Raw genomic sequence first — 57,671 nt, 5'->3', positions numbered from 1 at the left:
GACTTGCCGAGGCTGATGCCCAGTGGAGTGTTGAGCCTGGTCCTGTCGAGCTTCCGCGCGAGCGCTTGCGCACCCGCGTTGTTGAAGCCCATCCGGTTGATGATCGCCTCGTCCTCGCGCAGCCGGAACAGCCGCGGCTTCGGGTTGCCCGGCTGCGCGTGCCAGGTGACGGTGCCGACCTCGACGAACCCGAACCCCAGCGCACCCCACGCCGGCAGCGCGCGCCCGTCCTTGTCCAGCCCAGCCGCGAGCCCCACCGGGTTGGGGAACCTGATGCCGAACACCGTGCGCGGGTTGTTCTGGTTGCGCGCGAACTTGGCCAACGGACTCAGCCGGGCCATGACGTTGAGCGTGGTCTCGTGGACCCGCTCCGCGTCGCCGCCGTGCATCCCGAACAACGCCCTGCGAACCACCTGCTTGTAAACCACGAGCCCACCCTATAACGCCTGCTCAGGACGGGCGCGTGACCCCAGCACCGGTGCGCGGGTCAGGACGGCTTGGGCACCTTGATCGTTGCCTGCTCGTCCAGCGGCATCCTCGGCTTGGTCCGGAACGTCACCGGCAGCGCCCGCAGCCCGCGGCTTCCCAGCGACACCCGCCACCCCAGCGGCGCGGACGTGTCCAGCGTGAGCCCGGCGCAGCGGTTCAGCAGGGTCCGGAACGCCACCTCGCCCTCCAGCCGGGCCAGCGGCGCGCCGAGGCAGAAGTGGATGCCGTGCCCGAACGCCAGGTGCTGCCGGTCGGCCCGCTCGATGTTGAGCTGGTCCGCCCGCGGGTACCGGGCGCTGTCGTGCTCGGCGGAGGCCAGGGACAGCAGCACGACGTCACCGGCCGGGATCTGCACGCCGCCGATGGTCAGCGGCTGCGCGGCGAACCGCAGCAGGTGCGAGGTCGGGCCGTCGAACCGCAGGAACTCCTCGATGGCGCCGGGCAGCAGTGACGACGAGCGTTGCAGCAGTTCGAGCTGTTCCGGGTCGCGCAGCAACGCCAGCACGCCGTTGCCGACCAGGTCGACGGCCGTCGTGTAGCCCGCCACGAGCAGCAGGAACGCCAGCGAGGCCAGTTCGCTGTCGGTCAGCGCGGCCTCGCCGGTGGCCCGGGCCAGGGCGCCGATCAGGTCGTCGTCGCCGGACGTCCGCTTGTGCGCGACCAGGTCGCGCAGGTAGCCGGAGGTCTCCTCACGGGCCGAGGAGGCGTCGCCGTCGGCCAGCCCGGTGACCACGTCCGACCAGTACCGGAAGTTCTCCTGGTCGACGGCCGGAACACCGAGCAGCTCCATGATCACGGTGATCGGCAGCGGTGCCGCGAAGTCGCGGATCAGGTCGCAGCGCCCGGAGTCGGCGAACGAGTCGGCCAGCGAGTCCGCCAGCTGCTCGATGCGGGGGCGCAGCGCGGCGATGCGGCGCGGGGTCAGTTCGCTCGACACCGCGCGTCGCAGCCGGGTGTGGTCGGGCCCGTCGCTGTTCATCATGTGGTCCGAGAGGTCGCCGAACCACCACGACGCGAAGTGCGGATGGCCGCGCAGGGGTTCGGCGAGCGCTGAGCCGTGCGAGGACAGCAGCGGGTTGTCCAACGCGGCGCGCACGTCGGGATAGCGGGTCACGAGCCACATCGGCACCCCGAGGGTCTCGACCCGGTGCACCGGGCCTGACTCGCGCAGGCTTTTCAGCACCGAGTACGGGTCGTCGGTGTAGCCCGGGCGCAGCGCATCCAGATTTACCGCCATGTCGAAGGACACGGCCAGGAGAGCGTCGCGGTTCAACCGGACTGGCATTTTGGGCAGAAGTACACAAATCTGGTCTCGAACTCGCCCGATCGGACTCTTGTGCCGCAACGCAAACAGGGTTTGCCGGTGCGCTCGAAAACGTAGTGCTGGACGCGCCGGTCACCGGTCGTGATCTGTTCCGGCCGCCACTGGTTGGCCTGCAACAGTTTGCGTGACAACGCAACTGCACGTGAGGCGTCCACAGATGACACAGGTGCCGTCGGCAGAACGCCTAACAGGAAACAGACTTCCGCACGGTAGAGATTGCCGACGCCGGCCATCACGCGCTGGTCCAACAATGCGATGCCGACTGGTCGTGAGGGATCCTCGGTCAACCGCCGAACGGCCTCAGTGGCGTCGAACTCCGGCGAAAGCAGATCCGGCCCAAGATGCGAAATCAGCTCATCTTCTCGGGCGGTCGGCAGGAACTCCATGTCGTGCAACGCGAATCCGATGGCCTGCCGGTCGTCCACCTCGAAGACCGCGCGAGCCTGGTGCGCGGGCCGCCGCCAGCGCTCGCCGGGCCGGTAGAGGTGCCACGAACCGTCCATCCGGAAGTGGCTGTGCAGGCTGTTGCCGTCGGAGAACCTGGTGAACATGCGCTTGCCGTACGTGCGCACGCCGAGGACGTCCAGCCCGGTCAGCTCCAGTGTGGACAGTCGAGGGTGCCGCAGCTCGGCGCGCAGCAGGGTCTTCCCGGCCAGCGCCTCGTGCATCCGATGGCCGGCCAGGAAGACGGTGTCGCCCTCAGGCATCCACCGCTTCCTGGATCTCGTCGTCGTCGAAGTCGTGGTGCACCGCGCGGCGGCGGCTGCGGGAGATGCGCTGGATGCGGGCCAACAGCAGGTTGAACGCCAGCGCCACCTCACGCGCGCCCGGCGTGCCCCACTCGTGGATCGGCATGCACGCGCCCTGAGCCTGCTGCACCGCGAGCCGGTCCGGCAGCGCCACCGGCATCACCAGCGGGCCGAAGATGTCGCGCAGCTCCTCGATGCGGAACTGGTGCTCGTGCGAGCGCGGACGCACCCGGTTCACCACGACGCCCAACGGCTGCAGGTCGGCGTTGTTGCTCTCACGCTCGTTCTGCACCGCCTCGAACGCCCGCTGCACACCCGCCACCGCGAACATCGTCGGTTCGGTGACCAGCAGCGCGCGATCGGCCGCCACCAGCGCCGACCGGGTCAGCTGGCCCAGCGAGGGCGGGCAGTCGAGCAGCACGAGCTGGTACGGGAACTCGTCGTACATGTCCCGCAACGTGCGCAACGCGTCTTTCAGACGGTGCAACCGCGACTCGTTCGGATCCGGGTGGTTGAGCAGCTCGGCGTCCTCGGACCCGGACAGCACGTCGATGCCGTCGCCCCACCTGCTCGGCCGGATCGCTTCCTCCAGGTTCTCCTCGGAGGGGACCTGGAGGACGTCGTAGATGCTTGCCTTGGACTCCTCGGGTTCCAGCGTCGACGTGGCGTTGCACTGCGGGTCTAGGTCGATCACCAGCGTGCGAACGCCACGACGGAGGGCGGCAGAGGCGAGGCCGAGGACCACCGTCGTCTTGCCGACGCCTCCCTTGAGGCTGAGCACGGACACCGTATGCACAGACCTACTCTAGGGTCTCCTACTCTTAGTGCCATGCGACCGGACGCCGTACACAGGGTGCTCGACGCCGAATTGGCCGCCGCGAGAGAGCGCAGGGGTGGAGAACCTCCGCGCGTGCTCGACGTTGGTGGCGGCAGCGGTGTCTGGGCCGTGCCTCTCGCCGCGGCGGGGTGCGCGGTCACGGTCGTGGAGCCGTCGCCGAACGCATTGGCCACGCTGCACACCCGTGCGCGTGAGGCCGGCGTGACGATCAACGCGGTCCAGGGCGACACCGACTCGTTGGGTGTTCCCGCTGGTGAGGCGGATCTGGTGCTGGCGCACGGGCTGCTGGAGGTCGTCGACGACGCTCCGGCCGCGCTGTCCTCGCTGGCCGCCGCGGTCGCGCCAGGCGGTGCCGTGTCGGTCCTGGTCGCGAACAGGTTCGCGGCGATCCTGCACCGCGCGATCGCCGGCCGTATCGTCGACGCACGAAGGTTGCTGGACGACGACGCCGGTCAGCTGGCGGGCACGCGTGACCCGCTGCAACGCCGGTTCGACGTCCCGGGTCTTGAGAAACTGGTTCTCGAGGCGGGGCTTTCTGTCGAGCTCCTGCAAGGTCATGGCATTGTTTCCGATCTCGTGCCCGGCGTCGTGCTGGATGCGAATCCGGGTGCCGCCGACGCGCTCGCCGAGCTGGAACTGGCCGCTGCCACGCGGTCTCCGCTCCGGGACGTCGCCGCCCGACTGCACGTGCTCGCCCGCCGCACTGTCTGACAGCGTTTGCATCAGGAACTTTTATGGTCCTGATGAGTGGTCCCAAACGACTTTGCGGCGAAAGATAGTGTGTTCGCAGCCGACGTAGGGACCAACGCCATGGAGAGTTCGGACCTGCTGGCCTCGCTCGTGAACGAGGCCGTTGCGGGTGACCGGCGTGCCCTCGACCGGCTGCTGGCGTCTGTCCGGCCGCTCGTGTCGCGCTACTGCCGTGCGCGCGTCGGTCGCAACGAACGGGCGTATGCGTCGGCGGACGACGTGGCGCAGGAAGTCTGCCTGGCGGTCCTCACGGCGTTGCCCGCCTACCGCGAGCAGGGCCGACCGTTCCTCGCGTTCGTCTACGGCATCGCCGCGCACAAGGTCGCGGACGCGCACCGCGTGTCGGCGCGCAACCGCTCCGAGCCGGTCGCCGAGGTGCCGGACGGGCCGTCGCTGACCGTCGATCCGGAGGAGAACGCGCTGCTCGGGTCGCTCTCGGTGCGGCTGGGCCAGTTGCTCCTGGTGCTGCCGGACAAGCAGCGCGAGATCTTGCTGCTGCGCGTCGTGGTCGGCTTGTCGGCGGAGGAGACAGCCGAGGCGGTCGGCTCGACGCCGGGTGCCGTGCGGGTGGCTCAGCACCGCGCGCTGGCGAAGCTGCGCTCGTCCGTGGGGGTCGAGGAACTGATTTGACCGGCGCCTTCTACGACGGGCTGGCCGGGACGTACGACCTGATGTTCCCGGACTGGGACGCGTCGATGGCCCGGCAGGCCGCGCAGCTCGCCGAGTTCGTTCCACCCGGCGCGCGCGTCCTGGACTGTGCGTGCGGCATCGGCACTCAGGCGATCGGTCTGGCTCTGCGCGGCTACGAGGTCGTGGGTGCCGATCTGAGCCCCAAGGCGGCTTCTCGGGCCGTTGTGGAGGCCTCTGCGCGTGGTGTCGCGTTGCCCGTGGCGGCGGCGGACATGCGTTCCCTGCCGTTCGCTGATGCTTCGTTCGACGTGGTCCTGGCAGCTGACAACGCGTTGCCACACCTGTTGACCTCTGATGATGTGCTCGCGGCGTTGCGTGAGATGCGCCGTGTGCTGCGTCCTGGCGGCCGGCTCATCATCTCGACGCGCGACTACGACGCAATCCGGCGCGAACGGCCGTTGTCGACGCCTCCGTCCGTGGGGCCGGGTCGGGTCGTGTGGTTCCAGCTCTGGCATTGGGACGGCGACCAGTACGAACTGGAGATGTTCCGGCTGCACGAAGCCGAGTCGTGGCGCGTCTTCGTGGGCAAGGCACGATATTGGGCGATTACCCGTCATGAAATCACCGAATTGGTGGAACGCGCCGGTTTCGGTTACGTGGAGTGGTTGCTCGACGCCTATTACCAACCGCTGATGGTTGCTGCAAACGGGTGACGTTGAAGTTTCTCCCTACTTTCTGCATAAGGAGTGACGTGTCGCACGTCTCCTCTTCGGGACGTCGACGAGGGGACACTTCGAATGGAGAGTTCGGCTTTATCCGCGGAACTGGTCAGCTTGGCGGTGCAGGGCGACCGCAGGGCTACTGACCAGGTGCTTCGCTACCTGCGACCGCTGGTGGTCAAGTACTGTCGCGTGCGTGTGGGGCGTTCGGCGACAACCGCGGACGACGTCGCGCAGGACGTCTGCCTCGCTGTGCTGACGGCGCTGCCGAACTACCGGGAGCAAGGCAGGCCCTTCCTGGCATTCGTCTACGGCATCGCGGCGCACAAGGTTGCTGACGCGCACCGTGCACTTGCTCGTAACCGTGCGGAGCCAACGGCGGAGGTGCCCGATCAGCCTTCGCGCGTCGGCGGGCCCGAAGATTTCGCCCTGCAGGGTGAGCTGAATGGAGCGCTGGGCGAGCTGTTGCGCGTTCTGCCGGAGAAGCAGCGCGAGATTCTCGTGCTGCGCGTGGTGGTGGGTCTGTCGGCCGAGGAGACCGCGGAGGCCGTCGGCTCGACGCCTGGTGCGGTCCGGGTCGCTCAGCACCGTGCACTCGGGCGCCTGCGCAAGGAAATTGCCGCTTTGGCTGTCCCGATCGGGTGATGTTCGTTTGCTTTTGTTACGAGTGGGGGCGGGTGCGTGGGATTGATGCACCCAAACGACATACCTAGAGGCAGGAAGACGCCGACATAAGGACCAGGGGGCATGGGGAGTTCGGACTCAGCGCTCGCCGCCGACCGGCTGCGCATCGACGGAGTGCTCGTGCAGCACTTCCGTGAGTCAGGGCTCACCGGGCCACGCTGGGACCAGTTCCATCGTCAGCTTCTCGGACACGGACTCACGATCGTTACGAAGCTCGTGCGGTCCGGCGCGATGTTCTCCCGGTGCGGGCGGCACGGCCGTTACCTGCATCAGCAGGAGATCTCGCCGCAGGAAGCCGAAGAGCTGGCGAGCGACGCGGTGTTCGATGGCTTCGTCTACTTCCGCGACCGCGGGTTGCTCGGCAGGCAATGGTCAGTCGAGCACGGTCAACCGCTCACCGAGTACTTCGTCAACGCGTGCGTACTGGCGTTCCCGAACGTCTACCGGCGCTGGCAGAGGCGTGTGAGCGGCTGGCAGGACGTGCGGCTCGTGGACAGCTTCGCCTCGCTCGACAACATCGTGACCGAGGGGACACCCGAGGACGCGGTCATCGAGCAGGCAGCGGCCAACGCGGCTTTCGCCGCGTTGAGCGAGGACAACAGGCGGTTGCTCTTCCTTCACGACCAGGGCTACTCGCACGCGGAGATCGCTGAGTTGTTGCGACTCACCCCGCGCGCGGTCGAAGGACGGATCCGGCGCGCGCGTCAGGCCGTGCGCCGGCATCCAGACGAGGAACGGTGATCTGCGTGGAGTTCTCACCCGGTCTGCACCGCAAGGTCCCTGCGGAAGCTCTCAAGGGCTCCTCAGTCGGTGGGTCGATCGACGTCACGCCGGAAGCCCTCGACTCGTTGGTGGAGCGGACCGCGGATGCTCCCAAGATCCCCGTTGATCCGCCTGCGCCCACCTACTACTCGAGCCGCCCTGAGGCCGCTGACGACCACGTCGCGCGCGCTGTGGCGGGTGACCCGGTCGCCATCAACCGGCTTCTCGGCACCATCCGGCCGTTGATCGTCCGGTACTGCCGCGCGCGCGTCGGCTCGTTCGCGTCGGCGGACGACGTGGCGCAGGAGGTCTGCCTGGCCGTGCTGACCTCGTTGCCCTCGTATCGCGACCAGGGGCGTCCGTTCCTGGCCTTCGTCTACGGGATCGCGGCGCACAAGGTCGCCGACTCGTTCCGGAGCTTCTCGCGGAACCGCTCCGAGGCCGTGCCAGAGGTGCCGGAGTCGATGGACACCGCGGCAGGGCCGGAGCAGCGGGCGATGCAGGGCGAGCTCTCAGACCGGATGGCGGCGCTTCTGCGCGTGTTGCCGGAGAAGCAGCGCGAGATCGTTGTGCTGCGTGTGGTGGTGGGGTTGTCGGCGGAGGAGACCGCCGAAGCGGTGGGTTCCACGCCCGGTGCGGTGCGGGTGGCTCAGCACCGGGCGTTGCTGCGGCTGCGCAAGGAGATCAATACCGCCAGCGAGTGATGTTGGCGATTCCCTGCGGGCTGGCGTCCTTGTAGCGCTCCATCTCGCCGCGCCGCACGTCGACGATCGTGCCCGCCAGTTCCTGGCCGAACGCCTCGGTGAGCACGGCGTCCTTCTCGAACTCCTCGACGGCTTCCCTGAGGGACGTGGGCAGCCGCGGGATGCCGTCGAGCAGCGCCGGGTCGACGTTGAGGCCTTCCGGTAGTTCGGTCCGGGTCGCGATGCCGTCCAGACCGGCCGCGATCACGCCCGCGACGACGAGGTACGGGTTCGCGGTCAGGTCGAAGCACTTGATTTCCAGGTTGTCCCGGATCAGGCGCAGCGCCGTTTCGCGGTTCTCCTCGCCCCATGCCGCGAACGGAGCTGCCCACGTGTGCGGTACGAGCCTGAGGTAGCTCGCGAGAGAGGGGCAGCCGATGGCGCACAACGCGCGGATGTGGTTGAGCACGCCCGCGCTGAACTGCCTGGCCTCGTCCTGGAAGCCGTCGAAGAGGTTCGTGCCGTCGCGCCAGAGGCTGAAGTGCAGGTGGCCGCCGTTGCCGACGCCGCCGTTGATCACCTTGGGGGAGAACGACGGCCGCATGCCGTGCCGGATCGTGACAGCGCGGATGGTCTCTTTCACGAGAACCGCGGTGTCCGCCGCGGCGACCGGGTCCTCAGGTGCGGTGGAGACCTCGAACTGGCCCGCGGCGTACTCGGGGTGGAACTGGAGGACCTCGACGTCCTGCTGGTCGAGCGCGTTGAGGAGGTCGACGCAGTAGTCGGACAGCTCGACCTGGCGGGCGTGCCCGTAGGCGGAGCCGCTCGTCGCGGGGACCCAGTCGTCGGTGTCCGCCTTGCCGACGCACCACTCGATCTCGAAGCCGGCCTTGGCGGTCAGTCCCAGGTCGTGCAGGTTCTGCTCGGCCCTGCGAGCTTGAAGCCGCTGGTCCATGGGGTAGGGGACGCCGCTCTGGAAGTGGCGGTCGGCGGGTGCCCAGGCCCAGCCGGGCTGACCCGCGAGGATCGTGAGGCGGTCGAGGTCGGGGTGCAGTCGCAGGTCGCCGACGGGTCCGCCGGCGAACCGGCCCTGGATGATCCAGTCGTCGAACAGGAACACGTCGAACACCGGTGAGGCGCCCAAGCCGTGTGCTGCCGCGTGAGCCAGTCTGCGCAGAGGCACGGACTTCGTGCGTGTGATGCCGCTGTTGTCGACCCAGGTGAGCGCCACGACGCTCACGTTCTTCGCGTTGAGCCCGTCGAAGAGTTCGGTCGCCCGGTCGAACCGCTGGTCCCGTTCCGCAGAGTCCACGATCCTAAGGTTATGGGCATCTTGCCGTTCGTCGCCGAACTCGGGTTGATTGATCACCACTGCCACGGTGTGTTGCGCACCGACAGCACGCGTGAGGAGTTCGAGTCGCTGTTGCTGGAGGCCGACGCGGTCTCACCGTTGGGCGGGTCTTTCTTCGACTCGGCTCTCGGGTTCGCGGTGCGACGATGGTGTGCACCGCTGTTGGACCTGCCTCGGCACGCTTCGGCTGAGGCGTACCTCGAACGGCGGAACTCGCTGCACATCACCGAGGTGTCGCGGACGTTCCTGATGGCGTCGGGGATCCACACGTTCCTGGTGGACGGCGGGTTCCAGCCTGATCGGCTGTTGTCCGGTGCCGAGCTCGGGTCGTTGGCCGGGGTGGTGTCGCACGACGTCGTGCGGCTGGAGCACCTGGCTGAGGAGCTGAGGCCTTCGGTGTCGCCGTCGGAGTTCTTGGACGCCGTGCGTTCGCGGCTTGCTTCTTCGTCGGCGGTGGGGGCGAAGTCCGTTGCGGCGTATCGGGTTGGGCTTGATCTGCCGGGTGCGCGGCCGGTGGATTCGGACGTCGTGCTCGCGGTGGAGGCGTGGTCGTCCGGTCGGCTGGTGTCGCCGGTGGTGATCACTTGGCTGGCGTGGGAGGCGTTGGACGCTGGGCTGCCGTTGCAGTTCCACGTGGGTTACGGCGACTCGGACATCGATCTGCACCGTTGCGATCCGTCGTTGTTGACGCCGTTCTTGCGCGCGACGGCTTCTCTCGGCGTGCCTGTGCTGTTGCTGCACAACTACCCGTTCCACCGGCAGGCCGGGTATCTCGCGCAGGTGTTCCCGCACGTGTTCTGCGATCTCGGGCTGGCGACGCACGGGCTGGGGCATCAGGCGCCTCGGGTGCTGGCGGAGGCGCTGGAGATCGTGCCTTACGGCAAGTTCTTGTTCTCGTCCGACGCGTTCGGTCTGCCCGAGTTGTACTACCTCGGCGCGTTGCTGTTCCGTCGTGCGTTGTCGGAGTTCTTGTCTGACGGACTGCGTCGTGACGCGTTCCTCGAGGAGGACGCGCATCGGATCGCACGGCTCATCGCGTCGGACAACGCGGCGCGCGTGTACAAACTGTAGGATTCGTCTCGAACTCACGTTCGAGGGGGTGTTCATGGGCCGCAGTGCGAGCCTGCCACGCGGCCTGGTCGACCGGTTCCGTGCGCGTGATGGTGTGTGGCCCGACGACACGGGTTGCCGGATGCTGCACGTCGACATGGACGCCTTCTACGCGTCAGTGGAGATTCGCGAACGCCCCGAGCTCGCGTCCGTGCCTGTCGTCGTCGGTGGCGTTGGTGGGCGTGGCGTCGTGTGTTCCGCGAACTACATCGCGCGCGAGTACGGCGTGCGGTCCGCGATGCCTACCGCTCACGCGCGTCGCCTGATCCCCAACGCCGTGTACCTGCCGCCGCAGTTCGACCTCTATCAGGAGGTCTCGCGTGGCGTGATGGCGATCTTCCGCGACATCACGCCGTTGGTGGAGCCTCTCTCGTTGGACGAGGCTTTTTTGGACGTCGGCGGTGCGCTTCGCCGGTTGGGTCTCACGCCCGGTGGCATCGGTGAGCTGGTCAGGTCGCGTGTGTTCGCTGATCACGGTGTGTCTTGTTCCGTCGGTGTGGCCCCGACGAAGTTCCTCGCGAAACTCGCTTCGGGCATGTGCAAGCCCGACGGCATGATGGTCGTGCCTTCTTCTGATGTCCTGGACTTCCTTCACCCGCTGCCGGTGTCCGCACTGTGGGGCGTCGGTGCGAAAACCGCCGCGCGCCTTGAGGAACTGGGCCTGGAGACCGTCGCCGACGTGGCCAGGACTCCTCTGCCCCGGCTGCGCCGCATGATCGGCGTTGCGTTGGCGGAGCACCTCTTCGCTCTGGCCTCGGGCGTCGACGACCGCGCGGTCGTGCCCACGTCGCGGGAGAAGTCGATCGGCGCCGAGGAAACCTTCGAGGTCGACCACCACGACCGCGCGCTGCTGCGCCGTGAGCTTCTCCGTCTGTCCGAGCGCTCAACGGGTTCCTTGCGCGCCAAGGGTTTGCGCGGCCGAACGGTCTCCATCAAGGTCCGCTTCTCCGACTTCACCACGATCACCCGCTCGCGCACCCTCCCGGTGTCGACCGACGTGACCCAAGAGGTCTACCGCACCGCCGCCGAGCTGCTGGACACCCAGGTCCCACCGGGCGCGGTCCGCCTGATCGGCGTCCGAATAGAGGGCCTTGACAACGCCGACTCCGCCCAGCAACTGATCTTCGACGCCCCGGAACGCGGCTGGCGCGAAGCCGACCAAGCCGCCGACCAGGCCCGTTCCCGCTTCGGCTCACTAGCCGTCCGCCCAGCCTCCCTGCTGCGCGAAAGTCCAGAAAGGACAGTAGAGCCCGAACCGAAGCCCGAGTGATCGCGACTTGTCCACAACCCGTGACTTGTCCACAGCTTCCACTCACCCCCGGTTCCCCGCGCTCTCCCTCCCCCAAGATGAACCCATGCGCCACCCCATCGACCTGGAAGCCCTCGGCTCCCTCTTCGCCCACCGCGTAGCCCCGGTGGCAGCCCTGATCCACATAGGACTGTCCTCGTCGCTGATCGACCAGCGATCCCGCCCAGGCGGCCCCTGGCAACGCCTGTTCCCCAGCATCTTCCTGCTGTCCCGAGCCGGCCCGTCCCGCGAACAACTGGTGCAGGCAGCCCTCCTCTACGCGGGCGAGCGCGCCATGCTCACCGCCTTCGACGCCCTCTACCTGCACGGCATGAGATCCGTCCTGCCCACAGCCGACGCCATCCACGTACTGGCCCCACGTCACTCAAAAGCCTGCGGCTACGCAACCCTGCACCTGGAACGCACAGACCGCCTACCCAAACCGGCAATCCGCCGAGGCTTCCACGTGGCCCCCCTCGAACGCGCCGCCGTGGACGCGATCCGCCGCACCCGCTCGATCGCCGACACCAAAGCCATCCTCGACGAGGTCACCCACTACGTAGGCGCGGCAGCCCTCCGCGCCGAGTTGGCTCTCGCCCCGCGCAAGGGCACCACCCTCGCCCGCAAACTCCTGGGCGAATCGCCGGCCCGCCAACTCGAACTGTCCGTGATGGAACGCCGCCCGCCAGCCGTCCCGCAGGCCCGCATGCCGTTGGCAATCGGCTAGCGCACAACGTTCCGCGCGTTGACCAACGCCGATTTCACCGCAACCTGGCGCGGCATCGCCACGCGGGGCTCGCCCATCGCGGCATCGCACCTGGGCGTACCCATCCAGGCGGCGCCGCGGAGCTTGGGCGCACCCGTCGCCACATCGCCCACGAGCGCGACCATCAACGCAATGCCACGCGGCCCGCCCATCGCGGCGCCACCCAGCCACACCCCGCCCCGCACCACCGCGCCTGGCGCCGCACCACCGCTCCGGCACCGCACCACCGCGCCTGGCGCCGCACCACCGCTCCGGCACCGCAACCGTGCCTGGCGCCGCAACCGTGCCTGGTGCCGCAACCGTGCCTGGTGCCGCAACGCGCCCGGCACCGCAACCGCGCCAGTCCCCAGGCCCCTAGGCCGCAGCCCCAAGCCCGCAACCCGACCTCGCGAAGCCCGCAACCCAGCTCCACGGAGCCCGCAACTCAACCCCGTTGAGCCCCGAACCCCGTTGAGCCCCGAACCCCATCGAGCCCCGAACCCCGTGGAGCCCACAACCGAACCCGGTGGAGCCCACAACCGAACCCGGTGGAGCCCACAATCCAACCCCGTGGTGCCCTCAACCCCGGTGGAGGCAGCCCCAACCTCGTCGGCACTCAACCCCGTGGGGCCCACTCCGGGCGGTCCGAACCCCGTCGAGCCCCGAGCCCCGAGCCCCGAACCCCGACCTCGTCGAGCCCGCACCCCAGCCCCGCAGAGCCAGCGTCCCGAGCCCCCGACCCGGCCCCGCAGGGCCCCAGCCCCGGGGAGCCCGTGTCCCGAGCCCCCAACCCGGCCCCGCAGGGCCCCAGCCCCGCGAAGCCCGCATCCCGGGCTCCCTACCGAACCGGAGCCTTGACTCCCTTGCCCTTCGCCACAGCCTTGATCGCCAACCCCCGCAAGCTCAAGAACGTGATCCGCGGCTCCTCGAAGTAGTCCCAAGGCCCAGCATCCGCCAGCGTCCCCAAAGCCCGGAACTGCCCCAGAGCCTCCTCGAACCGCTCCAACCGGATCAACCCGAACGCCGCGTACCCCCGGTCGTCCCGGACCGCGTAGGTGTCGGAGCCCTCGTCGACGAGCCGTCCCAGCAACGCGTCCAAGGAGGCCACCACCGAAGGCGCCTTCCACATGTCCGGCGAGGTGCTCTGCGCCTCATAGGCGGCGTGCAGCGGCAAAGACAGGAACTTCGGAGACTTGGCCGCGGCCTCCAGGGCGAACTCCAGAGCGAGTTCGTCGGATCCGTGCCACTTGCGGCACCAGTACTGCAGGGCCTGCTGGTGTCCGTTGTGGTGCAACGGATCCCGCGAAACCAGTTCGGTCCAGATCGCGCGGAACTCGTCGTGGTCCACCTGCAGGCCACGCGCGAGGGTCAGCAAGGTGTTCAACGGAGTCGGGTCGTCCGGCAGAACGGAGGCAGCCACGCCCGCGGCTTCGCGGGCCTCGAAGAGGACGCGGTGGAAGCCCTCGAACTGTTCGCGGGTGGTTTCGGAGGCGCGGGCGCTGCCGCGGATGTCCCAGGCCAGGGACACGAGTGACATCGCGTGCACCACCAGCCAGTGCGGGTCGCCCGGGCGGGCTGCCTGCCAGGCGGTCATCCAGGTCTCGTCCTTGGCGGCGAGGTCGGCCAGGGCCCACACCACGCGCTGGCGGCGGTCCCAGTCGCCGTGCGTGGCGGTGACCAGGTCGGCGGCGTTCTCCCAGTTGCCGGCGCGGACGTCGTCCTTCACGGCGGCGAGGGCCAGGTCCTCGATGGGCGTGGTTGTGGTCACCTCGGTGTCGGGGACCAGGCCGTAGCGCTCGGGGTGGGTCTTGGGCAGCACGTAGGCGGCTACCACGTCGGTGGGGAGTTCGTCGATTTCCACGCCCAGGCGCTTGGCCTCGCGCATGAGGCGGAAGACGTTGACGAGTTCCTTGGGCTTGAACAGAAGTGAGAGCACCACGGGGTTTCTCCAGGAAGTAAGTCAGTTCGCGGGGCGGTAGTCGAGGGCTACGCCGGCTGTGGCGAGCACGCCTCGCAGGCCCTCGGTGCTGCCGTTGTCGGCGACCGCGGCGTCCAGGTGGTCGGTCATGTCGAAGTCGTGAGAGGAGGTGACGAACGTGGTTCGTCCCAGCCAGTCCAGTTCCCAGTGAGCGAGGCCCGCGTCGGAGAAGGCCAGTGCCACCAACGCGGACAGCTCGGGCAGCACCTCGCCGCGGGCCATCTCGCGGCGGGCTCGCGGGCCCGCGTCCCTGGCGCCGGGGGTGTACGAGCCGAGGTCGGCCAGGTGGCCCGCGTCCAGTGCGTCGAGGACGGTCGTGAGTGACGGCGGCTGGTTCGTCGCAGTGGCGGCTGCCTGCAACAGCCGTTGGGTGCCTTGCACCACGCGGGCGCGGGCGCCGATGTGGCCGAGCGTGGCCCAGTCGACGCGTTCCTTCTGGCCCGCGTCGGACACCAGCGTGTTCAGCACGGCGGCGTCCAGCAACGGCATCGGGTCCGTGAGCAGTTCGATCGCCGGGCGGTCGCCCCAGCCCGACTCGGGTTCGAGGCCCAGGGCCTCGATGGCGGCGATGCGGTCCTGCAGCGGCGGGTGCGAGTCGTACGGGCCGCGGTCGGGGTCTGTCGGGTGCTGGCGGATCTGCTCCAGCTCCTCGTGGAGTTCGGAGGAGGTGCGCAGGCGGGCGAAGCCGTCGAAGAACGTCGTGGGGAGGTAGCCGAGTTCCCACGCGACGGTCAGGTGGCGGTTGGTGAAGAGGTCCCACGCGGCGTCGATCACCGGCAGCTCGCGCAGGGCGGAGGCGGCGGCGGACGAGCCGGCGAGTGAGGCGGAGAAGCGGTCGGCGGCGAACTCCTGGTGCCTGCTGATCGTCTGGGAGACACGGAGGTACAGCTTGGCGTAGCCCAGGAACAGCTTGGCGATCATGCGCTGGAACCAGCGTTCGGCGTTCATGTGGGAGCCGGCGCGCAGCATGGCGTTGCGGCCGGAGACCACGACGCCGGCCAGGCGCGTGTCCTTGTTGGCGTAGTGCCCGAGCTCGTGGGCGAGCACGGCGATGAGTTGCTTCTCGGTCAGGGAGGTGAGCAGCGGAGCACCGATGAACATCCTGCGCTTCAGCACGCGCAGGCCCAGGAAGCGGGTGTCCTCGGCGACGCCGGCGTTCACCGCGGCGAGGATCCGGATCTCGTCCGGCGGGCGGGTGCCGACGTCGGCGGCCAGGCGGTGGACGAGGTCCCAGAGCGCGGGCTGTTCCGCAGGCGTGACGAGGGTGCCGGGCACCTCGTCCTGCGCGCGGCGTTCCAGCGAGATCAGGCCCTTGACCAGCGCGAACACCACTGGCACGACGAACAGTGCCAGCTTCAGGCCGACGAACGGCCGTTCGATCAGGGCGTACGTCTCCAGCGCGAGGAGTCCGCCGATCAACCCGAAGGCGAGCACGTAGAAACCGACGAGAAGCGCGACAGCGATGGCAGCACGCAACGAAACACGCATGAGTAAAGCGACCTTCCCCCAAAGCCCCCAGTGCCGCAGATGGCGGCAGCACGCAGTGTGCACGAAAGGACGGTCACGACTCAATCCCGAAACAGCGGCTGTCGCGAAACCCAGCGCGGCTCGTGTCAACCGGTCGATCGGCCACTCCGCGTACCTCTGCGGGATGACATCCCCGGCACCACCTCCGGCCTTCAGATGGAGGTGGGGTGACGCTCGGTGTCTCTACGGTCACTGAGGCAACACCTCATCGAACACTGGAGGTAACCAGTGAGAGCAGGACAGCGAGGTGCCCGTCGGGGGATCACCGCGCTCGCGCTGTCGGCAGGCCTTGTCACCACGACAACGGCTGCCGTCGCGCATGCGGAGGAATCGGCGCCGGGGCAACGTGACCAGAGCGTCACGCTGATCACCGGTGACCGGGTGGACCTGGTCGGCAACCGCGTCGTGCGGTACGTGCCGGGTCCGGGGCGGGGCAAGCTCGCCGTGCGCACGTTCACGCGGAACGGGCATCAGCACGTCGTGCCCGCGGACGCGGTTGTGCTGGTGTCCCAAGGGAAGCTGGATCCGAGGCTGTTCGACGTGACGTCGCTGGTCGAGTTCGGCTACGACGACGCGCGGCGCGACTCGGTGCCGGTGATCGTGCGGCCGGCGGCGGGCGCACGATCGGGCATCACCGCGTTGAGCGCCAAGGGATCCGTGGCCGACCTGGTGACCGGCTCGGTCGAGAAGTCGGGCAGCGCCTGGGAGTCGCTGCGGTCCGGCGCGGTCGAGAAGGTGTGGCTCGACGGCGTCCGCAAGGTGACGCTCGACCGCAGCACCAAGCAGATCGGCGCGCCAGAAGCATGGCAGGCCGGTGTCACCGGCAAGGGCGTGAAGGTCGCCGTGCTCGACACGGGCGTCGACGAGAAGCACCCGGACCTGCGGGGCAAGCAGGTCGCCGAGAAGAACTTCACCGACTCGCCGGACAACACCGACGAGGTCGGCCACGGCACGCACGTCGCGTCGACGATCGCCAGCAAGGGCGACAAGTACCGCGGGGTCGCGCCGGACGCGGAGATCCTCGACGGCAAGGTCTGCCAGCCGGGCGGCTGCACCGAGTCGGCGATCCTCGGCGGCATGCAGTGGGCGGCCGAGCAGGGCGCGCACGTCATCAACATGAGCCTGGGCGGCGGGGACACCCCTGACATCGACCCGATCGAGGAGGCGGTCAACCGGATCTCCGGCCAGACCGGCGCGCTGTTCGTGATCGCGGCGGGCAACTCGGGGCGGCCGGAGACGATCGGCTCACCGGGCAGCGCGGAGTCCGCGCTGACCGTGGGTGCCGTGGACCGCAACGACGGCATCGCGCCGTTCTCCAGCCGTGGCCCCGCCGCGGACGGTGCGGTGAAGCCGGACGTGACCGCGCCCGGCGTCGACATCGTGGCGGCCGAGGCCGGAACGCAGGGCCACGTCGCGATGTCCGGCACGTCGATGGCCACCCCGCACGTCGCGGGCGTCGTCGCGCTGCTCAAGCAGCAGCACCCGGACTGGACCGGCACACGGCTCAAGGCGACGATCATGGCGTCGGCCAAGGCAAATCCGGCGCTGAAGCCGTTCGACCAGGGCACCGGCCGCGTCGACGTGCCGAAGATGCTGGCGCAGCAGGTGATCGCGGAGCCGAGCAACATCAACTTCGGCGTTCAGCAGTGGCCGCACGACGACGATCAGAAGGTCGTCCGCGAGGTCACCTACCGCAATCCGGGCAAGGAGCCCGTGACGCTCGACCTGACCGCGGACATCACCGGACCGGACGGCAAGCCCTCGCCCGCCGGTCTGTTCACGGTGTCCCCGGCGAAGGTCACCGTCCCCGCCGGAGGTGAGGCCAAGGCGACGATCACCGCTGACACCAAGGTGAACGTGGCCGACGGCGCCTACAGCGGTGCGATCGTCGCGTCGAACGGCCTGCGCACGCTGGTCAGCGTCAACCGAGAGGTCGAGAGCTACGACGTCGGCGTCTCGGTGCTGGGCGTCGACGGCAACCCGGCCGAGAACCACGGCACGGTGTTCGTCAACACCAAGACCGGCAAGGGCTACTCGGCCTCTGCCAAGAACGTCCGGCTGCCCAAGGGCGAGTACATCGTCGACAGCGCCGTGATCACGCCGGACCACAAGGTCGTGTTCCAGGTGCAGCCCAGGTTCGTGGTGGGCGGCAAGACCTCGATCACGGTCGACGCGCGCAAGGCCAAACCGGTCGCGCTGAAGACGCCGGACGCGGCAGCCAAGGGCATGATCGGCACGATCTCGTACACCACGCAGGTGGCGGGCGAGGCGTACGGCTCCGGCTGGGCGTTCTTCGAGGGCCTGGCGGGCCACGTGTCCACCGCCCAGATCGGACCGGACGCGCCGGGCTTCACGACGACGTTCGCCGAGCAGTTCCAGGGCACACCTCGCGACGAGAAGACCCCGGTCAGCTACCGCCTGATGTACACCGAGAAGGGCATGCCGACCGGCTTCGAGCGCACCGCCAAGACGAACGAGCTCGCCGAGATGACGAGCAGCTTCCGTCCGGGAGGCGAGGGCTATCGCCACGGCGTCGCGGCGATGCCGCATCCGACCGACGGCAGCGGCGGCTTCGCCTGGTTCACCGTGGTGCCCGACAACGGCCGAGCCGTCGACCTGGTGTCGACCACGGGTGGCAAGTGGAGCTGGATCTACGACCGCGTCGCTCCCGGCAACGTCAACGAGTACTCCGCGGAGACCCCGCCCGGTTCCTTCAAGGGCGGCAGGAAGTACTCGCAGACGTTCGGGAAGGCCGTCCTCGGCCCGTCCGTCCCGTCGGCGCCGGGCTTCGGCATCGCGAGGCTCGAAGACCAGATCGCCGTCAGGGTCCCGCTCTTCACCGACAGCAACGGTGGCGAGGGCCGGGTCGGCACCGGAACGGCGAAGACCTCGTTGTTCCACAACGGCACCAAGCTCGGCGAGTTCCCCCAGCAGGCGGCGATTTTCGACGTGCCGGCGGCTGAAGGCTCGTACCGGGCCGAGATGGAGCACAGTCGCGACGCCGAGCTGTCGACGAAGGTCAGCGGGGCCTGGACCTTCAAGGCCAAGCACACGACCGACATCACGCGCCTGCCGCTCACGGTGGTCCGCTTCCAGCCCAAGCTCGACGACAAGGACACCGCACACGGCCGTGTGCTGCTCGTCCCGCTGAAGGTCGAACAGGCGGAGAACACGCCGAAGGTCAAGCGCGTCGCAGTCGAGGTGTCGTTCGACGACGGCAAGACCTGGAAGCAGGTACAGGTGGCCGGGGACAAGGCGATCGTGCATCACCCGAAGGACGCGAAGTTCGCTTCGCTGCGTGCCAAGACCACGGACGCGGCGGGCAACACGGGTGAGGTGACGATCATCCGCGCCTACAAGATCGCCAGCTGAACTGTCAGACCCGCTGAGTAGCATCGGATTCGGGGGCTCCGCACTCCGGCCTCACAGGGCCTGGGAACCCCCGAATTCGAGCTTGCTCAGCGGGTCTGACACTTCTCACGGACGCCGGTACTGCGCGGGCGAGCCCACCGTCTCCGGATCCTCGTAACTCCCGGCCTTCCCGCGATCGACGTGGAACGTCGTCAGCGTCGAAACCGGCGAAGCAGCGTCACGGCGGTCGCCGATCACCTTCATGTGCGTGGTGAACCGCTGTGGCGTCACCTCGTACACGTCGTACCCGTACCTGTTGCCCTCGAAGTACTTCAGGTGCGGGTTCGCCGCGCCCATCACCGGCCCGTTCACCGCGTTCCACTCCGGCGAGTACGCCCCCGAGGTGACCGAGTGCGCCGTGAACTCCGTGCCGATCACGGGTGACGACAGGTCGTCGAAGTCCGGCCGGATGTCGTCGACGAACGCCGAGTGCCAGTCCCCGGTCAGCACGACGAGGTCCTTCATCTCCGAAGCGGCCACGTGCCCGAGCACCTCGCGCCGTTCGGCCAGAAATCCGTCCCACTGGTCGGTGAAGTAGTAGCCACCGCCGGTGCGGGCGAGCTGCGACAGCATGATCGAGTTGATCCACACCTGCCAGGCCTCGCGGGCGCCCGAGATCCCGTCCAGCAGCCACTGTTTCTGCCCAGCGCCCAAAATCGTGCCGCCAGGAAGATTCTGCGCGGACCGGTACTGCCGGAGATCCAGCACGGTGAGGTCGAGCAGCGAGCCCCACTGCCGCCGCCGGTAGATCTGCGGCTCCAGCGCCGACCCCGCGCGGATCGGCAGGTGTTCGTACCAGGCCTGGTAGGCCGCCGCGCGACGCTTCACGAACGGCGCCGAGCCGTCCGTGCCGCTGTAGTCGTTCGCAACCTCGTGGTCCCACCAAGTGTGTCAACCAAGTACACTTGATATGGCCCCTACCAGCGAGGATGCCGACCATGAGCGCACCGACGCCCCGGAAACGCCGCCAGTACAAGAAGCAGGCGAGTGAGCGCGATCAGCACCCGATCGTCGCGTTCACATCGGACGACGATGCCGCACTGTGCTACATCCGGCAATCGCACTTCTCAGACGAAAGCACCTCGGATGAGGTGCAGACACGGGATACGCGTCGATGGGCGAACGCTTATGACATTCCGATCGTCGAGTCTGTAAGGGACTTGCACGTTTCTGGTGACTTGGAGCCCCACAAGCGGGACGGGCTCAAGGTCTGGCTGTCCGATGCGCCACCGAAGCCGTGGAAGACGTTGATTGTCACCAAGCTGGACCGGTTGGTCCGAAACGTCGTGGATGCGCTCAACTTGCTGCACTGGCTACGGGCACGGGGCAAGCGGTTGGTCAGCATTGGTGAAGGTATCGACTCCAGCAATTCAATGTCCGAGTTCCTGATCACGTTGATTGCTGCGTTTGCCCGTATGGAACGCGAACGAATGAAGGAACGGTTCCGTTCGTCGAAAGCAGCCCTCAAAGAGGCGGGACGATGGGCAGGGGAAGGCCACAACTACGGCACCATGCCCGTTGAGTTGCCTAAGGGCGGTTGGATTCTTGGACTTGACCCGTACGCGGTCAGGATTCTTCACACTCTTTCCAAGATGGCGCGGGAAGGGCAGGGGGTCACCAAGATGTGCGACTGGTTGAACACAAACGGGGTTGTGACCCCAAGGGACAGGCAATTGCAGCTAGCGGCGGAGCGGCGAGGAGAAGACCCTGCGACGGTTGAACTGAAGGGGTATAAATGGCAGCCGACCGTGGTTAGTCGCATGCTGAAAGATCTAGAACTTGTGGAGCTTGGGATCTTTGAGCCTGCCGAGCAGGCGGAAATTATCGCGCGATTGGAGGAAAAGGCGCGACCGAGTACGCGAGGCAGCAATCAGCCTCATGCGTTCTCCGGTGTCTTTGTGTGCTCGGAATGTCTGGATCCTCTGTGGCACCAGTCCAACACGGCTAAACGAACCCGCAAAAGCGGCAAAACCGTGGAGTATGTGTACAACTACTGGCACTGTCCGTCACGCGCGCACGGTCCGATGATGCGCGCGGAAGACATCGAGCCACTGGCCGAACAAGCCTTCTACACGATCTTTGCAATGGTCCCGGTTCGGAAACGGGTTGTTCTGCCGCCAACCAACCATGCGAACGAAATTGTGAAGCTGGAACGGGAACACGCCAAGCTGATGTCCGGGGTTGCTCGGGCCAAGTCGTCGGAAGATAGGCGCCGGATCTTGGCCGACGGTGACAAGATTCTGGCCGATATCGACACGCTGAGGGCGCTCCCAGTCGATCCGGGGGGTGTGCAGTGGGTCCCAACCGATCAAAATTGGCAGCAAGCGCTAGAGGGAATGTCACCAGAAGACCGGCGCCTCAAGTGGATCGAATTGGGCTTTGAGTTCGCGGTGCAGAAACGACACGACGGCACCTGGACGGCTCGCTGGAATTTGCCGGACGGCTGGCAGGAAGCAATGCCGGAACTTATTGAATGGCGCGACCGGATCGGCCACACTGGCAAGACGGTAGACATCACCGATATGTTCGACTGGACAAAGATCGGGTCTACGGAGTCAGGAAACGAAGTGGAGTAGAAACTCGATCACTTGGATGATAGAGAGCCCCTCCGCGCATGGCGGAGGGGCTCTCTATTATTTCAGATCAGCGTGGTAGTTCACTACTTTTGATCGCTGTTTCGGGATCAGTGCATTGCACACTGCGCTGATCCTGGCGGCCAGCTGTTGAATATCAGTGCCGTCAACGGAGACCCAAAGCTCTCCATCTGGACCCGGCGTGAATGTCGCCGTAAAACTGTCCTCAGTGGACGCATGGCCCGTCCTGTCAGCCACTGTCCGGCCCTGCCTCCCCTCGCTCAGGGAGGGAGTCGCTAGCCTGCCCGCTCGACCGTGGAATCGGGCCCGTTGTCGGGGTGCTCTCGTGCGGGCTGGTCGTCCTCCCTGGCGGGTGTTCGTGCTGGCTGGCAGAGGGAGCTAGGTCCAGGGAGGGGCTAGGGAAAGATCCCTGACTCCCTGACGTCTCCCTTCCGTCCACTGTGGTCTGAGCGCCATCACTTTCGAGTCTCCGACGGGCGATCGCGTCGGCAACGTCCTCGAACCGAACGACCATCGCGCCATCAGACTTACGCGGTTGAATTCCGAATCCGAGAAGTGCGGCGCGAAGGTCGCGCGCGGTCCACGGTTCATACTCCTTGGGATTGAGTGCAACGAGTCGTGCAAGAACAGTTTGAGTGCGGACACGGGGCTCTCCTTCGATTACTGAACGGAGGTCGTTCAGGTGGTCGACTGGTGCGGGATTCTCTATTTCTTTCAGGGTCCAGCCAGCCGTTAGGGGTAGGTTTTCCATGTTTGCAATGGCGCGGGCAATGACGGGGGTGACCTCATCAATGCCGTCTTCGAACGGCAGATAGAACGTGCGGACGAGTTCAAAGGAGTTGTGTGTCACGCCAACCGCTACGCAGGTTCCCCGGTCGGTGTGCATCTTCAGTTCGGTTGCCCGCACACCTGCTCGGTATCTTCCAGACCCCAACAGTCCGTCATTGGCGATGTGGTCCGCCACGGCGAACGCCGTGCCGCACGACACGTTCCGGGTGATCTCCTTGGGAATGCTGTCCTTTGTCGGGGACTGGGTGGCCAGCAGGAGAATGATTGCGTACTTGCGGCCTCGCTTGATCAGCTTGACGGCGAGTTCTGCCGCTCGCTTTCCGTGCTTCGGGTGTTGGAAGAGTTCGTGACATTCGTCGATCGACAGGATGATCGGGTGTAGGCCCAGTCGGTGATTGTCGGCCAGTCTGCGGGATACCTTCGGCGGTCGGCCTGGTTGTTCCCCGAGGACACGGCCCCGTCGCTCCATCTCATTGAGAAGGTCTTCGAGAGCTTGAACGGCATCAGCGGCTACCGAGTCATCCATTCCCATTCGGTAGCGGCGGAGTCGCGGCGCCAGTGGTTCGAAGTCTGGGCTTTCGCCCATGACGAACGCCCATAGTTCGGCGGTCGGATCGAGTGCCGCTCCGACCATGAGCACTCGGAGAAGGTTTGTCTTCCCTTGGCCCGGTCGGCCACCGACCAGCCAGTTACTTCCGATCAGCGGCGCGTTGATTACCACTCCGCGTTGTGTCAGACCGAACGGAACACCCTCGAACACATCGACGGTCCCGTCATGCAACAGCGGCCATTCACCCGCACCACCGGAAAGCGTGCCCTTGTCGGCAACCCACAGATCCAGAACTCCATCTTCCTCGCCAGTGGTGGGCCACGTCTCCAATGACGCGCGCCCCAGGTTGGCCGCCAACACTTTGCGGCGATCGGACACCATCTCCGCCGTGACTCCGAGAGGTAGGCGGATTTGCGCCTGGGTTCCGTCGCCGTCTTTTCGCGCCGCAACCGTGTAGACGAGTTCACCGCCACCCTTGAGAAACGAGTTCAGCGGTGCGATTCCGAGGTGCGCAAGCGCCCTGGTGATCATCCTTTCGTCCACCCAGGAACCGGAATCGTCGCGGTCGGGCCTTGTCAGCCATCCCGCACCCGGCGTGCGGTCACGGCCCTCCCACACTGCCGCACCGACCAGCCACGCCACGGTCAACGGCGGCACCCAGGGCCACGCCGCCGACACAGCGGCCGTCAGAGCGCCCCTGACGGCGTAGACGGCCTGGAGCCACCCCGGCATAGCCGAGCGGTCCAGAACGGCGTCCACGAGCGCCAGGAGGACCAGCAACGCCGTCACGGCCGCCGCGCCGACAAGCATCCTCCGGAGGAAGATCCCCAACTTGGCCCACCGTGCCCGTGCGTCGGACCTGATCAACTCCTGAGCAGTCCGCCGCGCTTGCACGTCCCCGGTCATCCGTGCCGCCCGTGCGTCGGCACGGAGGTCCGCGTACGACGCCCAACGCCAACCTCTGGCAATCCAGCGCCCGCTCCCCCGGGTGAGGAACCACAGCAGGCGTGCGACATCACGCGGCGCGTTGCGTGCCCGATACGCGATCACCGACCGCGCCCGGACCACCCCGTCAAGATCCGCAAGGGACCTCACCGCGGTCTTGATCATGGGCAGAGATTTCTGTTGTGGAGCAACGGTTTCTTCGTCGGAGACGAACTCTCCATCTAGGACTTGACGGACGAGTGCGCCGCCCTGCTTCTCATGATCATCTTGGTGGGTCATCGCCGGCGCCGACCCCCAATATGATCTTCAACGGAGACAACTGTCAGCGCCCGGACGAAGACCCATGACGCGAACATCGCAGGCACCATCAGAGCGGCCAGTTTCACCCACCCCGACGCGCTCGGGTGCGTGAGCGCCAACCACTGAACGCCCGAGATAAGCGCTGCGCCGACAAGGACCCGACCAGTCAGTGACAGCAGCCGTACGCCGCCACGGGCCACCTGGGCCGCCTTACGCGCCCTCCTGACTGACAGCCGCCACGCGACCCAGAGCACGAGGACGGCGACCAGCCCGGCCAGCATGAGCGGAGGGGACAACTCGATCCCGGTCATGGCCGCTCACCCGCCACGGTGCCGCCGTCGCGGCGTTCCTCCCAGCACTCGTACACCGCGCGGCGCGCGTCCTCTGGCAGGGGACCCCACACGCTCGACGTCGCGTGACCACGGGTGCGGAACTCCCATTCCAGGCACTCACGCTGTACCGGGCAGGCCGCGCACACTCGCGCTGCCAACTCCCGATCCGACCGGAACTCTCCAGTCCACTCGGGATAGTCGCCACTGGTGGACAACCATCCGCACAGGCCCGTGTTCCGGACCGTGTGCGCCAACTCGTCATCTGCCAGCTCGGCCAACTCGTCAAGCTCTGCGGCGACCCACTCGAAGCTCTCGTTCATCGGTGGTCACCGCCCACCGGGCGGACGGCCAGGTGTGCCAACGCACGTGCCGGAATTCGCACCTGGTCACGCCGCCACACCACGGGCAGCAAGCCGACACGGATCGCGCGGCACACGCTGGCAACATCGCCACCGGTCAGCCACGCCACTTGCTCAATTGACAACAACTCAGAACGCGAGAAATTCATGATTGTGTTCCTTTGCTTGATGTTGCGGCTCGCGGATTTGCGGGCCGCTGCATCAAGTACGCAGGAACGCAGCGATGAACTCTATATCGAGATCTAGATAGCGATATGCTGAGACAGCATATGCCTGGTCAGAAGCGGTGTGTCTCGGGGCGATATTCCGAGATTGAATACGGCAGTGCCCGGATATTCACCACGGACATGTTGATCAAGCGGGCGTCACTCGGTGCCGGTTTTGGAGTTCTTTACGACCTTGAACAGGTCGCGGAAGTCTGCGCCCGCGCGTGCGCCGTACGTGCTCAGTTCGTGGTCCAACTCGGACGCCACCATGAGCAGAGAAGGGCGACTCTGGCGGCCGTGCTGCAAGGCTTCTACGCCCATCGCTGCGGCCTCTTCAATGTCGCCCGCTCGCGCTGCGACGACGGCCAAAGTCAGTTGTGCCTCTGTACTGCGCATGGGCGAAACAACGAAACCGTCCGGACTCACGCTGCGCCGGATTACTTCCTCGGCGTTCCGCTTGGCAAGGTCATCGTGCCCAACGATCCGGTATGTGTCCATCGCGTAAAAGTCGAACTTGTCAGGATCAACCACAAAGTGGTTTTCGGGTCGTTCTGGGTAAGGCAACTCGCCGAGTAGCTCACTGCCGCGCTGCAATGCTTCGTAAACCTCGTCCGCCATACCCATTCGCGCGTAAGCTTTGGCTTGCTGCCCGTAGAGCTGTACGGCGACTGACTGGGATGGAGCGGCGATAATGCCCGCTTGTGCGAGAGGGATTACTGCCTTGTAGTTCCCCGCTGTCAAATTGAACCAAGCCAACATCTCGTGTGCCCAGCCGACGATTGAGGAGTCGCCAGATTCGGTTCCCAGCTCCAAGGCCATTTTACGTGTTGCCTGAGCTGCCGTCTGGTCCCCAAGGTCGTATTCCAAACAGCCAACCAGTAGCGCCAGTAGGCCCGCGTTGTGTAGGACTTCGCGATGCTGTGGAAGCGTGAGCTGTTTTCCAAGTAGCTCGGTAACCTTTTTCAGCCAAGCTTGACCTTTGGTCATCAGCTCTCGTGCGTCAGCATGGGAGTAATCGCAACACATCTGCTCGACTGTGATGCTCAACGCGTCAATCGTAGGTTGATCGATCGCTGAGGCGCGGACGCGTTGCACTAGTTCCGCAGTGTCCATGCCGGTGTTTGCGACCAAAATACGATTGTGCGCCTCTGGGTCGATCGGTACCTGGCTTCCCGTGTTGTTTTGACTGGACGCGTTAGGCGCTGTGAATCGGCTTTGTCCAGGAAGGTCGAACCACAGAAGATGCTGCGGAAGATGAAGGGTTCGTGCCCAGTTCCGTAGCCAGAAGAGATTCTCCTCAGCAGGCCCGTTCTCGATCCGGCTGAGCTTCGACTGATTCAGGTTCAACCACCGTGCAAGCAGCTCTTGCGTAAGCGACCGGCCAAAAAGTGTCAGGTGACGTGGGTGGTTTCGGTACGCCTTGAAAACATGGCCGATGTGCTGCTCTGCAAATGCCGCGCGAAACTCATCGGTCTCAAAGAACTCATGCCGTAGCTGTGAGGGTGGGGTCCGAAGCTGATCACGTTGATCCCTGTGGCAGCGCGCGCAGAGATTCGCTGAGTTGGCCGCAGCAAGGGTGTCGTTGCAACCCTGACAGCGGCGGCCATCCTCGTGGTTACCGCCTGGTGGAACAAGTGCCGTCATCTCGTGTCTTCCCCCGTCAGCGTCTGCGGCGGATGCGCTGCCTCTGACGAGCGTACATACGAGCCGAAGAGGACACCATGGGGTTACGCCAACCGATGCTGGCTCGACGGCTACCAGGCGTTATACCTGGATCTGCATGGGCCATGCAGATCCAGGTATAGACATTGCCTCGCGCCGAGTTCAACGCTATACGGGAAAGGCATCCGATCGCGCGTGCCTCTACTTATCGAAGGTGGCGCCTGAAATTGTGCGGAATCGCATGATTGTGACAGCTGTACTCACCACTGGAATTGCGCGCGTCACGCATGGACTGGAGCAGTCCGAACAACTGATTGACGAGGTATTGCGAACGGACCATGCCAAGTGGGAAACGACCATGTCGATTGGGGATGTCGAGTTTCGCAGCACTAAGGAAGGGCCGCAGCCCAACCATCAATTGCGAATAAGCGTCCGACCGTCCTTAGGGCTTGCGGCCCTGAACTACACGGATCACGACGATCCGGAAATGGCCATTGCGAACTCGTACAACCCGAGACGGCCACTTCCGGAGGTTGACCTGATCTTTAATGGAACTACAGGCATGGTGTTTCCGCGCACGGCATTGATCTCAATAGATGACGCGCGCTCTGCGTTGTCCGAATGGCTGGGGACGTGCAAACGCCCGGCTTGTATTCAATGGCGCCCGTACGAGCCTTACGGCTCCGACTAGTGAAATTCTTTCCCAGAGGTGCCTAATGACAACAATAACCGTGATTTTCGGCATAGTTGCGGTCGGCACATGGACATGGATCATTGGTGACATCTTCGACTGGTGGAGGCGCATGTCCACTCGCCGCAGGAATCGAAGGAACATCTAGCGTGGCAAACGAACCGATCCCTCGACAGTATGAGATTACAAGTGAGGGAGTGACGGCACATACGGTGGCCGAGAAGTGGCTATCTCTGACTAATGAGGAGCGTGACGAGCTACTTACTAGGTTGCGAGAACGGACCCTTCGGCAGCGGAATGATGAGTCGTAAGTGACGCAGATGAGCGATCAAGTTGGGTTCGCGCTGGCCAGCCTTCATCCTCAGGGAATTGCGCTGAAGGTACATATCCTTCAACGGCTTACTGAAGTTCCGGGCGCGTTGACAACTTCTCAAATTGTCGCAGGTGGAGGACCTAGGCGGAACTTTGCTTCAACATGGTATGCGCTTCGCGCGCTTCGCAGGTGCGGAATTGTAAGGATGCTACCGAGAAAGGTTTCTTACGAATCCGATCGTTGGCAACTTGCGAAAGGCGCCAAGGATCCCGTTCTTGCGTTCCTGGCCAAGAAGTCGCCCAAGGTTGAGCAGCGGAAATTCACCCCGCTGCTGAGAGGAACAGAAAAGCTCAGGAACGAACTGGCTATCGTCTGCGATGACCCGGAGCAGTGGTTCACGGTAAAAAGCCTCAACAAACGCATCCGGCACTGCGCGGTAGGCACCGTCCGAAAGCACATGGTGGAGCTCTTCGAGAACGGATACGTTCTGCGCAGATTGACGGATCCGAGCAAGCCTGGACTGCCGGTGTATGAGTATCGGCTGAACTCAAAGGCAAAGGCTCACGCGCGGGAGCTGCTTTGAGCCTGACGGAGGTAGAGCGCTCAGTGAGCCGCTGTGATCGCAGAGCCGAGGACCGCTAAGTCGTTGTGGCACAAGGCTTTCAGCAAGCCACGCGCTCTGTCAACGGCGGCCTCGTGGTGCCCTGATAGAGTGTTATTGGCTGACAGACTTGGTAGTCGTCCCACGTCAGGAAGAACGGGTGCGCGGCGTGTGCGTCGCGCAACGACGGGTCGCCCTTGTACAGGGCGTGGCGGCGTCGATAGTCCGCAAGAGACAGCACGGCGGGGCCCTCGTGATCACGCACGTGCGTGCCGCCGACCTGCCCGTGTTCGTAGATGTAGTCGCCGAGGTGCACGACGAAATCGAGGTTCTCGCGCGCGATTCCACGATGGGCCGCGTAGAAGCCGTCGTGGAACGCCTGGCAGTTGGCCGTTGCGAAGCGCACCTTCGAGACATCGCCGACCGGAGCCGTGCGCGTGCGACCGACGCGACTGCGCTTGCCGAGCGCCGAGAACTGGTAGTAGTAGGTGCGACCGGGACGGAGACCGTGAACGGGCACGTGCACGCTGTGCCCCAACAGGTTCGAGGCCGCGACCGTCCCGCACGCCACCCGCGACCGCATCGTGCGGTCCAGGGCGATGGACCACTCGACCTCGACGATCTCGGACAGGCGCTGCTCGAACGCCAACGGCTCCGGGGCCAGCCGCGTCCAGAGGATCACGCTGTCCGGCAACGGGTCCCCGGATCCGACGCCCAGGGTGAACGGCGCCGGATCCCACGACGCGCCGAGATCGAGAGCGGCCGCGTGGGCCTCGGCGGGAGACAGCCCGGCGGACAACGGCCACACGGTGCCCAGGGCACCGGCAGCGGCCGCGGCGCGCAGCAGATCACGTCGGTTCAACATCAGCGACCCTCCACCGTGAACGAGATGTTGTCCGCGTAGCCGTCGTTCGACGTACCACCGCCGGATCGGGTCATCTGCAGCGTGACGACAGCGGTCCGGCTGCCAGGTGGCACCGTGCCGCGCGCGGTTCGTTCGAACAGGCCGGTGCGGCTCGTGCGTTCCTCCGCGGTGAGCGGCCCGAGCACGACGAGGCCGCGCGGGGTGCCGGCCGCGTCGAGGAACTCGACGGAGAGCCGGGCGCCGTCCTGCTGCGAGGCGTAGCCGCCGAGCCAGGCGGACACCGCGAACTGAGACGCGCGCCGCGGCAGCGTCACGCTCTGTCGCAGGGTGCTCAGGGGCGTGTCGCCGCCGCCGAAGAACGAGGCACCGCGCTGTGCCGGTCCGGGATCACCGGGCCCCGGATACCCCTGCCCCGTGTCGTACCGCAGCACGACGGGGGCGCCCGCGACGGTGAGCCAGCCGGTCAGGCCCTGCTCGGCGTCGCCGTTGACGATGAGTTCGGTCATGGGACTGATCCGAGCAAGCGGGGCTGTCCCGGACGGATCACCCGGCCCAACGAGATGTGAACGGCAGGCCACAAGGCTCGTGAAAGTGCCTCACGAGGGCCTCACCACTGCCCCAGGAGGATGATGGTGACAGAACCGACCGTATGAGAAGGCCGACTGGGTAGTCGCCGGGGCGCGCGGATCGTATCCTGGGGGGTGACGTCCCCAGGGTGGGTCGTCCGCCGGGTTCGGCGGTAACCGAAAACACCCGGCGCCCGCGACCGCTGTGCCGGAGGAGGAACGATGCCACTCTCCGAGCACGAGCAGCGACTGCTCGACCAGATCGAGCGCGCGCTCTACGCCGAGGACCCGAAGTTCGCATCCACCGTACGAGGCGCCAAGTTGCGGCGGCCGTCGAAGCGACGCCGCGTGCAAGGCATCGTGTTGTTCGTGGTCGGCGTGGCCGCTCTCATCACCGGAGTGATGCTTCCGCAACTCGCGATCGCCAGCATCCCCGTGGTGAGCGTCTTCGGCTTCCTGCTCATGTTCTTCGGTGTGCTCATCACCCTGACGACACTGCGTCGCGGTGACCAGGTAGCCGAGGGGGCGCAGGAGGACGGCAAGCCGACGCGCAGCCGCAGCTCGTTCTCCGAACGGATGGAGGAGCGCTTCCGCCGTCGTTTCGACGACGAGCAGTAAGCCTTCCAGGATCACAAAGCGATGGGCCCGCCCCCGAGAGGGAGCGGGCCCATTCGCTTGCCTTCGGGACCTACACCGGAACCGGTTCCCGCTCCGGTGTCTCGGCCACCGGCGCGGGCGTCGGCTTCAGCACCGACTTCGGGAACAGCCTCGCCCGCCAGGACAGCGGAGCGTTCTGTCGCAACGACTGTCGCACCGCCGCCAGCGCTCCGGGCAGCGCCGGGTCGGCGACGGGGTTCGCGCTGTACCAGGACCGTTCGATCGTCCCGATCACCAGCCGCAGCCCGTCCTTGCCGGCGTCGTCCAGGTTGTGCTCACGGGCCAACCGGCGCGCGGCGGTCCTGATCGTCTCGGCCACGGGCACGGGCGCGCCCCGGTCGATCGACTCCGCCATGAGCTCGCTCCAGGCCGCCGAGGCCGCTCCGGGACCGAGCTTCGCGACCTCGTGCAGGCGGTTGCGCCGACGCACGGTGCGAACCAGCAACGGTGTCAGGACGAGACCCGCTATCACCAGCGGCACCGCCAGCCACCACGAGATCAGCGCCGCGGCCAGGCCGGCGGTCATCAGCCACAACCCGGCCGCGGCCGGTATCAGCAGCTTGCGCGCCCACGTCGCGCCCATCAGGCCCGCGCCGACCACGCCGAGCAGCGCCAGCACCAGGAACAGCGTCACCAGGACCGCCAGCGCCAGCGCCGCGCCGATCGCCCACAGCAGCCACGTCGGCGGACCGGTGGGACCGGCTTCCTGCAGGCTCTGGTTGTCCTCGGTGCCGTCGGTGGCGGCGGACGTCGGGGCCGACCCGGTCGCGGACGGCGCCACGGACTCGGAGTTCGTCTCGCCGGTCGGCAGCTCGTCGTTGGGTCCCTGCGTCTCCCGCATGTACGGCGGCACGACACCGCGGCCGTCGTCGACCGGGGTCGGGTCGAAGGTCATCCAGCCGTAGTTCGGGAAGAAGATCTCCACCCACGCGTGGGCGTCCTCGGTGCTGATCATGCGGTACTTGTTGTCCACGACGACGCCGGCCGTGAAGCCGATCGCCACGCGGGACGCCAGCCCGACCACGCGGGCCATCACGGCCATCGCGGAGGCGTACTGCTCGCAGTAGCCGACCTTGGACCTGGTGACGAAGTCCGTCAGCGCGTCCTTGGTGACGTCGCCCTGGGTCTTCAGGTCGTACTTGAACCCGCTCGTCGGGCTGTTGAAGAACTCGGAGAGCTTGGCGGCCTTGTCGAAGTCGTTGGTGGCGCCCTCGACCGCCTTGTTCGCCGCGTCGATCACCGGCTGCTCGACGCCGTCGAACTTGAAGTACTCCGGCTCGATGACGTTCTTCCCACCGGGCGGGGCCAGCCGCAGCGCCTGCTTCGTCGGCGTCGAGAGCACCGTGCCGATCTCGTACGGCTCCGGCTCCCGTTCCCGCGTCGTGAAGATCGAGCCCTTCTTCGGGTCGAACCGGTAGTCGTCGTCCGGGGTGTTGATGCTGCGCACGGCGCCGTAGGTCGGCAGCCAGTAGCTCTTCCAGTCGCGCGGCTCGATCTTGATCGTCGTCGTCTTGCCCTCACCGCGGTCGCCCGGCTGCGGCGGCAGCTCGCCACGCGCCGGGTTTCCGTCGGGGTTGAGACCGCGTTCCCAGCCCTTGTTCGGCACGTACCTGGCCAGCGTGGTCGCCCGCATGTAGTACGACTCCGACAGGCCTTCCACGTAGAACACCTCGGCGGCCCGGCCGCGGTTGAGCATGCCGCGCAACGACGTCATCTCGCTGAGCCCGATGCCGCCCTTGCCGCCGCCACCGCCGCTGCCGCCCGGCAGCCTGCCGACCGTGCCGACGAACGTGAAGCCGGCACCGACGACCAACGCGATCACCATCGCGATGCTCGCCACCGAGGTCGCGGAACTGCCCGACCCGCTGGCGGAGCCGGACCCGAGCCTGCCCCGCCACGCCTCGTGCCGGTGCTGACCGTCGACCGCGAGCAGCATCGCGAACGCCGCCGCGCCTAGGATGAACGTCCAGAACGGCAGCATCTCGTCGGCCAGCGACGCGGGCACCGCGAACACGCACAGCAGCACCAGCCCGGACGCCGCCGGGGCCGCGGCCGCGACGGCCAGCGTGTCCACCAGCACCGCGACCAGGCCGATCGCCAGCACCACGAGCGCCTGGATCGCCGGCGACGCGTGCACCGGCGGAACCCCGGTCTGCACCTGCGCGACGGACTCCGCGAGCACGTCGCCGAGTTCGCCCAGCGCCTCGGGGCCGGGGATGAACAGGAAGATGCCCGACCGCGTGTGCAACGCCGTGAGCAGGCACAACAGCACGAAGACCTGGGCGATCGCGACCAGCGGCGGGGTCAGCCGGGTCGCGCGCAGGAACGCGCCGGTCACGGTGATCGCGATGATCACCACGCCGATGCGCACCAGCCACAGGTCACCCTCGATGACGCCGGAGAGCGCGGTCGAGGCGCACAGGACGGCCAGCGCGGCGATCCACGGCGTCGCCGACGTGAACCACTCGGGCTCCGCGCCCTTCGCGGGAGCGGCGGAACGGGTCCCCATCTCAGCCCACCTCCGACCGGATCGACGGTCCCCGGTTGCCCGCCGAGGCGCACAACTCCTGCCACACCTGTTGCATCGAGGCCGACGGCCGCGCGATCGCCACGCCCCAGCCGGCGCCGGTCAGCAACCGCCGCGCGTCGTCGGGTTCGGGGGCGGTGGCGTCCGAGCCACCGGCCCAGGCGTTCACGTCCAGCAGCACGGCCAGGCTGCGCATGCCACGCGGCCGGTACCGGATCAGTTCCTCCACCGACGCCGGTGACACGCCACCCAGCACCGCGATGACCTCCTGGCCGGCGCCGGGGTCGATCCCGGCGCTGAGCTCACGCCGGTGCGAGCCCTGCAGCGCGGCCAGCGAGTCCAGCACCACGTGGTCGCTGTGCCCGCCCTCGGACGCCCCGCCGGCGAGCACCCTGCCGTCCTCGGAGACCAGGCGGACCTGGTGGCCGAAGTGGTGCAGGTGCAGGCAGACCGAGGCCACGAACGAGATCGCCCACTCCAACGACGCCGTGGGTCCGCTACCGCGGTGCGCGTGCACTCGGTGGTCGAGCAGCACGGTCGTGCCGCCGCGCCACGGACGTTCCTCGACGCGCACCATCAGCTCGTCGCGCCGCGCCGTGGACCGCCAGTGGACTTTTCGCAGGTCGTCGCCCTGGCGGTACGGCCGCACCACCGCGTCGTCCTCGCCCTGGCCCGCCCGCAGCCGCACCGAGCCGTCGTCGCCCGCGCCCATCCCGGAGCCGCCGGGCAGGCCCGCCAGCCGCACGACGCGCGGGACCACGACGAGCCGCGACCGGCCGGCGAGTTCGCGGTCGAACTCGGCCAGCCCGAACGGGTCGGTGATCCGCGCCATCAGCGGGCCGACCTGCTGGATGCCGCGCATGACCGGCTTGAGCGGGTAACGCAACGTCGTGGGGGTGTTGCGGGGCAGCCGCTCCACCAGGAACCGCGGCCGCGCGCCCAGGGCGTACGGCACGGTGTCCTCCAGCATCAGCCCGCCCGTGGGCAGCCGGCCGGTGCTGCGCAGGTCCAGCTTCACCTCGGACGCCGCCCCGACCGGCACCCGGCTCGGCGCGAGGAACCGGGCGGCGTGCAAGCCCACCCGAGCCCTCGTCGCGAGCCACGCGGCCAGCAGCGGCAGCGCGATCACGAACGCCGCGACCCTGAGCAGGTCGCGTTCGTTCAGGACCGCGGCGCACACTCCGGCGGCGAACCCCGCGGCCAGCAAGCATCTTCCGCGCGTGGTCAGACCGGAGAGTGCGGTGCGCATCGTCAGCGTGGCGTCCCTGCGTTGTTGTTCAAGCTGCGGACGTACGCGGCGCTCGGATCCAGCGCCGCCGTGGGTACCGGCACCCGCTGCAGCAGGGCCCTGATCAGGTCGGCGGGGGACCGGCGGGCGGCCTGTGCCTCCGCGGTCATCACCAGCCGGTGCGCGAGCACCGGGATCGCGATCGAGTGGATGTCGTCCGGCACCACGAAGTCACGGCCCGCGAGCGCGGCCTGTGCCCGTGCGGCGCGCACGAGATGCAGCGTGGACCGCGGCGAGGCGCCCAGTCGCAGCTCCGGCAGACGGCGCGTGGCCGACACCAGTTCGACGGCGTAGCGACGCACCTCGGGGGACAGGTGCACCCGGCGCACGGCCTCGATCAGCCGCAGCACCTGGGCCGCGTCCGAGACGGGCCGCAGGTCGTCGATCGGGTTGTGGCCGGCGTGCTCGTCGACCATCGCGAGCTCGGCCGCCGGGTCCGGGTAGCCGATCGACACGCGCGCGGTGAACCTGTCGCGCTGTGCCTCCGGCAGGGCGTAGGTGCCCTCCATCTCGATCGGGTTCTGCGTCGCGATCACCATGAACGGCGAACCCAGGGGATAGGTGTTCGCGTCCACCGTGACCTGGTGCTCCTCCATGCATTCCAGCATCGCGGACTGCGTCTTGGGGGAGGCGCGGTTGATCTCGTCGCCGACCACGATGTTCGCGAAGATCGGTCCCGGCCGGAACTCGAAGTCGTTCTCCTGCCGGTTGTAGATCGACGAGCCGGTGATGTCGCTCGGCAACAGGTCCGGCGTGAACTGGACGCGGCTCACCGTGCAGTCGATGGAGCGGGCAAGCGCCTTCGCGAGAGAGGTCTTGCCGACACCCGGCACGTCCTCCACGAGCAGGTGCCCCTCGGCGAGCAGTGTCACGAGAGCGAGCCGGACCACGTCGGGTTTGCCGACGAGAACCCGTTCGACGTTGGCGGCGATCCGCTGGACGGCGCCGTGCAACTCTCCCAGGATCTGATCGACCGGCGCGTGACTGTTCGCGCTTGGGCTTCCCGGTGTCACTAAACCTCCAGCAGCCGTGTCCGGAACACGGACGTGTGAGCGTTTCACGCAGTGTGTCAAACCACGGCTAAGTGCCCTACACCTGCGGGCTACATCGGGTTCGCTCCACCAGTTTCCACCTTCCCCCACCAAGGCTCCCCAACGCGTTGTTTTGCCGGAATTTGCTAGGCCGTTCGAGTGCTGAATCGGGGCTGAACCCTCACTCGGCAAGGTGGTGGCTGACCAGCTCCCCCACCATCCCCCCACGCCTCCCCACTGCGTCTACCTGGGAAAACGGGTGACAAGTTGGTGTGCAAACAGCCGTTTCAGCGTTGACTGTGGTGAAAAGTGGGGTACTGTGGCGGCCGGTGGGGCAGACGGGGGCTCCACTGCCGGTCTCGTCGCCCGGCAAGGGAGGTGGCTGCCGTGTTCCTCGGCACTCACTACCCGCGCCTCGACGACAAAGGTCGGCTGACACTGCCTGCGAAGTTCCGGGACGAACTGGCGGGAGGTCTCATGGTCACCAAGGGCCAGGACCACTGCCTGTACGTGTTTCCCCGGGCTGAGTTCGAGCAGATGGCGAGGAAGGTCGCCGAGGCGCCGTTCACCAACGACGCCGTACGCGCCTATCAGCGGTATCTGTTCGCGGGTACGGACGAGCAGCGTCCGGACGGTCAGGGCCGCGTTCTGATCGCACCGGAACTGCGCCGGTATGCCGGGTTGACCAAGGAGTGCGTGGTCGTCGGCGCGTTCACCAGGATGGAGATCTGGGACGCGACCGCCTGGCAGACCTATCTCGAAGAGCATGAGGACGGCTACGCCGAGGCTCGCGAGGAGGTCATACCGGGCGTCTTCTGATGGCGGTCAGCCGAGCAACAGGCCGGATGTTCCACACGCGATTCGGGTGCCGTGAGGCCTCGGTCCGCTCGAGAATCGGCCCTGGCGCACCTTCCCCGGCGCCAGGTTCGACGGGCGGGCGGGGACCTGACGTCACCCGAAACGCGCATCAGGGGAGTAGAGGGACGATGGATCAGCCGCGGCACGTTCCGGTGCTGCTGGACCGCGTCCTGGAACTCTTCGCTCCAGCGCTCTCCGGCAAGCCCGCTGTCGTCGTCGACACGACGCTCGGCATGGGCGGCCACTCCGACGCGCTGTTGAGCGCCCACCCCGAGCTGACCCTCATCGGTCTCGACCGCGACCCACAGGCCATCGAGATGGCCTCGAAGCGGCTCGCGCGTCACGGCGACCGAGTGCACCTCGTCAACGTCACCTACGACCACATCGACGACGCCGTGGAAGAGCTCGGCCACTCCCATGTGGACGGTGTGCTGATGGACCTCGGCGTGTCCTCGTTGCAGCTGGACGAGGAAGAGCGCGGGTTCGCGTACTCCAAGGACGCGCCGCTCGACATGCGGATGTCCAAGGGCACCGGCATGACGGCGGCGGACGTGCTCAACACCTACTCGCACGGTGATCTCGCGCGGATCCTCTCCACGTACGGCGAGGAGCGGTTCGCGGGCAAGATCGCCTCGGCGGTGCTGCGCGAGCGCGAGAAGGAGCCGTTCACCAACTCGGGCCGGCTCGTCGAGCTGCTCTACGCGGTGGTGCCCGCGGCGTCCCGGCGCACGGGCGGGCATCCGGCGAAGCGCACGTTCCAGGCGTTGCGGATCGAGGTCAACGGCGAGCTGGAGTCGTTGCGACTGGCCCTCCCGGCTGCCTTGGGCGTGCTGGGCATGGGCGGGCGCATCGTCGTGGAGTCGTACCAGTCCCTCGAGGACCGGATGGTGAAGCAGGCGCTCGCGGAACTGGCGAAGTCGAAGACGCCGCCGGGTCTGCCGGTCGAACTGCCGGGCCACGGGCCAGAGGTCAAGTTGCTCACGAAGGGCGCGGAGCTCGCGTCGGAGCAGGAAATCGAGGACAACCCGCGCGCGGCGCCGGTGCGGCTGCGGGCGGCGGAACGGATCGGAGAACCGAGATGACGGCACCCGCACGGGTCGGCGGGCCGTCGCCCCGCGACCCCTCGAAGGACCGTGACGACCGGGACAAGGCCCGCCGGCGGACCGCGGGTGCCGAGCGCGCCTACGCCCGTCGTGCCCAGCGCGCCCAGAACCTGCGCAACGGCACCGCCTCGCCGCAGCAGAAGGCCGTGTCCAAGGCTCCGTTCGTCGTGCTCGTGATGCTCGTGCTCGGCGCGGGCGTCGCCGGGATCATGTACTTCTCGACCCAGGCCGCCGCCGACACCTATCGCCTGCAGGAGGCGAGGGCGGAGGCGGAGAAGCTGACGTTGCAGATGGAGCAGCTGCGCCGGGAGGTCGCACTGCTCGAGTCGCCCACCGACCTCGCCCGCCGGGCAGGTGAGATGGGCCTGGTCGAGCCGTCGAACCCGGCGCGGTTGCGGCAGAACCCGGACGGCACGGTCGAGGAGTTCGGCAAGCCGAGCGCACCGACCAAGTCGACGCCGCCGCCTCCGCCGTCCTCGGAACAGCCGCCGCCCGCCGGTCAGACGCCGCCTGCCGGAACCCCGACTCCTCCGGCGGGTGGCTGATGCCCGGTCCGCAGCAGCGAGGGCCGCGCCGCCCGTTGTCGGTGCGCGGCTCTCGCCCGGCCGCGCGCACGGGTGGCAACAGCAAGGTGCGCATCGCCGTCGGCCGCATCCTGCTGATCGGCGCGTTGCTGATCGCGGGCGTGAAGCTCGTGCAGGTGCAGGGCATCCAGGCCGACGAACTCTCGCAGCAGGCGCAGAAGCAGCGCACGACGCGCCTGGACATCCCCGCCGAGCGCGGCTCCATCCTGGACCGCAACGGCAACCAGCTCGCGTTCTCGATCGAGGTGCGCGCGCTCTACGTCCTGCCGCAGCGGGCCCGCAAGACGTGGGACGACGCCCGCGCGAAGGACCCGGAGCAGTACCCGCTGTCCTACGACGACCACGCGCGCGAGGTCGCGAAGTTCATCTCGTCGACGCTGGGCCCCGAGGTCAACGGCGAGAAGACCGACGAGGAGAGCGTCTACCAGCAGCTCGTGGAGGACATCAGCTACGAGGTGCTGGTCAAGGAGGCCGAGCCGGCCAAGGCCGCGAAGATCGTCGCGAAGTTCCCGGCGGAGATCGGTTCCGAGTACCGCTCGAAGCGCATCTACCCCAACGGCGAGCTGGCGTCGAACATCATCGGCGCCGCGAACTGGCGCCAGGACGAGAAACCGCCGACCACCCAGGGCATCCTCGGGCTGGAGAACGCCGCGGACAACCTCCTCGCCGGCCGCATGGGCCGCCGCGTGGTCGACACGATGTCCGGTGACGACACCCTCGTCATCCCGAACACCGAGCGCGAACTCGTGAAGCCGCAGCCCGGCAAGAGCCTCGAGCTGACGATCGACATCGACACCCAGTACGCCGTCCAGCGCCTGGTCACCGACTACGCGAAGAAGTCGGGCGCCAAGTCGGCGTCCGCCGTCGTGCTGGACAGCCGCACCGGCGAGATCGTCGCCATGGCCAACGACAAGACCTACGATCCGACCGACTTCGGCAAGGCGTCGGAGGACCAGAAGCGCAACGCCGCGGTGGCGTCTAGCTTCGAGCCGGGTTCGGTGAACAAGATCGTCACGGCCGCCGCCGCCGTCGAGTACGGCCTGTTCAAGCCGGACGACGTGCTGCAGGTGCCGGGTTCGCTGAAGGTCGCCGACCGCACGATCAAGGACGCGTGGAACCACGGGACCGTGCCCATGTCGTTCACCGGCGTGTTCGCGAAGTCCTCGAACGTCGGCACGCTGCTCGCCGCCCAGGAGGTCGGCAAGGAGCGCTACGCCGAGATGCTGCAGAAGTTCGGCCTCGGCAAGCGCACCCAGTCCGGCGTCCCCGCCGAGGAGTCCGGCGTCGTGCCGCCGCTGAACCAGTGGTCCGGCTCGACGTTCGGCAACCTGCCGATCGGCCAGGGCCTCTCGATGACGTTGCTGCAGATGACCGGCATGTACCAGGCCATCGCCAACGACGGCGTCCGCATCCCGCCGCGCCTGATCCGCGCCGAGATCGGCGAAGAGGGCGCCCGCTCCGAGAAGCCGCGCCCCGACGGCGTCCGCGTGGTGTCGCCGGAGAGCGCGAAGACCGTCCGCGACATGTTCCGCTACGTCGCCCAGTCCGACCCGCGCGACGCGAACCAGAACGGCACCGGCCGCCAGGCAGCCCTGCCCGGCTACCAGATCGCGGGCAAGACCGGCACGGCCCAGCAGATCGACCCGGTCTGCAAGTGCTACTCGCAGTCCGAGTACTGGATCACGTTCGCCGGCATCCTCCCGGCCGACAACCCGCGCTACGTCGTCGGCATCATGCTCGACGGGCCGCACGGCACCCAGTTCAGCTCGTCGGCGGCGCCGCTGTTCCACGACATCGCGGCGTTCCTGACCCAGCGGTTCCAGGTGCCGATGTCGGCCGAGCAGACGCCGTTCGTGCAGCTGCAGCTCTAGGTCATTTGCGGGTCGCGCATCGTTGTTGACGCGGCCCGCATTCGCAAGTGACGTGAGCCATGCCCACGCCTGGCGGTGCACAAATTTCTGATTTAACAGTGAATACCTTCACAACTTTCTCTCTTTAATGAGACGCATTCCGTCCCGTCTAATACTTCGAAACCGAAGTGCAAGGCGAGATGGGGTTTGGCGTGCGTTCCCTGCGATTTTTGATCTTGGCCGGCGTGCTGGCGGTGACGACGGTTCCCGCAGCTCAAGCGGAAGAAGAAGCCTGGACGGCGAAGTCCTACTGGCTGCACATGAACAGCACGCCGACCAATGATCAAATGATCGCGGTCGAAGCGCGGCGCCGTTCGTACATCGTGCTGAACGCCTGGGAAAGCGATCTTGCCAAGAAGTTCAAGGCCGCCAATCCCAAGATCCAGACCTTCGTCTACAAGGACCTCTCCTCCACCCGCAGCTACGCGTGCTCGGGCGGCGTCGACGATTCCGATCTCCCCACCGGCGTCGGTTACTGCGCGGCCGACCCCGATTGGTTTCTTCTCGACCCGAACGGTCAGCGCTTCGAGTACGACGGCTACGCCGGCCACTGGCAGATGGACGTCGGCAACCCCGGCTACCAGAACGCCTGGGCCGACAACGTGATCGCCTCCAGCAAGGCCTTCGACGGCGTGTTCATGGACAACGCTCTGTTCGCCTGCGACACCTACCACGACAAGGGCGTCTGCCCGGCCTCGTACCCGACCGACGAGTCCATCCGCGACGCCTACCGCTCCATGCTCGCCAACACCCGCCAGAAGTTCGTCGACGCGGGCCTCGAAACCGTCGCCAACATGTCCAACGCCCGCCTCTACGACGGCGCCTGGGACACCTACGTCGAACACCTCGACGGCGGCTTCGACGAGTGGTGGCTGACCTTCAACGACAAGGACCTGCTCTCCGAATACCCGCAGGGCTGGAGCCGGCAGATCGCCCAGATCACCGCCAACGAGGCCAAGGGCAAGATCACCTGGGTCCAGCCGCACCACAGCGGCGCCGAACAACCCTTCCGCTACGCCTTCGCCAGCTACCTCCTGGCCAAGGGCGACCACGCGGCGATCTCCGAGATCGAGGAAACCGACCGCTACGACAACCCCTCCGAATGGCGCACCGAATACGACTGGGACCTCGGCACACCCCTGGGCGAGCACCACGAGGTCGCCACCAACGTGCACCAGCGCGAGTTCGAGTGCGGCACCGTGATCGTCAACGCGAACAAGACCGGCACCGGCGCCGTGACCGTCCGGCTCGCCGAGACCCACACCAACGAAAACGGCGCCCCGGTCACCTTCGTGGCGCTGGCGGGCACAACGGGCACCGTCCTCCGCAAGCCCTGCTAGAGCGTCACCCGGTCGTCGTGCATCGGCTCAGGCCGAGCCACCAGTACCGGACAAGACGCGTGGTAGAGCGCAGCACGAGTGATCAGCCCAACCCCGTCGTGCTGCCCGCCCTTGCCGACCACGACCAGATCCGAGTCCAGGGCGGCCAGCGCCTCGTGCGGGTGCCGGGACTCGATGACGACCTCGGGAGTCAGCTCCGGAGCCGTGGTGCGCAAGAACAGGACGGCGCGGCGGATCGCGGCCTCGTCGCGGGGGACGGAGACGCCGTGCTGGGCGGGTGGGTGGACGTGCAGCAGGCGCAGTGACGCTCGGCGGGTGCGGCAGAACTCGACCGCGCGCCGCAGCACGACCGGGTCCTCGCACCCGCCGACGGCGGCGGTGATCCAGCCGTACTCGCCGCGGATTGCCGGGGGTCGTCCGCGCACCACTACGACTCCGCACCGCGTGCGGCGCAACACCGGGAGGACGAGGGAGCCCAGACCCAGGCTGCGGTGCTGTTCTCCTTTGCACCCCAAGACCAAGGTCGCGCTGGAGTCCGACGCCCTCACCAGTGCGGCCACCGGGTCGTCACCGCTCGGGCGGAAGTGGGCGGTGAGCATGGGGAGCCGTTCCAGGACTCGCTGGACCGTCGTGTCGCCGGGGTCCGCGAGGTACACCTGGAGGTCTGTCCTGAGTGACCACGCGTGGCGTGCTGCCCACTCGAAAGCGTGGTACGCGGATTCGGAAGTGTCGACCCCGACCGTCACGGAACGACTGAAATCCGGTGCCCAGAAAGAGAATCTCCTGGGTTCCACCGCCGTGCGTGTTCTCATCGCCGCCTCCTACCGCCCTCTACCTCACCGCGCGCGCACAACTGACCACAGGGTCGGAAGTCACAAAGCGGGCAGGAACTTGTTCGGCCGGACGGGCTCACCCCTGAAGAGCACCCGAAACGGCCACTCGAACGGCCTATCACGGCAGATCATCACCCGATTGCCAACGCGCCGCTCGGCCACTCCGCGCACGCCGGTAGCCTCTTGCCCGTGCCTGCCAAGCTCGAGGGCAAGGTCGCGACCGCCCCGCCCCGCCCCAACGCCATTCGCCCTGCTTCCGTGGCCGCACTCGCCGCGGTTGCCGACGTGCACCTGACCAGGCCAGCGCATGCTGACGTCCAGGTGACGGGGGTGACTCTGCGTGCACAGCACGTGGTCCCCGGAGACCTGTACGCCGCGCTGCCCGGTGCCCGTGTGCACGGTGCCGACTTCGCTGAGACGGCGTTGGCCAACGGTGCCGTCGCGGTGCTGACGGACGAGGCCGGTGCCGCGCGCGAGTCCCTCAAAGACGTGCCCGTGCTGATCCACCCGCGGCCGCGCGAGGTCGTGGGTCTGCTCGCCGCGCACGTCTACGGTCAGCCGTCGACGAAGATCAAGCTGTGGGGTGTCACCGGCACGTCCGGCAAGACCACCACCACGTACATGATCGAGTCGGTGCTGCGCGCCGCTGGCAAGCAGACCGGTCTCATCGGCACGGTCGGCACCCGCATCGGCACCGAGCAGCTGGACAGCTCGCACACCACGCCCGAGGCGCCGGACCTGCAGGCGCTGTTCGCGGTCATGGCCGAGCGCGGCATCACCGACGTGGCGATGGAGGTGTCGAGCCACGCGCTGGAACTGGGCCGCGTCGCCGCCACCGAGTTCGAGATCGGCGCGTTCACGAACCTCAGCCAGGACCACCTCGACTTCCACTCCTCGATGGAGGAGTACTTCGAGGTGAAGGCGCAGCTGTTCGACGGCCGCGCGCGCAAGGAGGTCGTCTGCGTCGACGGCGAGTGGGGTCCCCGCCTCGTCCGCGACCACACGATCACCGTCGCCACCACCAAGCCCGCCACCTGGACCGCGAGCAACGTCGAGGTGTCGCCGACCGGCGAGCAGACGTTCACCGCGCACGGGCCCGACGGCGACATCGAGATCCACCTGCAGCTCGCCGGCAGCTTCAACGTCGCGAACGCCCTGCTCGCGATCGCCTGCCTGCACGCAGAGGGCATCTCCAAAGAAGCCATCGCGGAAGGCCTCAAGATCGTCCAGGTCCCCGGCCGCATGCAGCGCGTCGACGAGGGGCAGGACTTCACCGCCGTCGTCGACTACTCGCACAAGCCCGCCGCCGTCGCCCTCGCGCTGGACGCCGTGCGCGCGAAGACCGACGGCCGGGTGATCATCGTGCTGGGCTGCGGCGGTGACCGCGACAAGGCCAAGCGACCGCTGATGGGCGAGGCCGCCGCGGAACGCGCCGAGGTGTTGATCATCACCGATGACAACCCGAGGAGCGAAGACGCGTCTTCCATTCGGGCCGCCATGCTCGAAGGGGCCCTCGCCGCCGACAACAGGGGCGAGGTGCTCGAGATCGGCGACCGGAGGCTCGCGATCGAGAAGGCCGTCGAGCTCGCACGTCCGGGCGATGTCGTCGTGGTGGCCGGCAAGGGACATGAAACGGGACAGGAGATCGCCGGCGTGATCCACCCGTTCTCGGACGTCGAGACGCTGACCGCCGCGATCAGAAAGGCTCACCGTTGATCGCACTCACGCTCGCCGAGATCGCGAAGATCGTCGGCGGACGCTTGCACGCAACCGATGGCAGCCCGGTGGTCACGGGTTCTGTCGAGTTCGACACCCGCAAGGTCACCGGGGGCGGCCTCTTCCTGGCGTTGCCCGGTGAGCGCGTGGACGGCCACGACTTCGCCGCCCAGGCGGTCGCGAGCGGTGCCGCCGGTGTGCTGGCGGGCCGTGAGGTCGACGCCCCCGCGGTGATCGCGCCGCCGGTGGAGACCAAGCACGCCAACGCTTACGTGCTCGCCGGCGACACGAACGGCGAGGGCGCCGCGGTGCTGGCCGCGCTGGCCAAGCTCGCGCGCTACGTCACGGACCAGCTCCAGGGCCTCACGATCGTCGGCGTCACCGGTTCGGCCGGCAAGACGTCCACGAAGGACCTGATCGCGCAGGTGCTGCGGCCGGTCGGGGACGTGATCGCGCCGCCGGAGTCGTTCAACAACGAGCTCGGCCACCCGTGGACCGCGCTGCGCGCCACCGAGGACACGAAGTTCCTGGTGCTGGAGCTGTCCGCGCGCGGCATCGGCCACATCGCGAACCTCTGCGAGATCGCCCCGCCGAAGTTCGGCGCCGTGCTCAACGTCGGCACCGCGCACCTGTCGGAGTTCGGTTCCCGCGAGGGCATCGCGCAGGGCAAGGGCGAGCTGATCGAGTCGCTGCCGGAAGACGGCGTCGCGATCCTCAACGCCGACGACCCGCTGGTGGCGGGCATGGCGAGCCGCACGAAGGCCAAGGTCGTGCTGGTCGGTGAGAACCAGAAGGCCGACGTCCGCGCCGAGAACATCGAGCTGGACGAGCAGGCCCGCGCGAGCTTCACGCTGAAGACCGCCAAGGGCGACGCGCAGGTCAAGCTCGCGTTGAACGGCCTGCACCAGGTCGGCAACTCACTGGTCGCCGCCGCCATCGCACTCGAACTGGGCGCCACGCCCGCCGAGGTCGCCGAACGACTCGGCGCCGCCGAACGGGTTTCCGCGCACCGCATGGTGATCACCGACCGGCCCGACGGCGTGACCGTCGTCGACGACGCGTACAACGCGAACCCGGACTCGGTGCGAGCGGCGTTGAAGGCGCTCGCGACGATCTCGCGCGCCACCACGCCCGCCCGCCGCAGCTGGGCCGTGCTCGGCCCGATGGCGGAACTGGGCGACGACGCGGTGCGCGAGCACGACGAGATCGGCCGCCTCGTGGTGCGGCTGGACATCAGCAAGCTGGTCGTCATCGGTGACGCGGCCCGCGCGATGCACCAAGGGGCGCACCTGGAAGGATCTTGGGGGGAAGAATCCGTCCTGGTGCCGGACGCGGACGCGGCGATCGCGTTGCTGCGCGCGGAAATCCGGCCCGGTGACGTCGTGCTGGTCAAGGCATCAAACGCCTACCGCCTGTGGCGCATTGCCGAGGCCCTGCTGGAGGCAGGAACCAAGTGAAGAGCATCCTGATCGCGGCAGCGATCGCACTCGCGGTGTCGATCCTGCTGACGCCCTACCTGATCAAGATCTTCTCCCGGCAGGGCTTCGGCCAGGAGATCCGCGAGGACGGTCCGCAGCACCACAAGACCAAGCGCGGCACGCCGACCATGGGTGGCCTCGCCATCCTGGTCGCGATGTGGGCCGGCTATCTCGGCACGCACCTCGTGAACTCGATGTCGGCCTCGGCGTCGGGGCAGACCCCGACGGCGTCCGGCCTGCTCGTGCTGATGCTGACGACGTCACTGGGCGTCGTCGGCTTCCTGGACGACTTCATCAAGATCCGCAAGGCGCGCAACCTGGGCCTGAACAAGACCGCCAAGCTGGTCGGCCAGTTCATCGCGACGATCACGTTCGCGATCCTGGTGCTCCAGTTCCCGAACAAGGACGGCCTGACGCCCGCGTCGGTCAACCTGTCGTTCGTCCGCGACATCACCGTGGTCTCGTTCGGCGTCGTCGGGTTCATCGTCTTCTGCTACGGCATGGTCGCCGCGTGGTCGAACGCCGTGAACCTGACCGACGGCCTCGACGGCCTGGCCGGCGGCTCGTCGGCGATGGTGTTCGGCACCTACGTGGTGATCTCGTTCTGGCAGTTCCGCTACAACTGCTCCAGCTACGCCGTGGCCGGTTGCTACGACGTGCGTGACCCGCTGGACCTGGCGGTGATCGCGGCGGCCGCGATGGCGGGCTGCATCGGCTTCCTCTGGTGGAACGCCGCTCCGGCCAAGATCTTCATGGGTGACACGGGTTCGCTCGCGCTCGGCGGCCTGGTCGCCGGTCTCGCGATCGCCACCCGCACCGAGCTGCTCATGATCGTCATCGGCGGTCTGTTCGTGGTCGAGGCCCTGTCGGTGGCGTTGCAGGTCGCGGTCTTCCGGACCTCACGACGGCGCCTGTTCCGAATGGCACCGTTCCACCACCACTTCGAGCTGGCCGGCTGGGCGGAAACCACGGTCATCATCCGGTTCTGGCTGATGGCGGGCATCTGCTGCATGTTCGGGCTTGGCGTGTTCTACAGCGAGTGGCTGACGGGCGGGTTCTAGAACTATGACCAAACTGGCCGGAACAAAGGTGCTGGTCGCCGGTGCTGGAGTGACCGGCCGGTCCGCCGCGGAGGCGTTGCTCGCGGCGGGCGCGGAGGTCGTGGTGACGGACTCGTCGCAGGAGCGACTGGCCGCGCTGGAGACCATGCTCGAAGGCGTCGAACTGGTGCCCGGCCTGACCGAACCTCCTGCCGGGACCTCGCTGGTCGTCACGAGCCCCGGCTGGCAGCCGTCGAGCCCGCTGCTCGCGGCCGCCGCGTCGGCGGGCATCGAGGTGATCGGCGAGGTCGAGCTGGCCTGGCGGATGGCCGCCGAGCTGGCCGACCCGCCGGTGTGGCTCGCGGTGACCGGCACGAACGGCAAGACCACGACGGTCGGCATGCTGGAGTCGATCCTGCACGCGGCCGGCGCGGACGCCGTGGCCTGCGGAAACGTGGGTCTGCCGGTGGTGGACGCGCTCCTCGCGGGCCGCCGGGTGCTGGCCGTGGAGCTGTCGAGCTTCCAGCTGCACTGGGCGCCGTCGGTGCGGCCGCAGGCGGGCGCGCTGCTCAACCTCGCGGAGGACCACCTCGACTGGCACGGCGGCATGCAGCCGTACGCGCAGGCCAAGGCCCGGATCCTCACCGGTGACGTGGCGATCGGCTGGCTCGACGACGACCTGGTCGTCGACCTGCTGGAGGCCTCGCCCGCCCGCGACCGGATCGGGTTCACGCTCGACGAGCCAGAGGACGGCCAGCTCGGTGTGCGCGACGGCTGGCTGGTCGACCGGGCGTTCGCCGACGACGAGGCGTTGATCGAGGTCTCGAAGATCCGCCCGGCCGGTCCTCCCGGCATCGCTGACGCTCTCGCCGCGACTGCTCTGGCCCGTGCGTACGGTGTGCCGTCCGAGGCCGTGCGCGAGGGCTTGGAGGCGTTCGAACCGGCCGCGCACCGCGCGGTGCGCGTCGCCGTCGACGGTGCTGACATCCAGTACGTCAACGACTCGAAGGCGACGAACCCGCACGCGGCGGTGGCGTCGTTGCGGGCGTTCGACAGCGTCGTCTGGATCGCCGGCGGGCTCCTGAAGGGCGCGTCCGTCGAGGACATGGTCCGGACGGAGGCGCACCGGCTGCGCGGCGTGGTGCTGATCGGGCAGGATCGCCAGGTCATTGCGGACGCTCTCGCGCGACACGCGCCGGATGTCCCCGTTCGTGTGCTTGACACAGGGGACGATGAGCCCATGACCGTCGCGGTACGGGCTGCTCAGGAACTTGCGAGGCCGGGGGACACCGTGCTGCTCGCGCCGGCGGCGGCCTCCATGGACATGTTCACCGACTACGCCCATCGCGGTCAGGCCTTCACGACCGCGGTGCAGGAGCTCATCGGCCGATGAGCGTCGTCGCGGAGAAGACGAGATCCAAGCGCAAGGTGCGGCCTGCGGGCCGCATCGCGTCGTTGCGCGGCGGTCTGACCGCGTGGCTGAGCCGTCCGCTCGCCGACTTCCACCTGCTGCTCGCGATCTTCGGCATGCTCACCGTGCTCGGCCTGGTGATGGTGCTGTCGGCGTCGGCGCCGGGACAGGTCGCGTCGGGCGTGTCCGCCTACAGCGTGTTCCAGAAGCAGCTGATCTACGTCTGCATCGGCGCGGTGCTGTTCTGGCTGGTGCTGCGGTTCCCGCTGCGGCGGTTGCGGCACCTGTCGACGGCCGCGATGGGCATCGGCGTGGTGTTGCTGGCGCTCGTGCTCACGCCACTGGGCGACGTCCGCGGTGGCGCCCGGTCGTGGTTCATGCTCGGGCCGATCTCGTTCCAGCCGATCGAGGCCGTGAAGCTCGCGCTGGCGTTGTGGGGCGCGCACGTGCTCGTCACCAAGCGGGCGTTGCTGTCGCAGTACCGCCACCTGCTGGTGCCCGTCGTGCCGGTCGCGATGCTGGTGTTCGCGCTGGTCATGCTGCAGCCCGACCTCGGCGGCACGATCACGCTCGGCGTGGTGCTGATCAGCATGCTGTGGTTCGTGGGCGCGCCGATGAGGCTCTTCGGCGTGATCGCCGGTGGCGCGGTGGCGGGTGCCGTCGTGCTCGCGATCGGCGCCGCGTACCGGCTGCAGCGCGTGACGTCGTTCCTCGACCCCAACGCCGACCCGCAGGGCGCGGGTCTGCAGGCGCGGCAGGCGATGTTCGCCCTGGCAGAGGGCGGGTTCTTCGGCAAGGGGCTCGCGCAGGGCAGCTCGCAGTGGCGGTACCTGCCCAACGTCGAGTCGGACTTCATCTTCGCCGTCATCGGCGAGGAGCTCGGGTTCGTCGGGTGCGCGCTGGTGCTGGCGCTGTTCGGCGGGCTCGCGTGGGTCGGCCTGCGGATCGCCTCGCGCAACACCGACCCGTGGATCCGGATCGTGTCCGCGACGCTGACGGTGTGGCTGGTCGCGCAGGCCGCGATCAACATCGGCTACGTCGTGCGGCTGCTGCCGGTCACCGGCATCACGCTGCCGATGATCTCCTCCGGTGGCACCTCCGTCGTGACGACCATGATCGTGTTCGGCATCCTCGCGAACTGCGCCCGGCACGAGCCCGAAGCCGTGGCGGCGCTGCGATCGCTCGGCCCCGGCCGGGTCGGAGGCCTGCTCAGGCTGCCCGCGCCCGAGGCGTACCGGCCGCCGCCCAAGCGCAAGCCGGTCCGTCCGTCCACGCCTCCGCGCGCACCGGGCAGGCGCACCGCGCAACTTCCGGTCGTCGATGAACGTCGTATGGCTGGAAGGTCCGCACCGCCGTCGGAGTACCGTCGCCGCGAAACACGGCGGGTGAACCAGAGCCGCTCAGAGCAAGGCCGATCGACCCGCGGTCGCGGTCGATACAACTGAGAAGTCGAAACCAATCTCCGGAGGCAAGTCTTGACCGGGCACCCTGCCCCCAGTGGTCCGTGCGTCGTGGTCGCAGGCGGTGGCACTGCGGGACACATCGAGCCGGCACTGGCGCTGGCCGACGCGGTCATGCGGCTGCGGCCGGACGCACGTGTCGTCGCGCTCGGCACCGAACGCGGCCTGGAGAACAAGATCGTGCCGGCCCGCGGCTACCAGCTGGAGCTGATCCCGCCGGTGCCGATGCCGCGCAAGCCGACCTTGGACCTGCTGAAGCTGCCGCTCAACGTGCGCGGCGCCGTGAAGCAGACCCGTGAGGTGCTGGAGCGCGTCGGCGCGGACGTCGTCGTCGGCTTCGGCGGCTACGTGGCGCTGCCCGCGTACCTGGCCGCACGCGGCCGCATTCCGATCGTCGTGCACGAGGCGAACGCCAAGGCCGGTCTCGCGAACAAGGTCGGCGCCAAGTTCGCCGCGCACGTCGCCGCGGCGGTGCCGGACTCCGGTCTGCAGGACGCGCAGATCATCGGCATCCCGCTGCGTCAGTCGATCACGACGCTGAACCGCGCCGCGTTGCGCGACGAGGCCCGCCGGTTCTTCGGCCTGGACCCGCACGCACCGGTGCTGCTGGTGTTCGGTGGCTCGCAGGGCGCGCGTTCGATCAACGAGGCGGTCGCACCCGCGGCGGCCGAGTTCGCGCGCGCCGGCGTTGGCGTGCTGCACGCCTTCGGCCCGAAGAACACCGTTGCCGTGCAACAGGTTCCGGGCGCGCCGGCCTACGTGACGGTGCCGTACCTGGAGCGCATGGACCTGGCCTACGCGGCCGCGGACGCCGTGCTGTGCCGCTCCGGCGCGATGACCGTCGCCGAGGTGTCGGCCGTCGGTCTGCCCGCCGTCTTCGTGCCGCTGCCGCACGGCAACGGTGAGCAGGCCCTCAACGCCGGTCCGGTCGTCTCCGCCGGTGGTGGCGTGCTGGTGCCGGACGAGGAACTGACGCCGCAGAAGGTCGCCTCGCTGGTGGTGCCGCTGATGGCGGACCGCAACCGGCTGGCTCAGATGTCCGCGGCGACGCTCGGCACCGGCCGTCGCGAGGCCGACGAGATCCTTGCCCGCACCGTCTTGGATGTGATCAGGAAATGAGCCTGGAGCGCGTTCACCTCGTCGGCATCGGTGGTGCCGGCATGAGCGGCATCGCCCGCATTCTGCTCGCCCGCGGCGCGCAGGTGTCCGGTTCGGACGCCAAGGACTCGCGGACCGTGCTGGCTCTGCGCGCTCAGGGCGCGCGGATCGCCGTCGGGCACGACTCGGCGAACCTGGACCAGCTCGTCGGCGGTCCGACCGAGGTCGTGGTCTCGACCGCGATCAAGGAGTCGAACCCGGAGTACGCGGCGGCTCGTGAGCGCGGCATCACCGTGCTGCGTCGCGCCGAAGCCCTTGCCGCGCTGATGGAAGACCATCGGGTCGTGTGTGTTGCCGGTACGCACGGCAAGACGTCGACCACGTCGATGCTGACCGTCGCGTTGCAGCACTGCCGGTTGGACCCGTCGTTCGCGATCGGTGGCGACCTGAACGAGTCCGGCGCCAACGCCCACCAGGGCACCGGTGGCGTGTTCGTGGCCGAGGCGGACGAGTCCGACGGCTCGTTCCTGTTCTTCTCGCCGTCTGTCGCCGTTGTGACGAACGTCGAAGCGGACCACCTGGACCACCACGGCACAGTTGAGGCCTACACGGCCGTGTTCGACTCGTTCCTGGAGCGGATCGTGCCGGGCGGCGTGCTCGTGTCCTGTGTGGACGATCCCGGTTCGGCACGGCTGATCGCCGAGGCACGGGCCCGCGGGATTCGAGTGCGCGAGTACGGGCGTGGCGCCACGGACGCACGTCTCATCGATTACAAGCCTCTTGAAGCCGGTGGCCTGGCGTCGGTCGAGATCGACGGCGTCGCGGTCGAGGTGCGCGTCGCGGTGCCGGGCGAGCACATGGCGTTGAACGCGGTCGCCGCCCTGCTGGCCGGTCTGGAGCTGGGCGCGGATCAGGCCGGGCTGCTGGAAGGTCTCGCGGCGTTCGGTGGCGTGCGGCGGCGGTTCGAGTTCAAGGGCCGCGCCGGTGGCGTGTCCGTCTACGACGACTACGCGCACCACCCGACCGAGGTCGACGCACAGCTGCGTGCGGCACGTCCGGTCGCGGCGGCGGGCCGTGTTGTCGTGGTGTTCCAACCACACTTGTACTCACGCACGCGCACGTTCGCTTCCGAGTTCGCCGCCGCCTTGTCGTTGGCCGACGAAGTGATCGTGCTGGACGTGTACGGCGCTCGCGAGGAGCCGGAGCCCGGCATCACCGGCGGCTTGATCGCCGAACAGGTGACGACTTCCGTGCACTACGAGCCGTCGTTCGACCGCGTGCCCGCACTGGTCGCCTCGCTGGTGCGCGACGGCGACCTCGTGGTCACCATGGGCGCCGGCGACGTCACGATGCTCGGCCCCGAGATCGTCAGCGCGCTGTCATGAGTGCCCCGGTTCGCGGCAGGTCCACGCGAGTTCGTCCCGCTGCGAACCGGCGACCGAAGAGCGCGGAGTACCGGGCGCGGCGCAGGATCATCGTGCGCCGCCGCCTGGTAGCTCTGCTGACGTTGCTTTCCGTGGTGGCGTTGACCTACTGCGTGTTCTTCACGCCGTTGCTCGGCGTCCACCAAGTCGACGTCCGCGGCGCCGCGGTGCTGACCGACGACGAGATCCGCGGTGTCGCCGCCGTCGAACCCGGCTCCCCGTTGGTGCGCCTGGATCTTCAGGGCATCCACGACCGCGTCGCCGCCATGCCGCGCGTCGCCGCGGTAGAAGTCGAACGCCAGCTGCCGGGCACAGTCCGGCTGCTGATCACCGAACGCGTCCCGGTCGGCTCGGTGAAACTGTCCGACGGCTTCCACCTGGTCGACAGCACCGGCAAGGACTACGCGGTCCTGCCGGCGGCGGCGCCTGGCGTGCCCGAACTCGTGCTGGCCACCCCGTCGCCCGCGGACCCGGCCACGCGGGCCGCGGTCGGGGTCGTGAACGAGCTGCCGGAGAAGCTGCGGCCGGAGGTGGTGTCGGTGGCGGCGACGTCCGGTGCGGACGTGAAGCTGACGCTGTCCGGGAACCGCGTGGCGAAGTGGGGCAGCTCCGAGGACACGCCGCGCAAGGCGGCCGTGCTGCTGGTGCTGCTGACCCGGCCTGGCACCACCTATGACGTTTCGTCGCCGGACCTGGCAACGGTTTCCTAGTCGTTGTGGCGTCTGTAAGTACTACCAACAACGTTGTTGGTAGTACTTGCAGACACGCACGGTTTCGTGGTTCCCAGCGGGCCGGGATCGGCGGCTCTGCCCTGCCTGGTTCCGATCCCGGCCAAACGCTGGAAGCGCTTCCTCAGCGGTGTTCGCCGGCGTGCCAGCGACCCTGGGGCTGGCGTGCCGGCAACCGGCTACGGACGCGGGGTTGGCGGCCGGGACGGCGTGGGGAGCCGGCGGGGACGTCGGTGCGGGGACCGGGGAATCGGCTGCGAGCACATGGAGATCTCCTTCTGCTCGCCGGTCAGCCGTTCGGCCTGAGCACTGTCGCGACCCGCACGAACAGGTTGCCCAACCTGCTCGTCACGAGTTCCAACACGATCGCCTCGATGACGAGCGAACGCACGGACGCGGGTGCGGGTGCGGGTGCCAAGAGGGGCCTCCTCGTAGTGAACGACTACCGTGCTCATCGGACTGCTTCTCGCGGTATTAGCCGGATTTGTCGTTGTCACCCGAAGGAAGTACTCATGGCTCGCCACGTCGTGGTTGTGGGCGCTGGTCTTGCCGGACTGTCGGCCGCGTCGCACTTGCGGGGCGCCGGGTGGCGGGTCACCGTCGTCGAAAAGGCCGATGTGTCAGGCGGTCGCGCCGGGACTGTCCAGGTGGGTGGGTTCGTCGCGGACAGCGGGCCGACGGTGTTGACGATGCCGGAGTACCTCGACGAGGCGTTTGGCGCGGTGGGGGAGCGGCTGGCGGACTGGCTGACGCTCGACCGGGTCGATCCGGCCTATCACGCGCGGTTCGCGGACGGGTCGCGGATCGCGGTGCACGCCGATGCCGAGGCCATGGAGGCCGAGGTTCGCAACGTTTGCGGCGCAAGGGAAGCGGCCGGGTACCGGGAGTTGCGGCGGTGGCTGGGCGAGCTGTACTCGACTCAGCGCGAGCACTTCATCGGGGCCAACTTCGACTCGCCGTTCGACCTGGTCCGGCCGGAACTCGTGAAGCTGGCGCGGCTGGGTGGGTTCGGGCGGCTGGAGTCTCGGTTGCGGCGGTTCATCAGGGATGAACGGCTCATCAGGGTGTTTTCGTTCCAGGCTTTGTACGCGGGGGTGCCGCCACAGCACGCCCTCGCGGCGTACGGGGTTATCGCGTACATGGATACCATTGCGGGTGTGTACTACCCGCGCGGTGGGATGCATGCGGTGCCTCAGGCGTTGAGCAAGGCCGCTGAGAAGCACGGTGCGGAGTTCCGTTATGGCGCAACGGTCACACGGCTGGAGTGGCGTGGGTCCAGCGTGAGGGCTGTGCACACGGCTGAGGAGCGCATCGAGTGTGACGCGGTGGTCTTGGCGTGCGAGTTGCCGGACGCGTACCGGTTGCTCGGGAAGAGTCCGCGGCGGCTGGGTGGACATCGTTGGTCGCCGTCTGCCGTGGTGTTGCACGCCGCGACGGATCGCACTTGGGACATCGGGCACCACAACATCCTGTTCGGGGGTGCGTGGCGGGGGACGTTCGACGAGATCGTCCACAAGGGACAGTTGATGTCGGACCCGTCGTTGCTCGTCACGCACGCGCAGAACGGGTTGCACTACGTGTTGGCGCCGTGCCCGAACTTGAGGACAGGGCCGATCGACTGGCGGCGCGTCGGGCCCCGGTACCGCGACGAGTTGGTGCGGACGTTGGAGGCGCGCGGGCTGGACGGGTTCGGGGCGGCCGTTCGGGACGAGGTGCTCGTGACGCCGCTGGACTGGGGCAACGCGGCGGGCACGCCGTTCGGGCTCGCGCACACCTTCGCGCAGACGGGACCGTTCCGGCCGCGCAACGTCGTGCGCGGTGTGGAGAACGTGGCGTTGGCGGGTGCGGGGACCACGCCGGGGGTCGGGGTGCCGCCGGTGCTGATCTCCGGACGGCTTGCGGCCCAGCGGATAAATGCGGTGCGGTGACCTGGGCGCTCATGCAGGCTGCGCCGCATGACGCGGACCGCACCACCACTCGTCGCCGATGAACGTGCGACGTACACGGCCCTGTTGGACTACCTGCGCGCCACGATCGAGCTGAAGGTCGAAGGCCTGCCGGACGACGACGCGGCGCGTGCGGTGTTGCCGTCGAAGCTGACGACGGCCGCGGGTGTGGTGAAGCACGTGCGGTGGGTCGAGCACCACTGGTTCGAGGTGGTGCTGGCCGGGCGCCCGTCGCGTGCGCCGTACACGATGGAGGATCCCGACGCGGACTGGCGCGTCGAGGAGGGCGAGACGCTCGCCGGGTTCCTGGAGGACTACCGGCGGCAGTGCTCGGTGAGCCGGGAGGTCCTCGCCGGCGTGGAGCTCGACGGTGAGGTGCCGTTCCGGGGCGACCGGACGGTCTCGGCCCGATGGGTGCTCGCGCACGTCATCGAGGAGACCGCCCGGCACGCCGGTCAGCTGGACGTGGTCAGGGAGTTGCTGGACGGGTCAACCGGCGACTAGCCGCCAGTGCTGGGAGAGGCTGATCCCCCAGTACGGGAAGGTGGCCACCCCGCCGTCGCTGTCCGGCGTGAGGTGCCGGGTCGTCGACACGTTCGCGATCTTGTGGTTGCCGACCTCGTCGACGCTGAACGTCCACTGCTGGGCGGCGTCCGTCGCCGAGCAGTCCTCCAGGGTGACCGCGCTGTGCCTCAGGTTGGCCAGGCACAGGTCGCTGGTGGTGCTGCGCAGGCCGGTCCTGCCCTCGCCGAGGTCGACGGGCAGGAACACCTGGCCCGTCGCCGCGGTGCAGGCCGACAGGGTGGCCTTGATGCCGCTCTCGGTCACGCAGGTCTGGCGGTCGGCGCTCTTCAGCCGCACGACCGGGCCCGGCTCCTGCCGTGGCGGCGCGATCCCGGTCTCGCGGATCTGCCACAGCGCCTCCTCGCCGCCGTCGCCTTCCGGGAACAGCACGCCCATGTCGGCGAAGAGGACCTGGGCGAACCTGTCCTGGAACCGGAGCTTGACGGCGACCGTGCCGGCCGCCGCCACCTCGACGCGCTGGCCAGGGGCCTCGGCGTTGCACGGGATCAGGAACAGCTCCATGCTCCGCTGGAGCCTGTCCAGGCACGTGCCGCTCTCGACGTTGCGCAGGAACTCCCCACCGGCCGCCGCCGGCACGCGCTCGAACTGCTGCGCGGCGCTTCCCGTGCAGGTGGCGAGGCTGGGTCGGACCCTGCCCTGCGGTGTCTGGTCGAGGCAGAGGCCGTAGGTCACGTTCCTGATCTCGATGATTTTGTCGCCATCCGCGGCCGCGCTCGCGGGCGCGGCCGGCACTGCCCCCAGTGCGATCGCCACGAGGGCGACGCACAGCTTTTTCATCCCCATGGGGCCAAGCTGGCGAGCAGCACCGACGGAAAAGCGCCGATTGGATGGGCGAGACGATCTCTGATTCGAGGTCCGACTAGGCTTGGGGGTGCGTCGTCCTCAGGCCGTGCGCACTACTTGACGGCACGACCGGGGAGTAGTAGCGCACAGTGTTGGGACCCTACGGCGTGGCTGCTGGACCGACGTGCCACCGGTGCTTACCGTCCAGCAGGAACATATGGGGTTGACATAACTCTGAGCCTCTAGGAGAGGTTGAGAGTTTCAATCCGGGTGCATCACCACCCAGCACCACAGCACGGACCACGATCAGGAAGGCGGATCCGATGACGCCCCCGCACAACTACCTCGCGGTGATCAAGGTCGTCGGCATCGGTGGTGGCGGCGTCAACGCCGTCAACCGCATGATCGAGGTCGGGCTCAAAGGCGTCGAGTTCATCGCGGTGAACACCGACGCACAGGCCTTGCTGATGTCTGATGCCGACGTCAAGCTCGACATCGGCCGCGAGCTGACGCGCGGCCTCGGCGCGGGCGCGAACCCCGAGGTCGGGCACAGGGCCGCCGAAGACCACCGAGAAGAGATCGAGGAGGTCCTCAAGGGGGCCGACATGGTCTTCGTGACCGCCGGCGAGGGCGGCGGCACGGGCACCGGCGGTGCGCCGGTGGTGGCCTCGATCGCTCGCAAGCTCGGCGCACTCACCATCGGCGTCGTGACGCGCCCGTTCTCGTTCGAGGGCAAGCGCCGCGCCAAGCAGGCCGAAGACGGTATTCAGGCCCTGCGCAACGAGTGCGACACGCTGATCGTCATCCCGAACGACCGGCTGCTTCAGCTGGGCGACATCGGTGTCAGCCTGATGGACGCGTTCCGTTCGGCCGACGAGGTGCTGCTGTCCGGTGTTCAGGGCATCACGGACCTGATCACGACCCCCGGTCTGATCAACCTGGACTTCGCCGACGTCAAGTCGGTCATGTCCGGGGCGGGCTCGGCGTTGATGGGCATCGGCTCGGCCCGAGGAGAGGGCAGGGCGGTCCAGGCCGCGCAGAAGGCGATCAACTCGCCCCTGCTGGAGGCCTCGATGGAGGGCGCCCACGGCGTGCTGCTGTCGATCGCGGGTGGCTCCGACCTGGGGTTGTTCGAGATCAACGAGTCCGCGTCGCTGGTCCAGGAGGCCGCGCACCCGGACGCGAACATCATCTTCGGTACGGTCATCGACGACTCGCTCGGCGACGAGGTCCGGGTCACGGTGATCGCCGCCGGCTTCGACAGCGGCGGGCCCACGCACAAGAAGCTGGAGCCGACGGCGTTGTCGTCGCCGCCTCGGACTGCTTCCGGGCCGATCGCCTCCGCTTCCGCGGCGCCGGTGCACCAGCCGGCTCCGGTGGCGCAGACGCCTCCGCCGGTGGCGCCGCCTGTTGCTCAGCCGGTGCATCAGCCCGTGTCGCAGCCGGTTCACCAGCAGGTGCATCAGCAGGCGCATCAGCAGCCGGTGCACCAGGCTGGTTCGCAGGGTGAGGTTCGGCAGGCTCCTCCGGCGGCTACTTCTGTGCCGCCGCAGCCTTCGCCTGCTCAGGGCAACGGGTACGTGCCGTCTGTGCCTCGGTCCCTGTCGCAGAACGGGTCGTTGCCTTCTCGGCCGGTGCCGGTCACTGATGATCCGGATGATGAGGTTGACGTGCCGCCGTTCATGCGGCGGTGAGTTGGCCGGAGCTTTGGTTTTCGATCTTGTCGGACCCCCTGAGTAGCGTTTGGGCTCAGGGGGTCTTCCTATTGGGGGGACGCCTGCGTCAGCTTGCGTTGGCTTGAGCCGGGTTGGGTCGGCTTGGGTCGGCTTGCGTTGGCGGCTGCCGGTTGCGAGTCCGTAGCTGGTCCGGTTGGTTGCGGCCGTTCCTGTTTTAGGGATTTCGGGGCTCCGCCCCGGACCCCGCCAATCTGATCAAGGACCTTGTCCACGCCACCGGCGGGTTGATGGCACGTCTGTTGCTTTGGGCGGCGGCGCGCTGCGTAGGTGGTGCGGTTCGGGTGGGTGATCCCGTCACGAGCCGAGCCAGAGCGAGCCACCCAC

General features: G+C 67.8%; 50 protein-coding genes and 1 pseudogene (1 of these 51 running past the window's edge). 30 read left to right on the top strand and 21 right to left on the bottom strand.

From position 1 onward, the window contains the following. The 4 genes in view from SK803_RS26010 to SK803_RS25995 are tightly spaced (at most 59 nt apart) and all read right to left on the bottom strand, a layout consistent with a single transcriptional unit that may run on beyond the window. Positions 1-428: the 5' end (the start) of a quinone-dependent dihydroorotate dehydrogenase gene (locus tag SK803_RS26010; RefSeq protein ID WP_319968716.1), read on the bottom strand. The gene continues 550 nt to the left of window position 1, outside the view; the window shows 428 of its 978 coding nt (coding positions 1-428); the start codon lies at positions 426-428; the stop codon falls past the left edge of the window. Positions 429-487: 59 nt separating this feature from the next. After that, entirely contained in the window at positions 488-1,774 is a 1,287-nt protein-coding gene (locus SK803_RS26005; protein WP_319968715.1) for a cytochrome P450 family protein, read from the bottom strand. Next, positions 1,759-2,520, bottom strand: coding sequence for an Fpg/Nei family DNA glycosylase (locus SK803_RS26000; protein WP_319968713.1), 762 nt, complete (start codon positions 2,518-2,520; stop codon positions 1,759-1,761). Before SK803_RS26000 ends, SK803_RS26005 begins: the two co-directional genes overlap by 16 nt. After that, complete coding sequence (locus tag SK803_RS25995; RefSeq protein WP_319968712.1) at positions 2,513-3,358, bottom strand: ParA family protein; 846 nt, start codon at positions 3,356-3,358, stop codon at positions 2,513-2,515. Before SK803_RS25995 ends, SK803_RS26000 begins: the two co-directional genes overlap by 8 nt. A gap of 33 nt (positions 3,359-3,391) precedes the next feature. On the opposite strand from SK803_RS25995, the gene SK803_RS25990 reads away from it, so the two are divergent. The 6 genes from SK803_RS25990 (at position 3,392) to SK803_RS25965 (ending at position 7,649) form a co-directional block, all read left to right on the top strand. Continuing rightward, positions 3,392-4,111 carry a class I SAM-dependent methyltransferase gene (locus SK803_RS25990; protein WP_319968711.1) on the top strand — a complete coding sequence of 240 codons (720 nt, stop codon included), beginning with the start codon at positions 3,392-3,394 and terminating at the stop codon, positions 4,109-4,111. A 99-nt stretch (positions 4,112-4,210) separates the two neighbouring features. Then, complete coding sequence (locus SK803_RS25985; protein WP_319968710.1) at positions 4,211-4,780, top strand: sigma-70 family RNA polymerase sigma factor; 570 nt, start codon at positions 4,211-4,213, stop codon at positions 4,778-4,780. Beyond that, complete coding sequence (locus SK803_RS25980) at positions 4,777-5,493, top strand: class I SAM-dependent methyltransferase (protein ID WP_319968709.1); 717 nt, start codon at positions 4,777-4,779, stop codon at positions 5,491-5,493. Before SK803_RS25985 ends, SK803_RS25980 begins: the two co-directional genes overlap by 4 nt. Positions 5,494-5,577: 84 nt before the next feature. Beyond that, positions 5,578-6,144: a sigma-70 family RNA polymerase sigma factor gene (locus SK803_RS25975; RefSeq protein WP_319968708.1), complete on the top strand. Its 567-nt coding sequence runs from the start codon at positions 5,578-5,580 to the stop codon at positions 6,142-6,144. A 102-nt stretch (positions 6,145-6,246) separates the two neighbouring features. Further along, positions 6,247-6,924 carry an RNA polymerase sigma factor gene (locus SK803_RS25970; RefSeq protein WP_319968707.1) on the top strand — a complete coding sequence of 226 codons (678 nt, stop codon included), beginning with the start codon at positions 6,247-6,249 and terminating at the stop codon, positions 6,922-6,924. A gap of 212 nt (positions 6,925-7,136) precedes the next feature. Beyond that, entirely contained in the window at positions 7,137-7,649 is a 513-nt protein-coding gene (locus SK803_RS25965) for a sigma-70 family RNA polymerase sigma factor (RefSeq protein ID WP_319968836.1), read from the top strand. On the opposite strand, the gene SK803_RS25960 is transcribed toward SK803_RS25965, so the two are convergent. After that, positions 7,630-8,940: a type I glutamate--ammonia ligase gene (locus SK803_RS25960; RefSeq protein ID WP_319968706.1), complete on the bottom strand. Its 1,311-nt coding sequence runs from the start codon at positions 8,938-8,940 to the stop codon at positions 7,630-7,632. The two genes, SK803_RS25965 and SK803_RS25960, sit on opposite strands and share 20 nt — an antisense overlap. Before the next feature lie 12 nt (positions 8,941-8,952). On the opposite strand from SK803_RS25960, the gene SK803_RS25955 reads away from it, so the two are divergent. The 3 genes from SK803_RS25955 (at position 8,953) to SK803_RS25945 (ending at position 12,104) form a co-directional block, all read left to right on the top strand. After that, on the top strand, positions 8,953-10,050 hold the full coding sequence (locus tag SK803_RS25955) for an amidohydrolase family protein (protein WP_319968705.1): 1,098 nt from the start codon (positions 8,953-8,955) through the stop codon (positions 10,048-10,050). A gap of 34 nt (positions 10,051-10,084) precedes the next feature. Next, a complete protein-coding gene (locus tag SK803_RS25950) occupies positions 10,085-11,359 on the top strand; it encodes a DNA polymerase IV (protein WP_319968704.1) in 1,275 nt (424 codons plus the stop codon). Between the two features lie 85 nt (positions 11,360-11,444). After that, complete coding sequence (locus SK803_RS25945; RefSeq protein ID WP_319968703.1) at positions 11,445-12,104, top strand: hypothetical protein; 660 nt, start codon at positions 11,445-11,447, stop codon at positions 12,102-12,104. On the opposite strand, the gene SK803_RS25940 is transcribed toward SK803_RS25945, so the two are convergent. The 3 genes from SK803_RS25940 to SK803_RS25930 form a co-directional block, all read right to left on the bottom strand. Next, positions 12,101-12,514: a hypothetical protein gene (locus SK803_RS25940; protein ID WP_319968702.1), complete on the bottom strand. Its 414-nt coding sequence runs from the start codon at positions 12,512-12,514 to the stop codon at positions 12,101-12,103. The two genes, SK803_RS25945 and SK803_RS25940, sit on opposite strands and share 4 nt — an antisense overlap. Positions 12,515-12,960: 446 nt before the next feature. Next, a complete protein-coding gene (locus SK803_RS25935) occupies positions 12,961-14,061 on the bottom strand; it encodes a DUF4034 domain-containing protein (protein WP_319968701.1) in 1,101 nt (366 codons plus the stop codon). A gap of 21 nt (positions 14,062-14,082) precedes the next feature. After that, positions 14,083-15,588 (bottom strand): M48 family metalloprotease, encoded by a 1,506-nt coding sequence (locus SK803_RS25930; RefSeq protein ID WP_319968700.1) that lies wholly within the window; start codon positions 15,586-15,588, stop codon positions 14,083-14,085. A 267-nt stretch (positions 15,589-15,855) separates the two neighbouring features. On the opposite strand from SK803_RS25930, the gene SK803_RS25925 reads away from it, so the two are divergent. Continuing rightward, a complete protein-coding gene (locus tag SK803_RS25925; RefSeq protein ID WP_319968699.1) occupies positions 15,856-18,999 on the top strand; it encodes a S8 family peptidase in 3,144 nt (1,047 codons plus the stop codon). Between the two features lie 105 nt (positions 19,000-19,104). On the opposite strand, the pseudogene SK803_RS25920 reads toward SK803_RS25925, so the two are convergent. After that, a pseudogene (locus SK803_RS25920) lies at positions 19,105-19,917 on the bottom strand (alkaline phosphatase D family protein); the annotation flags it as partial. A gap of 59 nt (positions 19,918-19,976) precedes the next feature. Between SK803_RS25920 and SK803_RS25915 the strand changes: the two are divergent. Beyond that, positions 19,977-21,614 (top strand): recombinase family protein, encoded by a 1,638-nt coding sequence (locus SK803_RS25915; protein WP_319968698.1) that lies wholly within the window; start codon positions 19,977-19,979, stop codon positions 21,612-21,614. A gap of 247 nt (positions 21,615-21,861) precedes the next feature. Here the strand turns inward: SK803_RS25915 and SK803_RS25910 are convergent, their stop codons facing one another. From SK803_RS25910 to SK803_RS25895, 4 genes are all read right to left on the bottom strand, one after another. After that, positions 21,862-24,195: an FtsK/SpoIIIE domain-containing protein gene (locus SK803_RS25910; RefSeq protein WP_319968697.1), complete on the bottom strand. Its 2,334-nt coding sequence runs from the start codon at positions 24,193-24,195 to the stop codon at positions 21,862-21,864. Beyond that, the gene (locus SK803_RS25905) at positions 24,192-24,527 is read right to left on the bottom strand and encodes a hypothetical protein (protein ID WP_319968696.1); all 336 of its coding nucleotides are present in this window, start codon (positions 24,525-24,527) and stop codon (positions 24,192-24,194) included. Before SK803_RS25905 ends, SK803_RS25910 begins: the two co-directional genes overlap by 4 nt. Then, a complete protein-coding gene (locus tag SK803_RS25900; protein ID WP_319968695.1) occupies positions 24,524-24,868 on the bottom strand; it encodes a WhiB family transcriptional regulator in 345 nt (114 codons plus the stop codon). The genes SK803_RS25905 and SK803_RS25900 overlap by 4 nt, the downstream gene beginning before the upstream one ends. A gap of 404 nt (positions 24,869-25,272) precedes the next feature. Beyond that, positions 25,273-26,757, bottom strand: a complete 1,485-nt coding sequence (locus SK803_RS25895) for a hypothetical protein (protein ID WP_319968694.1) — start codon at positions 26,755-26,757, stop codon at positions 25,273-25,275. Positions 26,758-26,989: 232 nt separating this feature from the next. On the opposite strand from SK803_RS25895, the gene SK803_RS25890 reads away from it, so the two are divergent. Together SK803_RS25890 and SK803_RS25885 are read left to right on the top strand one after the other, a co-directional pair. Then, entirely contained in the window at positions 26,990-27,466 is a 477-nt protein-coding gene (locus SK803_RS25890; RefSeq protein ID WP_319968693.1) for an Imm1 family immunity protein, read from the top strand. Between the two features lie 311 nt (positions 27,467-27,777). Further along, positions 27,778-28,362, top strand: a complete 585-nt coding sequence (locus SK803_RS25885) for a hypothetical protein (RefSeq protein WP_319968692.1) — start codon at positions 27,778-27,780, stop codon at positions 28,360-28,362. A 79-nt stretch (positions 28,363-28,441) separates the two neighbouring features. Here the strand turns inward: SK803_RS25885 and SK803_RS25880 are convergent, their stop codons facing one another. Then, positions 28,442-29,245: an alkaline phosphatase D family protein gene (locus SK803_RS25880; protein WP_319968691.1), complete on the bottom strand. Its 804-nt coding sequence runs from the start codon at positions 29,243-29,245 to the stop codon at positions 28,442-28,444. Continuing rightward, on the bottom strand, positions 29,245-29,751 hold the full coding sequence (locus tag SK803_RS25875; protein ID WP_319968690.1) for a hypothetical protein: 507 nt from the start codon (positions 29,749-29,751) through the stop codon (positions 29,245-29,247). Before SK803_RS25875 ends, SK803_RS25880 begins: the two co-directional genes overlap by 1 nt. A 282-nt stretch (positions 29,752-30,033) precedes the next feature. Between SK803_RS25875 and SK803_RS25870 the strand changes: the two genes are divergently transcribed. Continuing rightward, positions 30,034-30,429, top strand: coding sequence for a DUF3040 domain-containing protein (locus SK803_RS25870; protein WP_319968689.1), 396 nt, complete (start codon positions 30,034-30,036; stop codon positions 30,427-30,429). Positions 30,430-30,499: 70 nt separating this feature from the next. Here SK803_RS25870 and SK803_RS25865 read toward each other — a convergent pair whose 3' ends face one another. The 3 genes from SK803_RS25865 to SK803_RS25855 are packed head-to-tail and all read right to left on the bottom strand — an operon-like array spanning position 30,500 to position 35,296. Continuing rightward, positions 30,500-32,977: a transglutaminase family protein gene (locus SK803_RS25865; RefSeq protein WP_319968688.1), complete on the bottom strand. Its 2,478-nt coding sequence runs from the start codon at positions 32,975-32,977 to the stop codon at positions 30,500-30,502. A 1-nt stretch (position 32,978) separates the two neighbouring features. Further along, a complete protein-coding gene (locus SK803_RS25860) occupies positions 32,979-34,244 on the bottom strand; it encodes a DUF58 domain-containing protein (RefSeq protein ID WP_319968687.1) in 1,266 nt (421 codons plus the stop codon). A 2-nt stretch (positions 34,245-34,246) separates the two neighbouring features. Beyond that, positions 34,247-35,296, bottom strand: a complete 1,050-nt coding sequence (locus tag SK803_RS25855) for an AAA family ATPase (protein WP_406601582.1) — start codon at positions 35,294-35,296, stop codon at positions 34,247-34,249. Between the two features lie 405 nt (positions 35,297-35,701). Here SK803_RS25855 and mraZ point away from each other — a divergent pair, with 405 nt between their 5' ends. The 5 genes from mraZ (at position 35,702) to SK803_RS25830 (ending at position 41,109) form a co-directional block, all read left to right on the top strand. Further along, the gene (gene mraZ, locus SK803_RS25850; RefSeq protein WP_086664612.1) at positions 35,702-36,133 is read left to right on the top strand and encodes a division/cell wall cluster transcriptional repressor MraZ; all 432 of its coding nucleotides are present in this window, start codon (positions 35,702-35,704) and stop codon (positions 36,131-36,133) included. Positions 36,134-36,300: 167 nt separating this feature from the next. Further along, positions 36,301-37,254: a 16S rRNA (cytosine(1402)-N(4))-methyltransferase RsmH gene (gene rsmH / locus SK803_RS25845; RefSeq protein ID WP_319968686.1), complete on the top strand. Its 954-nt coding sequence runs from the start codon at positions 36,301-36,303 to the stop codon at positions 37,252-37,254. Next, on the top strand, positions 37,251-37,820 hold the full coding sequence (locus SK803_RS25840; protein WP_319968685.1) for a hypothetical protein: 570 nt from the start codon (positions 37,251-37,253) through the stop codon (positions 37,818-37,820). The genes rsmH and SK803_RS25840 overlap by 4 nt, the downstream gene beginning before the upstream one ends. Next, entirely contained in the window at positions 37,820-39,730 is a 1,911-nt protein-coding gene (locus SK803_RS25835; RefSeq protein ID WP_319968684.1) for a peptidoglycan D,D-transpeptidase FtsI family protein, read from the top strand. Before SK803_RS25840 ends, SK803_RS25835 begins: the two co-directional genes overlap by 1 nt. 224 nt (positions 39,731-39,954) lie before the next feature. Continuing rightward, positions 39,955-41,109, top strand: a complete 1,155-nt coding sequence (locus SK803_RS25830) for a putative glycoside hydrolase (RefSeq protein WP_319968834.1) — start codon at positions 39,955-39,957, stop codon at positions 41,107-41,109. Here SK803_RS25830 and SK803_RS25825 read toward each other — a convergent pair. After that, positions 41,106-41,855 (bottom strand): universal stress protein, encoded by a 750-nt coding sequence (locus tag SK803_RS25825; RefSeq protein ID WP_319968683.1) that lies wholly within the window; start codon positions 41,853-41,855, stop codon positions 41,106-41,108. The genes SK803_RS25830 and SK803_RS25825 overlap by 4 nt on opposite strands. 276 nt (positions 41,856-42,131) lie before the next feature. Between SK803_RS25825 and SK803_RS25820 the strand changes: the two genes are divergently transcribed. From SK803_RS25820 to SK803_RS25785, 8 genes are read left to right on the top strand one after another with little or no spacing between them, the layout of a single operon-like run. Further along, on the top strand, positions 42,132-43,658 hold the full coding sequence (locus SK803_RS25820; protein WP_406601581.1) for a UDP-N-acetylmuramoyl-L-alanyl-D-glutamate--2,6-diaminopimelate ligase: 1,527 nt from the start codon (positions 42,132-42,134) through the stop codon (positions 43,656-43,658). Then, positions 43,655-45,115, top strand: a complete 1,461-nt coding sequence (locus SK803_RS25815) for a UDP-N-acetylmuramoyl-tripeptide--D-alanyl-D-alanine ligase (protein ID WP_319968682.1) — start codon at positions 43,655-43,657, stop codon at positions 45,113-45,115. The genes SK803_RS25820 and SK803_RS25815 overlap by 4 nt, the downstream gene beginning before the upstream one ends. Continuing rightward, on the top strand, positions 45,112-46,197 hold the full coding sequence (mraY, locus tag SK803_RS25810) for a phospho-N-acetylmuramoyl-pentapeptide-transferase (protein ID WP_319968681.1): 1,086 nt from the start codon (positions 45,112-45,114) through the stop codon (positions 46,195-46,197). The genes SK803_RS25815 and mraY overlap by 4 nt, the downstream gene beginning before the upstream one ends. 4 nt (positions 46,198-46,201) lie before the next feature. Continuing rightward, positions 46,202-47,569: a UDP-N-acetylmuramoyl-L-alanine--D-glutamate ligase gene (gene murD, locus SK803_RS25805; RefSeq protein ID WP_319968679.1), complete on the top strand. Its 1,368-nt coding sequence runs from the start codon at positions 46,202-46,204 to the stop codon at positions 47,567-47,569. Next, positions 47,566-49,032 (top strand): putative lipid II flippase FtsW, encoded by a 1,467-nt coding sequence (ftsW, locus tag SK803_RS25800; RefSeq protein ID WP_319968678.1) that lies wholly within the window; start codon positions 47,566-47,568, stop codon positions 49,030-49,032. The genes murD and ftsW overlap by 4 nt, the downstream gene beginning before the upstream one ends. Positions 49,033-49,062: 30 nt before the next feature. Continuing rightward, a complete protein-coding gene (gene murG, locus SK803_RS25795) occupies positions 49,063-50,166 on the top strand; it encodes an undecaprenyldiphospho-muramoylpentapeptide beta-N-acetylglucosaminyltransferase (protein ID WP_319968677.1) in 1,104 nt (367 codons plus the stop codon). Next, on the top strand, positions 50,163-51,530 hold the full coding sequence (gene murC, locus SK803_RS25790; RefSeq protein WP_319968676.1) for a UDP-N-acetylmuramate--L-alanine ligase: 1,368 nt from the start codon (positions 50,163-50,165) through the stop codon (positions 51,528-51,530). Before murG ends, murC begins: the two co-directional genes overlap by 4 nt. Then, positions 51,527-52,279 (top strand): cell division protein FtsQ/DivIB, encoded by a 753-nt coding sequence (locus tag SK803_RS25785; protein ID WP_319968675.1) that lies wholly within the window; start codon positions 51,527-51,529, stop codon positions 52,277-52,279. Before murC ends, SK803_RS25785 begins: the two co-directional genes overlap by 4 nt. 307 nt (positions 52,280-52,586) lie before the next feature. On the opposite strand, the gene SK803_RS25780 is transcribed toward SK803_RS25785, so the two are convergent. Further along, positions 52,587-52,715: a hypothetical protein gene (locus tag SK803_RS25780; protein WP_319968674.1), complete on the bottom strand. Its 129-nt coding sequence runs from the start codon at positions 52,713-52,715 to the stop codon at positions 52,587-52,589. Positions 52,716-52,809: 94 nt separating this feature from the next. Here SK803_RS25780 and crtI point away from each other — a divergent pair, with 94 nt between their 5' ends. Both crtI and SK803_RS25770 read left to right on the top strand, forming a co-directional pair. Further along, positions 52,810-54,225 (top strand): phytoene desaturase family protein, encoded by a 1,416-nt coding sequence (gene crtI / locus SK803_RS25775; RefSeq protein WP_319968673.1) that lies wholly within the window; start codon positions 52,810-52,812, stop codon positions 54,223-54,225. Positions 54,226-54,252: 27 nt separating this feature from the next. Next, positions 54,253-54,747, top strand: coding sequence for a DinB family protein (locus SK803_RS25770; RefSeq protein WP_319968672.1), 495 nt, complete (start codon positions 54,253-54,255; stop codon positions 54,745-54,747). On the opposite strand, the gene SK803_RS25765 is transcribed toward SK803_RS25770, so the two are convergent. Further along, positions 54,733-55,611: a hypothetical protein gene (locus tag SK803_RS25765; protein WP_319968671.1), complete on the bottom strand. Its 879-nt coding sequence runs from the start codon at positions 55,609-55,611 to the stop codon at positions 54,733-54,735. The genes SK803_RS25770 and SK803_RS25765 overlap by 15 nt on opposite strands. A gap of 323 nt (positions 55,612-55,934) precedes the next feature. On the opposite strand from SK803_RS25765, the gene ftsZ reads away from it, so the two are divergent. After that, positions 55,935-57,305 (top strand): cell division protein FtsZ, encoded by a 1,371-nt coding sequence (gene ftsZ, locus SK803_RS25760; protein ID WP_319968670.1) that lies wholly within the window; start codon positions 55,935-55,937, stop codon positions 57,303-57,305. Positions 57,306-57,671: the final 366 nt, after the last annotated feature.

Source organism: Lentzea miocenica, assembly GCF_033949945.1.
GTDB lineage: Bacteria > Actinomycetota > Actinomycetes > Mycobacteriales > Pseudonocardiaceae > Lentzea > Lentzea miocenica.
Note: the sequence above shows the minus strand (reverse complement) of the source record. Positions and strands in the feature narration are given on the sequence as shown.

Bases quoted from the DNA above. Each gene is read 5' to 3' on its own strand.
- SK803_RS25990 (WP_319968711.1), top strand. From the start codon at position 3,392: ATGCGACCGGACGCCGTACACAGGGTGCTCGACGCCGAATTGGCCGCC.
- ftsZ (WP_319968670.1), top strand. From the start codon at position 55,935: ATGACGCCCCCGCACAACTACCTCGCGGTGATCAAGGTCGTCGGCATC.
- SK803_RS25950 (WP_319968704.1), top strand. From the start codon at position 10,085: ATGGGCCGCAGTGCGAGCCTGCCACGCGGCCTGGTCGACCGGTTCCGT.
- SK803_RS25840 (WP_319968685.1), top strand. From the start codon at position 37,251: ATGACGGCACCCGCACGGGTCGGCGGGCCGTCGCCCCGCGACCCCTCG.
- SK803_RS25955 (WP_319968705.1), top strand. From the start codon at position 8,953: ATGGGCATCTTGCCGTTCGTCGCCGAACTCGGGTTGATTGATCACCAC.
- SK803_RS25875 (WP_319968690.1), bottom strand. From the start codon at position 29,751: ATGACCGAACTCATCGTCAACGGCGACGCCGAGCAGGGCCTGACCGGC.
- SK803_RS25910 (WP_319968697.1), bottom strand. From the start codon at position 24,195: ATGACCCACCAAGATGATCATGAGAAGCAGGGCGGCGCACTCGTCCGT.
- SK803_RS25930 (WP_319968700.1), bottom strand. From the start codon at position 15,588: ATGCGTGTTTCGTTGCGTGCTGCCATCGCTGTCGCGCTTCTCGTCGGT.
- murC (WP_319968676.1), top strand. From the start codon at position 50,163: ATGAGCCTGGAGCGCGTTCACCTCGTCGGCATCGGTGGTGCCGGCATG.
- SK803_RS25900 (WP_319968695.1), bottom strand. From the start codon at position 24,868: ATGAACGAGAGCTTCGAGTGGGTCGCCGCAGAGCTTGACGAGTTGGCC.
- SK803_RS25770 (WP_319968672.1), top strand. From the start codon at position 54,253: ATGACGCGGACCGCACCACCACTCGTCGCCGATGAACGTGCGACGTAC.
- SK803_RS25785 (WP_319968675.1), top strand. From the start codon at position 51,527: ATGAGTGCCCCGGTTCGCGGCAGGTCCACGCGAGTTCGTCCCGCTGCG.
- murD (WP_319968679.1), top strand. From the start codon at position 46,202: ATGACCAAACTGGCCGGAACAAAGGTGCTGGTCGCCGGTGCTGGAGTG.
- SK803_RS25895 (WP_319968694.1), bottom strand. From the start codon at position 26,757: ATGACGGCACTTGTTCCACCAGGCGGTAACCACGAGGATGGCCGCCGC.
- SK803_RS25880 (WP_319968691.1), bottom strand. From the start codon at position 29,245: ATGTTGAACCGACGTGATCTGCTGCGCGCCGCGGCCGCTGCCGGTGCC.
- rsmH (WP_319968686.1), top strand. From the start codon at position 36,301: ATGGATCAGCCGCGGCACGTTCCGGTGCTGCTGGACCGCGTCCTGGAA.
- SK803_RS25870 (WP_319968689.1), top strand. From the start codon at position 30,034: ATGCCACTCTCCGAGCACGAGCAGCGACTGCTCGACCAGATCGAGCGC.
- crtI (WP_319968673.1), top strand. From the start codon at position 52,810: ATGGCTCGCCACGTCGTGGTTGTGGGCGCTGGTCTTGCCGGACTGTCG.
- SK803_RS25945 (WP_319968703.1), top strand. From the start codon at position 11,445: ATGCGCCACCCCATCGACCTGGAAGCCCTCGGCTCCCTCTTCGCCCAC.
- SK803_RS25985 (WP_319968710.1), top strand. From the start codon at position 4,211: ATGGAGAGTTCGGACCTGCTGGCCTCGCTCGTGAACGAGGCCGTTGCG.
- SK803_RS25915 (WP_319968698.1), top strand. From the start codon at position 19,977: ATGAGCGCACCGACGCCCCGGAAACGCCGCCAGTACAAGAAGCAGGCG.
- SK803_RS25860 (WP_319968687.1), bottom strand. From the start codon at position 34,244: ATGCGCACCGCACTCTCCGGTCTGACCACGCGCGGAAGATGCTTGCTG.
- SK803_RS25865 (WP_319968688.1), bottom strand. From the start codon at position 32,977: ATGGGGACCCGTTCCGCCGCTCCCGCGAAGGGCGCGGAGCCCGAGTGG.
- SK803_RS25970 (WP_319968707.1), top strand. From the start codon at position 6,247: ATGGGGAGTTCGGACTCAGCGCTCGCCGCCGACCGGCTGCGCATCGAC.
- SK803_RS25905 (WP_319968696.1), bottom strand. From the start codon at position 24,527: ATGACCGGGATCGAGTTGTCCCCTCCGCTCATGCTGGCCGGGCTGGTC.
- SK803_RS26005 (WP_319968715.1), bottom strand. From the start codon at position 1,774: ATGCCAGTCCGGTTGAACCGCGACGCTCTCCTGGCCGTGTCCTTCGAC.
- SK803_RS25765 (WP_319968671.1), bottom strand. From the start codon at position 55,611: ATGGGGATGAAAAAGCTGTGCGTCGCCCTCGTGGCGATCGCACTGGGG.
- SK803_RS25835 (WP_319968684.1), top strand. From the start codon at position 37,820: ATGCCCGGTCCGCAGCAGCGAGGGCCGCGCCGCCCGTTGTCGGTGCGC.
- SK803_RS26000 (WP_319968713.1), bottom strand. From the start codon at position 2,520: ATGCCTGAGGGCGACACCGTCTTCCTGGCCGGCCATCGGATGCACGAG.
- SK803_RS25975 (WP_319968708.1), top strand. From the start codon at position 5,578: ATGGAGAGTTCGGCTTTATCCGCGGAACTGGTCAGCTTGGCGGTGCAG.
- ftsW (WP_319968678.1), top strand. From the start codon at position 47,566: ATGAGCGTCGTCGCGGAGAAGACGAGATCCAAGCGCAAGGTGCGGCCT.